Raw genomic sequence first — 46340 nt, 5'->3', positions numbered from 1 at the left:
ACCGCGCCGGCGTCCTCGGCGATCTTGGCCTGCTCGGGGGTGACCACGTCCATGATCACACCCCCCTTGAGCATCTCGGCCATGCCGCGCTTGACCCGGGTGGTGCCGTGCTCCTGCTGCTCGCTCATGGCCCTGAGTCTAGGGCCTCCCGAACGGTGTTCAGGAATCGGTCTCGCCCTCGGGGGACGCCGCCGCGGCGGCATCGAGGGCGAGCGCCTGCCGGCGTACCTTCAGGACCCGGAAGATCACCGTGTACGTGCTGGCCGCGGCGAGCGCCCAGAGCGTGACGTGCATGAGGATCGGCAGGTCCAGGAGCGCCCCCAGACCGGTCATCACGAGGATCGAGACGAGGCGGTCGGCGCGCTCGGCGATGCCGCCCTTGGCGTCCATGCCGAGCGACTCGGCGCGGGCCCGGGCGTACGACGTGACCGAGCCCATCACCAGGCACCACAGGGTCACGCACAGGTAGAGGTAGCTGTCGCCCTGGTTCGCGCCGGTGCCGGCGAAGTAGAGGGCGAGACCGCCGAAGATCGCGCCGTCGCCGATCCGGTCGAGCGTGGAGTCCCAGAACGCGCCGAACTTGGAGACCCGGCCCATCTCGCGGGCCATCCGACCGTCGATCAGGTCGCTGAAGACGAAGGCGGTGATGAACAGGACGCCGATGAGGAGCTCACCGCGCGGGAAGAAGATCAGCGCGCCGGCGCTGACGCCGAGCGTGCCGACCAGCGTCACCGCGTCGGGGCTGATCCCCAGCCGGATGAACAGCCGCACGAACGGGTGCAGGATCGTGCCCGCCCAGAACTCCTTGAAGCGTTCCAACACGGGTCAGGAACCTACTCGATGGTCCCGACAGCGGCCCTATCGCCAGGCGGCGGCGAGGAGGTCACGGGTCTCGCCGAGCAGCTGGGGCAGCGTCTTGGTCCCGCCGATCACCGTCATGAAGTTGGCGTCGCCGGACCAGCGCGGCACGACGTGCTGGTGCAGGTGACCCGAGAGCGAGCCGCCGGCCGCTCCCCCGAGGTTGAGCCCGACGTTGAAGGCGTGGGGCTGGGAGACCTCGCGGATCGTGCGCAGCGCCGCCTTGGTCAGCGCGGTGACCTCGTCGGTCTCGGCGTCGTCGAGATCGAGGTAGTCGGCGACGTGGCGGTAGGGCAGCACCATCAGGTGCCCCGGGTTGTAGGGGTAGAGGTTGAGCACGACGTACGCCGTCTCGCCGCGCACCACGACCAGGTCGTCGTCGGTCGAGGTCGCGGGGTCCCGGGTGATCCGGCAGAACGGGCACGCCGGCCGGGGCTCGACGTGGGCGGGCCGGTCGGCCTCGCCCTCCTCACCGCGCACGTAGGCCATCCGGTGCGGCGTCCAGAGCCGCTCGAGGCCGTCGGGGGTGTTCACTCCTCACCTCCGGGCTGGAGCGCCTGGAGCAGGTCCGCGACGGGCAGGTCGGGCAGGTTGAGCCCGCGCGAGAGCGCCATGCCGTTGATCTGGAGCCAGATCGACTCGGCCAGGATGTTGATGCACGCCTCGATGCCGGGCTGGCGCAGGTCGCGCTCGAGCCAGCGCCGCACGGCCGCGAAGACCGCGCCGATCATGCCGAAGACCCACGGGTCGAGGGCGGCCTTGTCGTCCTCGCTCAGCTCGACGCCGAGCGCGGCGACGACGATCGCCATGATCCCCTCGATGCCCTCGGCGACCTGCTCGACGGCCTGGCCCAGCGGACTCGGGCCCCAGCCGGACAGGTCGCGCTCGGCGAACCAGTAGAGCGTCGGGTGCGCCTCGGCCCACCGCACGAAGCTGCCGACGATGCGGTGGATGATCTGGTCCGGCGTGCCGTCGTAGGACAGCGCGGGGAGCAGCTCGTTGCCGACGTTCTCGCAGATCTGGCGCTGCACGGCGCGGTCGAGGTCGGAGCGGTCCTCGAAGTGCCGGTAGATGACCGTGCGGCTCATGTTCGCCTCGTCGGCGACGGCCTGGACCTGGACGTCCTCGCCGGGCGCCTGGCTCTCCAGGACGGCGATCGCCGCGTCGATGATGACCTGGCGGCGCACCTGGTTGTGCTCCTGCCAGCGTCGGCGCCGTCCGTCGAGCACCTCGGGGGCGACGTCGTCCGAAGTCATTGGCAAACCCTCTCACGTCCTCCCGGCGACGCCGGGCTCAGGCGAAGCGGTGGAACCAGCGGCCGAGGTCGGCGGCGATCCCGTCACAGGTCACGTTCTGGTCGCGCTGCGCCTCGACCCACTGCCCCAGCACCGCGGGGCCGCCCTGGATCGACCAGTCGTCGCCGCAGCGGCGCAGGGCCTCGGCGCGCGAGGTCTGGCCGGCGGCCCGCCACTCGGGCACCCCGCCGAGGGTGAATTCCCCGACGACGGTGCGGTAGAGGTGGGGCGTGGAGTAGACGCCGATCCGGAAGCCCGCGTCGACGTAGCCGCGCGCGGCCCCCTCGATCACCGCGGCGTTGGCCGTGAGGTCGGTGCTCCACTCGAAGAGCGGCACCGGCTCGACGTCGATCCACACGATCGGGCTGACCAGGCCGACCTGGCCCATCGTGCCGACGTTGAAGCGGGCCTGCTGGTAGCCGACGTTGCGCAGCCGGCCGAGCTTGGTCGCCGCGTCGAAGGGTCCGTCGGCGCCGTACTCGTCGAGCTGGGCCTTGCTGGGATAGCTCGACACCGCGTAGACGGAGACGAGGACGTCGTTGTCCTTGACCCAGGCGACCTGGTCCTTCAGGCACGGGTTGGGCGTGAAGCCGGGGCCGTTGGTGAGCCCGAGGACGACGTACTGCGCGTCGGGCAGGGGCATCGGCAGTCCCTGGCCCTGCTTCTGGGGGATGCCCGTTCCCCGGGGGCACTGGGGCCAGCTCACGTCGCCGCCAAGGACGTTGCCGTCGCGCGGTGCGATGGTGCTGCCCGCGCCGCGCTCGGAGGCGAGGTCGCCGGCGCGCTCCTCGGCCATCTTGGCCAGGTCGCCGGCGTCGGTGCCCGGGTCGCCGGCGTCACCGCCGGGCAGCGCGCTGTCGGTGGTCTCGGCCACCGTGGGCGTGGGTGTCGGCGGGCGCGCGGGCGCCGCCGAGTCGTCCCCTCCGCCGCAGCCCGCCAGCACCGCCGTCGCGAGGACGGCGGCGCCGGCGAGCGCAGCGCGGCGCAAGGGGGTCACGCCCTAGACCTGCTCGTGGCTCGCCACGGCCGCCACGACGCGCTCGATCGCCTCGGCGATCGGGACGCCGTTGTCCTGGCGGCCATCGCGGTAGCGGAAGCTGACCGCGCCCTTGTCCACGTCCTCGCCACCGGCGATGAGCATGAACGGGATCTTCTGCAGCTGGGCGTTGCGGATCTTCTTCTGGAAGCGGTCGTCGGACTCGTCGACCTCGACCCGGATCCCCCGCGCCTTGAGCTGGTCGGTGATCTCGTAGAGGTAGTCGGTGAAGGTGTCCGCGACGGGGATCCCGACGACCTGCACCGGCGCGAGCCACGGAGGGAAGGCGCCGGCGTAGTGCTCGACGAGGACGCCGAGGAAGCGCTCGATCGAGCCGAACTTCGCCGAGTGGATCATCACCGGCTGCTGCTTGGAACCGTCGGGCGAGGTGTACTCCAGGCCGAAGCGCGCGGGCTGGTTGAAGTCGTACTGGACCGTGCCCATCTGCCAGGTGCGGCCGATGGCGTCCTTGGCCTGGACCGAGATCTTGGGGCCGTAGAACGCCGCGCCGCCCGGGTCGGGCACGAGGTCGAGCCCGGACTCGGTGGCGACCTGCTCGAGGACCGCGGTCGCGACCGCCCAGTCCTCGTCGCTGCCGACGAACTTGTCGGGCTTGGAGTCGTCGCGGGTCGAGAGCTCGAGGTAGAAGTCGTCGAGCCCGAAGTCGCGCAGCACGCTGAGCATGAAGTCCAGCAGGTGCTTGACCTCGGCCGGCGCCTGCTCGGGGGTGCAGTAGGAGTGCGAGTCGTCCTGGGCGAACCCGCGGACCCGGGTCAGGCCGTGGATGACGCCCGACTTCTCGTAGCGGTAGACGCTGCCGAACTCGAACAGGCGCAGCGGCAGCTCGCGGTAGGAGCGCCCGCGGCTGCTGAAGATCAGGTTGTGCATCGGGCAGTTCATCGCCTTGAGCTGGTAGTTCGCGCCCTCGAACTCCATCGGCGGGAACATCGTGTCGGCGTAGTACGGCAGGTGCCCCGAGGTGTGGAACACGCCGTCCTTGGTGATGTGCGGCGTACCGACGTAGGAGAAGCCCTCCTCGATGTGCCGGCGGCGGACGTAGTCCTCCATCTCGCGCTTGATCACGCCACCCTTGGGGTGGAAGACCGGCAGGCCCGAGCCGATCTCGTCGGGGAAGCTGAACAGGTCGAGCTCACGGCCCAGCTTGCGGTGGTCGCGGCGCTCGGCCTCCTCGAGCCGGTGCAGGTGCTCCTCGAGCGCCTCCTTGCTCGGCCAGGCGGTGCCGTAGATCCGCTGGAGCTGCTTGTTCTTCTCGTCGCCGCGCCAGTAGGCCGCGGCGCTGCGCATCAGCTTGAACGCCGGGATCCGCTTGGTGGTCGGCAGGTGCGGCCCGCGGCAGAGGTCCTTCCAGGCCACCTCGCCCTTGCGGTTGATGTTGTCGTAGATGGTCAGCTCGCCCGCGCCGACCTCGGCGCTCGCACCCTCGGCCGCGTCGGCGGCACTGCCCTTGAGGCCGATCAGCTCGAGCTTGTAGGGCTCGTCGGCCAGCTCGGCCTGCGCGTCCTCGTCGGTGGTGACCCGGCGCTCGAAGCGCTGGTTCTCCTTGATGATCTTGCGCATCGCGGACTCGAGCTTGACCAGGTCCTCGGGCACGAACGGGGTCTCGACGTCGAAGTCGTAGTAGAAGCCGTCCTGGATCGGCGGGCCGATGCCGAGCTTGGCGTCGGGGAAGACCTGCTGCACGGCCTGGGCGAGCACGTGCGCGGTCGAGTGGCGCAGGATGTCGAGCCCGTCGGGGCTGTCGATCGCGACCCCCTCGACCTCGTCACCGTCGGCGAGCTCGTAGGACAGGTCCTTGAGCTGGCCGCCGACGCGCGCGGCGATGACGTCGGCGTCGTCCCGGAACAGCTCCCAGGCCTTCGTGCCCGTGGTGACCGTCGAGTCCTGGCGCGCATCGGCAGACAGAACGGCGACCTTGATCTCGGACACGGAGGTGCTCCCTTGGGTGGGGTGGATGGGTACGGCCGGCCGGCCGCGTGTCGATCGTACCGAGCGGGCGACCGCCCGTGCGCGGGAGTAAGGGACCGGGCCGTCCGCGGCCGCCGGGATCGCTCAGGCCGCGTGGTACGGCTCGACCGACAGGAGCTCGATCGACCGGTTCACGCAGCCCGTCGTCGGGTGGGCGGCGTAGAGCGAGTGGGTCTCGTTGGGCGGGTAGATCCGCAGCCCGTCGACGGCCACCGGGTCGCAGTCGGCACGGGAGTAGTTCTCAGCCCGGGTCTCGCGCAGCACCTGCACGGCGGCCTCCCCCGGCTCGAGCGTCAGCGTCTCGACCTGGTCCTCGTCGACCCGCGTGGCGGGCGCGCCGATCTGGGTGCCGTCGCCGCCCCCCACGTAGGACACCCCGCCGAAGCCGCCCGTCGTGCAGGTCTGGTCGCTGCTGTTGGTCAGCACCACCTCGGTGTACTGCGAGCCGGCCGCTCCCCCGCCCTCGGCCGGGCGCACCAGCAGCGAGAGCTGGGCCGCCGTGCAGGCCTGGGGGCCGGCCGCCGACTCGCTCGCGCCGGCGCTCATCCGCTCGCTGCTGCCGCTGGCCGGGGTGCCGGAGCCGGGGGACGTCGTACCGCCTGCGGGGGTGGCGCCGTCCCCGCCGTCGTCGGTTCCGCAGGCGCTGACGACGAGGGCCAGGGTGCACGTCAGGCCCGCCAGCAGGGCGAGCCGGTAGGAGGACCTCATGTCTCACGACGGTAGCGCGTCCCCCGAGACGCCGTGCGGGTTCAGCCGTCCGCCGCGTAGGTACCGGGCGTGCTGCCGAACGTACGGCGGAAGACGTCGATGAACGCGCTCGCCGAGGACCAGCCGCACCGGTGCGCGACGGTGGTGACCGGGGTGCCCTCGGCGAGCAGCACGAGCGCGCGGTGCAGGCGCAGCTGGGTCCGCCACTGCGGGAACGTCATGCCCAGCTCGCTGCGGAAGAGCCGGGAGAGCGTGCGGTCGCTGGCGCCGACCGCGCGGCCGAGGCCCGCGAGCGTCCGGTCGTCGCCGGGGTCCGCCTGCAGGAGGTCGCAGACCGCGAGCAGCACCGGGTGCGCGGGCATCGGCAGGTGCAGGGGCTGCTGCGGCGAGACCCGGAGCTGGTCGAGGAGGACGGCGCGCAACCGCCGCCGCTCCGGGGTGTCGGCCTCGGCCTCCTGGGTGCAGGCCACGATCAGCTCGCGCAGCAGCGGCCCCACGCCGAGCACCGCGGGCGAGGTCAGGCCCAGCGGGTTGACCGTCGTCGGCAGGCCGAGGAAGTGCAGCTCGACGCGACCGTGGGCGCGGTGCGCGTGGACGGTGCCCGCGGGCACCCAGATCGCGCGGGTGGCGGGAGCGACCCAGGTGCCCCGGTCGGTGGTCACGGTGACGACGCCGCGGCCGGCGTACGCGATCTGGTGGTCGTCGTGCCGGTGCGCGTCGATCAGCCCGCCCGCCGCGAGCGAACGGGTCACGGTGGGGGCGATCGGGGTGTGGCGGATATCCGGCATCAGGTGGCAGAGTATCGGAAGCGGGCCACGCCCGGAGCGGCCGACGATGGAGCGTGAGATCCCCACGAACCATCGGCCTGCTCGCCCTCGGGCACGCGTGCGTCGACATCTACCAGGGCGCGGTCGCCGCGCTCGTCCCGTTCTTCATCGCCGAGCGCGACTACACCTACGCCGCGGCGTCGGGCATCGTGCTCGCCGCCTCACTGCTCTCCTCGATCGCGCAGCCGGTCTTCGGAGCCCTGACCGACCGGTGGGCCCTGCCCTGGCTCGTGCCGGTCAGCACCTTCGTCGGCGGCCTCGGCATCGCCCTCAGCGGCGTGAGCGGGTCGTACGCCCTCACGCTCGGGTTCGCGGCCGTGTCCGGCATCGGCGTGGCGGCGTACCACCCGGAGTCGGCGCGGCTGGCCCGGATCGCGAGTGCCGGCAGCCACCGCGCGATGGCGCTGTTCTCGACCGGCGGCAACATCGGCTTCGCCCTCGCGCCGCTGCTCGTCGCCGCCTTCGTGGCGACGGGCGGGCTGGCGCTGACGCCCTTCCTCGTGCTGCCCGCCCTGGCCGGCATCGCGGTGACGCTGCCCGTGCTCAGCACGCTGGCCCGGCGGCGCGCGGCCGGGAGCGAGGAGCACCTCCCCACCGGCCCGGACGACGTCGCCTCGTTCGTGCGCCTCTCCCTCGCCGTGGTCTTCCGCTCGATCGCCTTCGTCGGCCTCAGCACCTTCATCGCGCTGTACGCCGACCAGCGGATCGGCGGCGTCCCCGCAGCCGGCACCGTCGCCCTCTTCGTGCTCTACGCCGGCGGCATCGTCGGCTCCCTGGTCGGCGGCTCGCTGGCCCACCGCTGGGACCGGGTCACCGTGTCGCGGTGGTCCTACGGCCTCACCACGCTCGCGGTCGCCGGCGTCGTCGTGGTGCCGGGCCCACCGATGTACCTGTTCGTGGCGCTGACCTCGATCGGCCTCTACGTGCCGTTCTCGCTCCAGGTCACGCTCGGGCAGGACTACCTGCCCTCACGGGTCGGCACCGCCAGCGGCATCACGCTCGGCCTGACCGTCAGCATCGGCGGCCTCGCCAGCCCCGCCATCGGCGCGCTCGCCGACGCCACGAGCCTGCAGGTCGCGCTCGCCCCGCTCGCGCTGATGCCGCTGCTCACCTGGGCGCTCTACCGGACCCTGCACGATCCGGCGCCTCCGCCGCAGCCGGCCGCGCCGTCCGCCGAGCTCTTCCCCGCGGCGCCCTAGCGACCGGGCGCCGAGACGCATCAGGCCCCTGCTCCGCCGTACGGCGGGCCAGGGGCCTGGTGTCTCCGGTGGGCGATACTGGGTTCGAACCAGTGACCTCTTCGGTGTGAACGAAGCGCGCTACCACTGCGCCAATCGCCCGGAGCGGAGCCCGAAGGAACCGCGGTCGGAGACTCTAACGCATCTCCGCACCGCGGCTCGCATCGAGGGTGCTCCCGGGCGGCTCAGCCGCGGTGGTGCACCTCCTGCAACCGGTGCACGGGCGTCGCGATGCCGGCGTGACGGGCCTTGAGCTGGAGCGCCAGGTAGAGCGAGTAGTGCCGCGACTGGTGCAGGTTGCCGCCGTGGAACCAGAGGTTCTCCTGCTGGGTCGGCTTCCACATGTTGCGCTGCTCGCCCTCCCACGGACCGGGGTCCTTGGTGGTGTCGGAGCCGAGGCCCCAGACCTTGCCGACCCGGTCGGCGACCTCTTGGCTGATCAGGTCGGCGGCCCAGCCGTTCATCGAGCCGTAGCCGGTCGCGTAGACGACGAGGTCGGCCGGCAGCTCGGTCCCGTCCGCCAGGACGACGGACGTCTCGGTCAGGTGGTCGACCTGACCCTTGGCGAGCTTGACGTCACCGCTCGCGACGAGCTCGGCGGCACCGACGTCGATGTAGTAGCCGGAGCCACGGCGCAGGTACTTCATGAAGAGGCCCGAGCCGTCGTCACCCCAGTCGAGGTCGAAGCCGGCAGCGCTCATCCGGTCGTAGAAGTCCCGGTCGCGCTCGCGCATCCGGTCGTAGAGCGGCACCTGGAACTCGTGCATGATCCGGTAGGGCAGCGAGGCGAAGACGAGGTCCGCCTTCTCGGTGGTCATCCCCGCCTCGACGGCGCGCTCCGAGTAGAGGTCGCCGAGGCCGATGTCCATCAGGGTGTCGCTCTTGACGATGTGGGTGGACGAGCGCTGGACCATCGTGACGTCGGCGCCGGACTCCCACAGCGCGCCGCAGATGTCGAAGGCCGAGTTGTTGCTGCCGACGACCACGACGCGCTTGCCGGCGTACGCGTCGGGGCCGGGGTGCTGCGAGGAGTGGTGCTGCTCGCCCTGGAAGACGTCCGCGCCCGGTACGACGGGGATGTTGGGCTTGCCGGACATGCCGGTCGCCATCACCAGGTGCGCCGGCTTGAGCACGAGCGGCTTGCCCTCGCGCTCGAGGTGCACGGTCCACTCGCCGCTCGCCTCGTCGTAGGCGGCGCCGGTCGCGACCGTGCTCGACCAGTAGGGCACCTCCATCACCCGGGTGTAGAACTCCAGCCAGTCGCCGACCTTGTCCTTGGGCGCGAAGACCGGCCAGTTGTCCGGGAACTTCAGGTACGGCAGGTGGTCGTACCAGACCGGGTCGTGCAGGCACAGCGACTTGTAGCGGTTGCGCCACTGGTCGCCGGGGCGCGGGTGCTTGTCGATCACCAGCGCCGGTACGCCGAGCTGGCGCAGCCGCGCGCCGAGCGCGATGCCGCCCTGGCCGCCGCCGACGACGAGCACGTAGGGCTGCACGTCGACACCGAGCGCGGCCTCCTCGGCCTCGCGCTTCTCCAGCCAGGTGACCCGCTCCTTGGTCGCGCCGTGCTCGGCACCCATCGGGCGGCGTACGCCGCGCGGCTCCTCGTGCCCGGTGAGCTCGAAGAGCGTGGTCAGGAAGGTCCAGGCCTTCGGGCCGTCCTCGTCGACGATCCGGACCAGCCCGCGGCCGCGGCCGACGGAGGTCTCGAACTCGAACCAGGCGGTGGTGACGCCGTCCGCGGTGTCGGCCGGCTCGGTGAGCCGGAAGCCGCGGGGGTCGACCCGGTCGAGCGTGCTGGTGAGCAGGTCGGCGACGCCGTCGGGGTTCTCGACCGTGGTCAGGTTCCAGGTGAAGGCGATCAGGTCGCGCCAGAAGCTGGTCGCGGCGAACAGGCCGGCGGCGCGGTCGACGTCGCGGGCGGTCAGGGCGTCCTCGAACGCGGCGAACCACGCGGTCGCCGGGTCGGGGGCTTCGGTGGTGGCGGCCGCGGTGACGGGCCGGTCGTCGAGCTGGGTCATGCCGAGAAGTCGACCGCCGCGGGCCCCCTCCCCGGAACCGTTGCACGTTGTTGCATGTGGCCCCGGTCACATCGCGCCACCTACTGTGGGGACATGGCCACGCACGACCTCGCGCTGCGGGCCCGCGACCTGGTCCGGATCCACGACGCGGTGCTCTCCGGCACCGCGCCGCCCGAGCGGCCGCGGGCCGTCGTGGCGCGCTCGTGGAGTCGGGTCCTGGGGCTCGGCATCGACCCCGACGGGCGCAACGGCCGCGACCCGCTGACGCCGGCGGACGTCGACGAGCGCCGTCGTACGTCGCGGCTGGCGCTGGTGATCGACGAGATCCGCGAGCTGCTGCTCTCGGCCGCCGACGCCTCGAACTACCTCGTCGTGGTGACCGACGCCGACGGCATCGTGCTGTGGCGCAGCGGCTCGCCGCGGGTCCGCCGCCAGGCCGACGGCCTGGGCTTCACCGAGGGCGCGCTGTGGACCGAGGGCGCCGTCGGGACCAACGCGATCGGCACCGCGCTCGAGGAGGCCGCGCCGGTCCAGCTGTTCTCGGCCGAGCACTTCGAGAACGCCCAGGTGCCCTGGTACTGCACGGCCTCCCCCATCCACGACCCCATCGACGGCTCGCTGCTCGGCATCGTCGACGTCAGCGGCCCGGCGCTCACCCTGCACCCGGCGATCGAGGCGCTGGTGACGGCGTCGGTGCGGCTCGCCGAGGCCCGGCTGTGGCGCCACCACGACGAGCGCCTCGAGCAGCTTCGCCGGACGGCGGAGCCGCTGCTGTCCGGCGCCAACGGTCCCCTGCTCGTGGTCGATGACCACGGCTGGGTCGCCGCCCACCAGGGCGTCGCGGTGCGCGACCGGGTCGAGGCGCCGCAGCCCGACCGGGCGCTCGCCGTACCGGGGCTGGGGGTGTGCCTGCCCGAGCGGCTGCGCGGCGGTTGGCTGATCCGGCCCTCCGCCTCAGGCCCCGTCCTGACCGCCGTGCTCCACCTGGACGCCGGCCCCGCGACGCTCGAGGTCCGCGGCGACGACTCCCCCTGGCGCGTGGCGCTCACCCCGCGCCACGCCGAGCTGCTCACCGCGATCGCCGAGGCCGGACCGGCCGGGATGACCGCCGGCCAGCTCAGCCGGCGGCTCTACGGCGACGCCGAGCACCAGGTGACCGTGCGGGCCGAGATCTCCCGGATGCGGCGCGTGCTCGGCGCCCTCCTCGCGACGAACCCCTACCGGCTCGGCGAGGGCGTCGCGCTCACCATCAGCGATCGAACCCGATGAGCCCGGGCTCGCGCTCGCGCCACACGGCGGCCGCAGCGCGGGTCACCGGCCCCGGCGCGGGCAGGTCGCGGTCGTCCCACCGGTGCACGCCCTGGACGTCGCGCGTGGTCGAGGCCAGGAAGATCTCGTCGGCGCCCGCCGCGACCTCGATCGGCTCGTCGACCTCCCGCGCCCCGAACCACTCGACGACCAGCGCCCGGGTCACCCCGGCGAGGCAGCCACTGGCCAGCGTCGGTGTGCGCACCTCGCCGTCGATGACGTAGAAGACGTTGGTGCCGGTCCCCTCGCACAGGTGCCCGGCGAGGTTCGCGAAGACCGCCTCGGTCGCGCCGGCCCGCTGCGCCGCGGCGAGCGCGACCACGTTCTCGGCGTACGACGTCGTCTTGAGCCCGGCCAGCGCCGCCCGCTCGTTGCGCGGCCAGGGCACGGTGATCACCGATGTCGTCTCGGGCGCCGCGGCCATCGGGCTCGCCACCACGATCACCGTCAGCGGGTCGGTCCCCCGGCCGCTGCCCAGCGGGGCGTTGCCCCCGGTGACCGTGATCCGGAGCCGGCCCAGGGGCAGGTGCTCCTCGGCGAGCACGGCGCCGACGCCGCGTCGTACGTCGTCGAGGTGGAGGCCCACCAGGCCCAACCCCTCGGCCGACCGCTCCAGCCGGTCGAGGTGGCGCTGCAGCGCGAACGGCTGCCCGTCGACCACCTTGACCGCCTCGAAGACGGCGTCCCCCACGGTCAGCCCATGGTCGGTCACCGGCACCGCCGGAGCCGTCGGGTCGGAGAGGAGCCGGCCGTTGATCCACGCACGCATGGGACCAGCCTAGGAGGGCCGCCGAGAGCCCCGATCGAGGCCCGTTCCGGCACCCCCGACACCCCCGCGACATCCCGAAGGCACCCCCCGTTTTGGCACGCACCTGGGGATCGGCTAATGTTCTCAACCGCACCGCAGAGCGGTCCGAAAGGGCCTCGAAGCAGTGCGATGCGGACGTAGCTCAGTTGGTAGAGCGCAACCTTGCCAAGGTTGAGGTCGCGAGTTCGAGCCTCGTCGTCCGCTCGGAGTGGTCAGACCCACTGCCTGACCAGGCCAGTGTGTAGGGCCACCGCGGTGGGTTGGCCGAGAGGCGAGGCAACGGACTGCAAATCCGTGTACACGGGTTCAAATCCCGTACCCACCTCGAAAGTACAACTCCACAAGGGCGATTGGCGCAGCGGTAGCGCGCTTCCTTGACACGGAAGAGGTCACTGGTTCAAACCCAGTATCGCCCACAGAAGACCAGCCCCGGACCAGCGGAAACGCGGTTCGGGGCTGTTTCGCATTTCAGCCGTCCCCCTAGGCTCCGTAGACATGCGATCCCGGCTCGACCTTGCGCAGGCGCTCCTGGAGGGCGCGTCGACCGCGGCGTGGATCGCCGTCCCCGACTACGCCGCCACCAAGGGACGCCGTCGTACCGCCAAGGCGGTGATCCTCGCGGCGACGGTCGCGGGCGCCGTCGTCACCGAGTCGCTGCGCCCCGAGGAACCGTCCCCCGAGGACCAGCCGCCCGAGGAGGCCGTCCCGGCCTCGCCGGGCCGCAGGTCACTCGTCGTCTCGGCAGCGCTCCTCGCCGCGAGCAGTCCGTTCCTCTTCAACCGCGGGGTCGACCGCGGAGCCGCCTGGCTGCACCGGCGCGGCGTCCAGCGACCGCGGACCGTCATCGGCCTGGCGGCCGGGACCGTGACGGCCCTGGGCAGCCTCACCACCGATCGCTGACGCCCATGTCCCTCGCGCCGCTCGACCACGACGTCCGGCAGGCCTACCTCGCCCGGCTCGGCGTCGAGCCCGAGCCACCGTCGCCCGGCGCGCTGCGCCGGCTCGTGCAGGCCCACGCCGAGCGGGTGCCGTACGAGACCCTGTGGATCCAGGCGGGTGAGGGCTGGGGCATCGATCCGCACGACGCGGCGGCGCGCATCGCGCACCAGCAGCGGGGCGGCTACTGCTACCACCTCAACGGCGCGCTGGGCCTGCTCCTCACCTCCCTCGGGTACGACGTCCGCGCCCACGTCGGTGGCGTGCACGGCCCCGAGGGGCCGAGCGCCGCCGTCCGCGGCAACCACCTGGTGCTCACGGTCGCGGGGCTCCCGGACGAGGCTGCCCCCGACGGCACCTGGTACGTCGACGCGGGCCTCGGCGACGCCCTGCACTCCCCCGTCCCCCTGGTCGCCGGCGCCGTCACGCAGCCGCCCTTCGCGATGACCCTCGAGCAGACCGGCGCCGGCACCGAGGCCGCCGGGTGGCACCTGGTCCACGACTCCTTCGGCGGCTTCACCGGCATGTCCTGGACCGACGCCCTCGCGAGCACGGCGGACTTCGAGGCCCAGCACCAGCGGCTCTCGACGTCCCCGGAGTCCGGGTTCGTCCGGGTCGCGATGGCCGAGCGCCGCGACGCCACCGGCGTCGACGTCGTGCGCGGGCTGGTGCTGAGCCGGATCGAGACGGGGAGCCGGAGCGACGAGCAGGTCACCGACCGCGCCGCGTGGTTCGGGCTGCTCGCCGAGCGCTTCGCCCTCCCCCTGCGCGAGCTGGCCCCTGAGGGCCGCGACCGGCTGTGGGGGCACGTCCTCGCCGCGCACCGGCGCTGGGAGCAGCAGCAGGCCGCCCCGCGCCCCTGAGGGGCCCCACGCAGACGTCCGCCCCACCGCGGGCGCGCTTTCCCGCGATGGGGCGGACACCCGGACGTCTCCGGGTATGCCAGGTGCCGGTCGCTTCCGCGCAGCACCCGGCCATGGTCAGGCGGAGTGGGGACGCCTCACCATGCACGGCCCGGGACGCGCCTCAGGCGCGGGGCCGAGATCGGGGTGGGTTGGGGGGTGGTGCGGTCCGGGGACCGCGTGGGGGGACCGCCGTGCGGCGAGGGCCGCAGCAAGGGCATACGCAGACCCCCATGGTCGTCGGTAGCGCGATGCGGGCCGCCCGAGTCTCGACCTGCGTCCTTCGGTCCAGCGTAGGCCGACGGGCACGTCGCTTGTCACCCTTTCCGCCAATGCTTTACCCGCTGGTCCGGACCGGCCGGAAATGGCGCGCGCCCCGTCCGGTCGAGACCGGGCGGGGCGCCGCCGCGCCCGGCGAGTGTGGGGTCCGTCGGGCGCGTGTGGTTGGGGAACCGCTGGCGAGGTTAGTAGGTCCGGGTGGTCCGCCGTGGCGAAATGGCGGAGATCATCCCGGGATCACCCCGGCTGTCCCCCGGGCTCCGGCGAGGCGGGCGGTTCGGTCGCCCGCGGGTACGTCGTGGCGCGCGGCTCGTGCTGCGGAGCCGGCACCTGGGAGCGGCGGATCGCGACGAAGACCGCCGCGCCGACGGCGCCCAGGCCGGCGAGCAGCAGGAGCTTGCGGCGGCGGCCGTGACCGTGGCTGGGCAGGTGGTCGGTGACGGCGTCGGGCAGCCGGTCGACGACCGGCTCGGGGATGCGGTCGGCCAGCGCGTGCGCGGCGGACTCGATGGTGGGCGACACGGCGTCGACGAGGTCCCTCAGCTCGTCGGCCACGTGCTGCGCGGTGCTCGTGCGGGGCATGGTGCTCCTCCTCGGATCGGGTTCGGCACCGCAGTACCCGATCGCCGCGGGGCCAACCCGGAGGGGACCTCTAGCCGCGGGGGCGGACGACGTCCGAGGAGCACTCGTGGCAGCGGACCCGCAGCTCGCCGCGCTCGGGCGGCTCCCCCAGCCGGCGCCGGTGCCAGCGCGACTGCTCGGTACGCCGGAAGCACCGTGGGCACCAGTCGTGGCGCACCCATGGTCCGTACAGTCCGAAGTCCTTCCCCATGTCCGCAACCCTGCCGGACCAGACGTCGGATGTCGCGCCGCGGCACCCGCGCCCTGGCGTGTCGCGACCAGGTCTGCACGATCGTCGCGGACCGGACTAGTCCGACCGGACCAGGCGCCGTGTCCAACGTCCCGGTCGGTCCCGGGGAGGGTCCCGGGAGAGCCGGGGATCAGTCCTCGTCGGCGGCGAAGTCCTCGTTGTGGGTGCCGGGGCGGGGCGCCCAGGGCAGCTCCTTCGCCGGCCGTACGACGACCAGCCGGTCGCCGCGCGCCAGCAGGGTCACCACGGGGTCGAAGTACCGGTAGACCTTGTCGTCGCGGACCACGGCGATGACCTGGTCGGGCAGCGACTGGGGCGGGCGGCCGACCTCGTTGACGAGGAGCTCGCGCTCGGCGACCTCGAGGCCCTCGCCGTAGGTCAGCAGGTCCTCCATCACGCTGCCGAGCGTCGGCGAGAGCGTGGACAGGCCCAGGAGCCGGCCGACGGCGTCGGAGGAGGTGATCACCGAGTCGGCGCCGGACTGGCGCATCAGCGGGGCGTTCTCCTGCTCGCTGACGGCGGCCACGATCCAGGCGTCGGGGTTGAGCTGGCGCACGGTGAGCGCGGCGAGCACGTTGGAGTCGTCGCGGCCGGTCGTGATGATGACCTGGTCGGCCTCCGCGACCCCGGCCCGGGTCAGCACCCCGCGGCGGGTGGCGTCGCCGGTGACCACGGCGAGCTGGTCGGCGTGGGCGTCGGCGAGCGCGACCGGGCTCGGGTCGACGACGACCACCTGCTCCCGGTTGAGGCCGTTGTTGACGAGGGTCTCGACCGCGCTGCGGCCCTTGGTCCCGTAGCCGATCACGACGACGTGGTGTCCCATGTTCTTCCTCCAGCGGGTGATCCGGAACATCTCGCGGCCCCGTTGGGCGAGCACCTCGAGGGTGGTGCCGATCAACAGCACCAGGAACGCGATGCGGGCGGGGGTGATGATGAAGGCGTTGACCAGGCGGGCGCCGTCGCTGACGGGCGTCACGTCGCCGTAGCCGGTCGTGCTCAGCGTGACCGTCGTGTAGTAGATCGCGTCGACGAGGGTGATCTCGCCGTTGGGGCTGGCCTCGGTGGCGACGTCGCCGCCGTCGCGGTAGCCGTGCCGGTCGAGGTAGACGAGCAGCACGGTGCCCACCAGGATGCCCAGCGCCATCAGCAGGCGGCGTCCCAGCTGCCACCACGGCGAGCGGGCTCGCTCGGGCAGGGCGACCTGTCCCGCCGAGCGGGTCTCCGCCGGTCGCGTCATGTCTGCCACGGCGGCGAACCTACTCCACCGGAGCCGGGTTGCGGCGCAGCAGGCGGCTCATCAGCTCGCGTCGCGCCCGCTGGGTGGTCTCCTGGGGGAAGACCTCGTCGAAGGCGGCGTTGACGCCCGCGCCGATGAGCACCGCCAGCGCGGCGATGTAGAGCCAGACCAGGATGGCGATCGGCGCGGCCAGCGGCCCGTAGATCGAGTGCGAGTCCTGGGCGGTCACGGTGAGCACCCAGCGCAGGAGGTACGAGCCGAGCACCCAGCTCACCAGCGAGAACGTCGCGCCCGGCAGGTTGAAGCTCCAGCCGGTCCGTACCGGCACCGACACGTGGTAGAGCGTGGCCAGGAAGCAGATGCAGATCACCACGACCAGCGGCCAGTAGAAGGTCATCAGGAACTCGGCCCGGTTGGGCAGCCAGGTGCGGACGAGCTTGGGGCCGGCGACCACCAGCGGCAGCGTGATCGCGCCCGTGATGACGGCCATGATGTAGAGCAGGAACGACAGCGCCCGGGTCTTCACGATCCCCCGGTGCCCGCCGAGCCCGTGCATGATCGTGATGGTGTCGACGAAGACGTTGAGCGCCCGCGAGCCCGACCACAAGGCGAGCACGAAGCCCAGCGAGATCACGTCGAAGCGGCCGCCGTCGAGCACGTCGTTCATGGTCGGCTTGATGACGTTGTTGACGGCCGTGTCGGTGAGGAAGCGGGAGAACAGCTCGAGCACCGCACGTCGTACCTCGTCGACCTGGGCGGCGGTGAAGTGCTCGGTGACGTAGCCGACGCCGCCGGCGAGCGCGAAGATCAGCGGCGGCACGGAGACGACGGCGAAGAACGCGCCCTCGGCGGCGAGGCCGGTGACGCGGTACTTGAGGCAGGAGCGGACCGTCGTGACGATGAGCCGCCACAACAGGTGGGCGGCGCGACGGGGCCACGACGTGCCCGGGTCACCGGTCCCGGGAGCGTCTGCCATGGGCAGCACGCTATCCGTAGGGACCGGTGACCCGGGGAACCTCAGCGTGAGGCGCCGCTCACCGCGAGCTCGGGCTCGGCTCCGGGTCCGGCGTCGGCGGACTCCGGTCCGGCCTCCTCGGTCCCGGCGTGCTCGTCGACCATCGTCGTCTCGTCGAACGGCTCCGCGCCGGACAGGACCCGGTCGAGGCGGTCGCGGTCGAGGCTGCCGGTCCAGTGGCCGACCAGGACGGTGCCCACGGCGTTGCCGGCGAAGTTGGTCAGCGCGCGGGCCTCGGACATGAACCGGTCGATGCCGACGATGAGGCCGACGCCGTCGACCAGCTCGGGCCGGTGCGACTGGAGACCGCCGGCCAGGACGGCCATGCCGGAGCCGGTGACGCCGGCGGCGCCCTTGGCGGCGATCATCATGAACAGCAGCAGCGAGATCTGCTCACCGATGGCGAGCGGGCTGCCGACCGCCTCGGCGATGAAGATCGAGGCCATGGTCAGGTAGATGGCGGTGCCGTCGAGGTTGAACGAGTACCCGGTCGGTACGACGACGCCCACGGTCGTCTTGTCCACACCGGCGTGCTCCAGCTTGGCGATCACCCGCGGCAGCGCCGACTCCGACGAGGACGTCGCCAGGATGAGCAGGAACTCGCGGCCGAGGTAGCGCAGCAGCGCGAAGATGTTGATGCCCGTCGCCAGCTTGAGCAACAGGCCGAGCACGACCACCACGAACAGCAGGCACGTGATGTAGAAGCCGATCATCAGCACGGCGAGGCTCTTGAGCGCGTCGACCCCGCCCTGCCCGGTGACCGCGGCCATCGCGCCGAACGCACCGACCGGGGCGGCCCACATGATCATGGCGAGCAGGCGGAACACGAGACGCTGGAGGTGCCCGACGACGGTGAGCACCGGCGTACCGAGCGTGCCCATCCGCTGGAGCGCGAAGCCCACGAGCAGCGCCACGAACAGCGTCTGCAGCACGCTGCCGCTGGTGAACGCGCTGAAGAGCGAGGTCGGGATGATCCCCAGCAGGAACGCCGTCGTGTCCGCGTGTCCCTCGGCCGCCTTGGCCTGGGCGGTCGCGGCCGCCTGCTCGGTGATGTGCAGGCCGTCGCCGGGGTGGAGCAGGTTGCCGACCACCATGCCGATGGTCAGCGCGACCGTCGACATCACCATGAAGTAGACGAGCGCCATGCCGCCGACCCGGCCGACCTTGGCCGCGCTGGCGACGGAGCCGACGCCGAGGACGATCGTGCAGAAGATGATCGGCTGGATCATCATCTTGATCAGGTTCACGAAGCCCTCGCCGAGCGGCTTCAGCTCGACGGCGAAGCCCGGGAAGAGCAGGCCGGTGGCGATGCCGAGCAGCACCGCGCCGATCACCGCGAGGTACAGGTAGTGCGTGCGGCTGGCGCGCTGGGCGGCGTCCGCTGTGCTGGTGGTGCCCATGGTTCCTCCTGGTCCGGGCTGGGGTTCTCCGCAACTGTGCGACCGGAGGTGACGACCGTCACCGTTGTGTTCGTTGAGTTCGTGACCGGCGCCACAACGGCTCCCCCGCTCCGGCGGTGCCGTGGGCGACAATGAGGAGGTGCGCCTGCCTCGTCAGTTCCGCGACGCCCCGGTCGCCCGGCAGGTGCTGCTCCTCCAGGTCGGGCTGGTGCTGCTGCTCGTGGTGACCGGCATCCTCATGGCGTCGTACGACGCGCGCCGCGACTCGCGCAGCCGGGCGACCCAGCGCGCCGTGGCCGTGGCGCAGACGGTCGCGGACTCCCCCACCGTCCGGTCCGCGCTGCGCTCGGGCGACCCGACGTCGTCCCTGCAGCCCTGGACCGAGGAGGTCCGCCGCGACACCGACACCGACTTCGTCGTCGTGATGGGGCTCGACCGGACCCGCTTCACGCACACCGACCCGAGCCTGATCGGCGGCAAGTTCGTCGGCGACCTCGGCGACGCACCCCAGGGAGGCGTGTTCACCCAGCAGTACACCGGCTCGCTCGGGCCGTCGGTGCGCACCGTCGTCCCGGTGCGCGACGGCGGGAAGGTCGTCGCGCTCGTCTCGGTCGGCATCCGGGTCAGCGACATCGACCGGGGACTGCGCCGCGACGTCACCGTGATCGGCCTGGTCGGCGGCGCGCTCCTGGTCGTCGCGCTCGCCGGTGCGTGGCTGGTGGGGCGCCGGGTGCACCGGGTCACCCACGGCATGGGCGAGGACGAGCTGGCCCGAATGTACGAGTACTACTCCGCGGTGCTCCACTCGGTGCGCGAGGGCCTGCTGCTCCTCGACGGCGCCGGGCGGGTGCAGCTGGTCAACGACGAGGCGCGCCGGCTGCTCGCCCTCCCCGAGGATGTCGTCGGCACCGCGATCGAGGACCTCGGGCTCGCACCCGGACTGGTCGCCGCCGCCCGCGGGCGCACGGCGGAGTCCGACGACCTCTACCTGGCCGGCGAGCGGATCCTCGTCGTCTCCTCGGCGCCCGCGCGCTGGGAGGGACGCGACGTCGGCTCCGTGGTCACCCTGCGCGACCACACCGAGCTGCGGTCGGTGACCGGCGAGCTCGAGGTGGTCCGCCGGCTCACCGAGTCCCTGCGCTCGCAGAACCACGAGTCGGCCAACCGGCTGCACACGGTGGTGTCCCTGATCGAGATGGGCCGGCCCGACGACGCGGTCGCCTTCGCCACCGACGAGCTCCACGTCGCGCAGCTGCTCACCGACCGGGTGGTCGGCGCGGTCGACGACCCGGTCGTCGCGGCGCTGCTGCTCGGCAAGTCCGCCGAGGCCGCCGAGCGCGGCATCGACCTGCGGATCACCGGTGAGCTGCCCCCCGGCAGCGGGATCGCGCCCCGCGACCTCGTCACGGTGCTCGGCAACCTCGTCGACAACGCCTTCGACGCCGTCGCGGCCGCCGAGCCGCGCCGGGTCGACGTCCGGCTCTCCGGCGACGAGGACGGGTCCGGCCTCGCCGTCCGGGTCGGCGACAGCGGTCCCGGCCTCGACGAGACGGCGACCGCGCGGGTCCTCGACCGGGGCTGGACGACGAAGGCCGCACCCGGCACCGGCCGCGGCCTCGGCCTGGCGCTCGTGGGCCAGGTCGCCCGCCGCCACGGCGGCGAGGTCACCATCGGCCGCTCGCAGCTCGGCGGCGCGGAGTTCACCGTGACCCTGCGGACCGAGGCCGGGCGATGACCGTCCGGGTGCTCGTCGTCGAGGACGAGGCACTGGCCGCCGAGGCCCACGTGTCGTACGTCGACCGGGTCGGCGGGTTCGCCCTGGCCGGCGTCGCCCGCTCGGCGCGCGAGGCGGCCCGGGCGCTCGACAGCGCGCGCGAGGAGGGCGCACCGATCGACCTGGTGCTGCTCGACCTCAACCTGCCCGACGGGCACGGCCTCGGCCTGCTCGCCGGGCTGCGCAGCGCGGGTCACCACTGCGACGTGATCGCGGTGACCGCGGCACGCGACACCCAGGTCGTGCGCCAGGCGGTGGGCCAGGGCGTCGCCCTCTACCTGCTCAAGCCGTTCACGTTCGCGAGCTTCCGCGCCAAGCTCGAGCAGTACGCCGACTACCGCGCCCAGCTCGCGGCGGCTCCCGCCGAGGTGGTCCAGGACGAGGTGGACCGGCTGCTCGGCTCGCTGCGCCCCACCGCGGCCGGGCCGCTGCCCAAGGGGATGAGCGCCGAGACGCTGCGCGCGGTCACCGCCGCGCTGCGCGAGTCCTCCGCCGACCTGTCGGCCTCGGAGGTCGCCGAGGCGATCGGGAGCTCGCGGGTCACCGCGCGGCGCTACCTGGAGCACCTCGCCGACCAGGGCCTGGCCGACCGCCGGGCCCGCTATCGCGGGGTCGGCGGCCGGCCGGAGGTGGCCTACACCTGGCGCTGAGCGCCGGGTGCGGAGGCTCAGGCCAGGTCGAGACCCGGGTAGAGCGGGTGCTTGTCGAGCAGCTCGGCCGAGGCCGCCCGGACCTTGTCGGCCACGCCGTCGCCCAGCACGTAGGACGCCTTCGACGGCGCGCCCGCGGACGTCGTCCCGGCCTGGGTGTTCTGCAGGACCTCGACGATGAGGTCGGCGACCACGTCGAACTCGGCCGCACCGAAGCCGCGGCTGGTCAGCGCCGGCGTGCCGACCCGGATGCCGGAGGTGTACCAGGCGCCGTTGGGGTCGGCCGGGACCGAGTTGCGGTTGGTGACCACGCCGGCGTCGAGCAGCGCCGACTCGGCCTGGCGACCGGTCAGCCCGAAGGACGACACGTCGAGCAGCACGATGTGGTTGTCGGTGCCGTCGGTGACGAGCTTGGTGCCGCGCTTCATCAGGCCCTCGGCCAGCGACTTCGCGTTGTCGGCGATGTTCTGGGCGTAGGTCTGGAACTCGGGGGTGCGCGCCTCGGCGAACGCGACGGCCTTGGCGGCCATCACGTGCGAGAGCGGGCCGCCGAGGACCATCGGGCAGCCGCGGTCGACGCTGGGGGCGTACTCCTCGGTGGCGAGGATGAAGCCGCCGCGCGGGCCGCGCAGCGACTTGTGCGAGGTCGAGGTGACCACGTGGGCGTGCGGGACCGGGTCCTCGTCGCCGGTGAACACCTTGCCGGCGACCAGGCCGGCGAAGTGGGCCATGTCGACCATGAGGGTCGCGCCGACCTCGTCGGCGATCTCGCGCATCTTGGCGAAGTTCACCCGGCGCGGGTACGCCGAGTAGCCGGCGACCAGGATGAGCGGCTTGAACTCCTTGGCCTTGGCCCGCAGCGCGTCGTAGTCGACCAGCCCGGTGGCCGGGTCAGTGCCGTACTGGTTCTGGTGGAACATCTTGCCGCTGATGTTGGGGCGGAAGCCGTGGGTCAGGTGACCGCCCGCGTCGAGGCTCATGCCGAGCAGGCGCTGGTTGCCGAGCGCGCCGCGCAGCTTCTCCCAGTCGGCCTCGGAGAGGTCGTTCATGTTCTTGACCCCGGCGTCCTCGAGCCAGGGACCCTCGACGCGGTGCGCCAGGATCGCCCAGTACGCCGTCAGGTTGGCGTCGATGCCCGAGTGCGGCTGGACGTAGGCGTACTCGGCGCCGAACAGCTCGCGCGCGTGCTCGGCGGCCAGCGACTCGACGGTGTCGACGTTCTGACAGCCGGCGTAGAAGCGGTGCCCGACGGTGCCCTCGGCGTACTTGTCGCTGAACCAGGTGCCCATGGTGAGGAGCACCGCGGGCGAGGCGTAGTTCTCGCTCGCGATCAGCTTGAGCGACGCCCGCTGGTCGGCGAGCTCCTGGCGGGTGGCGTCGGCGATGCGAGGCTCGACGGAGGCGATGACCTCGAGGGCCTGGTTGTAGGCGCTGCTGACGAGGCCGCCGTTGAGGGAGTTGTCGCTCATGGCGCACAGCGTAGTGCCGCGCGCGGGCCGCGTTCGCGGGGCCGGGTCCCCTGTCCCGGCTGGCGTCGTGAGAGGCGCTGCCTGGTGTGACATGCGTCGCAGGTCCCGCGGGAACGGGCGGTCCCGGCGAGCCTTCTGCTCGCATTTTGAGACGGCCGTCCGCATCATGAGATTCACAGTTGTGGACCACGCGTCCGAGGGATGAGACTCATTGACATGGTCACTGCTGCCACTCATGCGCACCTCGTGGTTCGACGCCACGTGGACTTCGGGCGCACGCGCAGCATGATGTGTTGGCCCCGCTGATCACGCCGACGCCTCCCTCTCGACCGCGCGACTCCCGCGCCCCTCAGCGAAGGACCTCCTCTCCGCATGCCTGACCTGCGCTTCCAGTCCCAGCCTCCGCGCCACACCGAGGTGCCCCGCCCTCGCCGCGCCGAGGGTCAGTGGGCGTTCGGCTACACCGAGCCGCTGAACAAGAACGAGCAGTCCAAGAAGGACGACGACCCGCTCAACGTCCGCGACCGGATCCTCTACACCTACTCCAAGCGCGGCTTCGACTCCATCGACCCCGCCGACCTGCGCGGCCGCTTCCGCTGGATGGGTCTCTACACCCAGCGCAAGCCCGGCATCGACGGCGGCCGGACCGGCTCGATGGAGGAGGAGGAGCTGGACGACCGCTACTTCATGATGCGGGTCCGCTCCGACGGCAAGCTGCTCTCCGCCGCCGCGGTGCGCACGCTCGGCCAGATCGGCGTCGACTTCGCGCGCGACACCGCCGACGTCACCGACCGCGAGAACATCCAGTACCACTGGATCGAGATCGAGAGCGTCCCGGAGATCTGGGAGCGGCTCGAGGCCGTCGGCCTGCACTCGCTGGAGGCCTGCGGCGACTCGCCCCGTCCCTTCCTCGGCTCGCCGGTCGCCGGCGTGGCCAAGGACGAGATCATCGACGGCACCTCCGCGCTGGAGGAGATCGAGCGCCGGTTCATCGGCAACAAGGACTTCTCGAACTTCCCCCGCAAGTTCAAGACCGCGCTGACCGGTCACCCGAGCCAGGACGTCTCCCCCGAGACCAACGACGTCTCCTTCGTCGGCACCGTGCACCCCGAGCACGGCCCCGGCTTCGACGTCTGGGTCGGCGGCGGTCTGTCGACCAACCCGATGCTCGCCCAGAAGCTCGGCGTGTGGATCCCGCTCGACGAGGTCCCCGACGTGTGGTCCGGCGTGGCCGGCATCTTCCGCGACTACGGCTACCGCCGACTGCGCTCGCGGGCCCGGCTGAAGTTCCTCGTCGCCGACTGGGGCGTGGAGAAGTTCCGCGAGGTCCTCGAGAACGAGTACCTCGGCAAGAAGCTCGAGACCCTCGCCTCCCCCGGCTCGCCGGTCGGCCACCGCGACCACATCGGCGTGCACGAGCAGAAGGACGGCAAGTTCTACGTCGGCATCGCGCCGACCGCCGGCCGGATCTCCGGGACGCTGCTGGTCCAGCTCGCCGACCTGATCGACGAGTACGGCATCGCGGGAGCCCGCCTCACGCCGTACCAGAAGCTGGTGCTGATCGGCGTCGACGGCGAGGTCCTCGACGCGCTGCTCGACCGTCTCGACGAGATCGGCCTCAGCGCCCGTCCCTCCGCCTGGCGGCGCAACACGATGGCCTGCACCGGCATCGAGTTCTGCAAGCTCGCGATCGTCGACACCAAGAACCGCGCCAGCGACCTGGTCGACGAGCTCGAGCGCCGCTTCCCCGAGCTCGACACGCCCATCACGATCAACGTCAACGGCTGCCCCAACGCCTGCGCCCGGACCCAGGTCGCCGACTTCGGCCTCAAGGGCCAGCTCGTCGTCGACGAGGACGGCGAGCAGGTCGAGGGCTTCCAGGTGCACCTGGGCGGTGCGATCGGCCTGCGCGCCAACTTCGGCCGCAAGCTGCGCGCGCACAAGGTGACCAGCAAGGGCCTCGACGACTACGTCTCCACCGTGGTGCGCAACTACCTCGCCGACCGCACCGAGGGCGAGGCGTTCGACGCCTGGGTCCACCGTGCCGACGAGGAGCTGCTGCGCGGCGAGAAGGCGCTGGAGTCCGTCTGATGTCCGAGGAGTCGGTGTCGTCGCGGGCGGTTCCGTACCACTGCCCCTACTGCGGCGAGACCGACCTCTGGCCGCACGAGCCGACCGGCTGGGAATGCCGGGGCTGCCGACGGGCCTTCAAGGTGGAGCTGCTCGGTCTCATCGACCGCTCGGCGCCCGCCACCCGTACCCACGAAGAAGGAGGTGCCTCATGACCACCGCCACCACGCGTGCGGCTCGCGAGTTCCGCGGGTCGCACACCGCCGGCCGGTCGCCCGAGGAGCTCCGCGAGATCGTCTCCCACTGGGGAGCCGAGCTCGAGCTCGCCCCTGCCGAGGTCATCATCGAGTGGGCCGCCGCCACCTTCGGCGACCGGTTCTGCATCACCTCCTCGATGGGGGACGCCGTCCTGGCGCACCTCGCGGCCAAGGTCGTGCCCGGTGTCGACGTCGTCTTCCTCGACACCGGCTACCACTTCGTCGAGACGATCGGCACCCGCGACGCCGTCGCGGCCACGATGAACGTCAACCTCATCTCGATCACCCCCGTGCAGACGGTCGCCGAGCAGGACGCCGAGCACGGCCCCGAGCTCTACAAGCGCGACCCCGACCTGTGCTGCGCGCTGCGCAAGGTCAAGCCGCTGGCCGAGTCCCTCTCCGGGTACGACGCCTGGGCGACCGGACTGCGCCGCGCGGAGACGCACAACCGGGTGATCGCTCCGGTGATCGGCTGGGACGCCAAGAAGCAGAAGGTCAAGGTGTCCCCGATCGCCCGCTGGAGCGACGAGCAGATCGAGCGCTACATCGCCGAGAACGGCGTGCTCGTCAACCCGCTCGTCTACGACGGCTACCCGTCGATCGGCTGCGCACCGTGCACCCGGCGGGTCGCTCCCGGTGAGGACCCGCGCAGCGGGCGCTGGGCCGGGACGAACAAGACCGAGTGCGGGATCCACTCATGACCGGATCTCCCGCACCCATCGAGGAAAGGGGGCACCGACGATGACCGCTCCGGCACTCATCGCTCTGGCCCACGGCAGCCGAGACCCCCGCTCGGCCGCCACCGTCAGTGCTCTGGTCGACGCGACGAAGGCGTTGCGTCCCGACCTGCGCATCGAGAAGGCGTTCCTCGACCTCGCCAAGCCCGGCTTCCACACCGTCGTGGACCGGCTGGTGAAGGCCGGGTACGACGAGATCGTCGTCGTCCCGCTGCTGCTGGTCGAGGCGTTCCACGCACGGGTCGACGTACCCGAGGCGATCGCCGAGGCCACCACGCGCCACCCCGGCCTCCAGATCCGCGCGACCGAGGTGCTCGGCCTGGAGCCGCGCTTCCTCGAGGTGCTCGACGAGCGCCTGCGCGAGGCCCTGAGCGGCGCCCGGGTCCGCGAGCTCGACGCCCTCGTCCTGGCCGCGGCCGGTACGTCGGACCCGCTCGCCAACCAGGCAGTTGCCCGGCTCGCCCGGCTGTGGGGCACCCACCACAAGCTGCCCGTCACGGCGGCGTACGCCACGAGCGCTCCCCCGGCCACCGGCGAGGCCGTCCGCGCCTTCCGCGCCGAGGGACGCCGGCACATCGCCGTGGCCTCGCTCTTCCTCGCCCCGGGCAACCTGGTCGACCGGGCCACCGAGCTCGCCCTGGAGGCCGGCGCCGTCGCCGTCTCCGAGCCGCTCGGCGCGCACCCGGAGATCGCCCGGACGATCCTCGCCCGCTACGCCGTCGGCGCGGTCGAGCTCGTCCCGGTCTGAGCCTGCCTCACAGGACGAGCGCCTCGAGCAGGTGCTCCAGCGTCCGGGCCGGGTCCGCGGTCACGCCACCGTGGACCGGCCCCGGCTGGACCACTGTGCTCTTCGGCGCCTTGAGGAAGCCGAAGCGCGTGCTCGCGTCGTCCTTCTGGGCGCGCGAGCCGTAGGCCGTCGCGCGCTCGCCGACCCCGAAGCCGGCATGCGCCTCGCCGCTGCACACCTTCGCGATCGCCGCGAGCGCCGCCTCGACGCCCACCACGTCGGCGTCGCCCTGCAGCGCCCGGATCCGGTCGGCGTCGACCGACGAGCGCACGCCGAGGTAGTCCGCGGCCGGGCAGTAGAGCACCACGCCCACGTTGACGAACTCCTCGCGCTCCACGCGGGGCACGCAGCGCAGGGTCACGTACTGGTAGGGCTGGTAGGCCGTCACGAGGCCATCTCCGGAGCCGGGAGCCACGCCCGGCCACCGTCGCGGCGCGCGGCGAGGAAGGCGACGTACCGCTCGCGCAGCGCGTCCGGCGTCTCCGCCCCCGGCACCGGCTCGAGCCAGTCGTCGCACACGTCGGCCAGCACCTCGGCCAGCGCGGCATCGCTGACGCGCGCCGCGAGGTCGGCGTCCTGGGCCACCGCCGAGGCCGCGAACGCGCGCAGCACGTGCTCCGAGGCGTCGTACGCCTGGGCGGCGAAGCGCGCCGGGTCGCCCGGCCCACCCGACCACGAGTGGTGGAAGTACAGCGACGCCCCGTGGTCGATCGCCTGGAGCGTCCCGCGCCACACGAGCAGGTTGGGGTTGCGCCAGCTGCGGTCGACGTTCGCGGTGAACGCGTCGAGCCACAGCACGCGTCCGGCCAGGTCGGGGTCCGGCGTGCTCGTCGGGTCGTAGCCGAACGAGCCCGGCAGGAAGTCGATCCCGAGGTTGAGGCCGGTGCTGGCGTTGATCAGGTCCTGCACCTCCTCGTCGGCCTCGTAGCGCGCGATCTCCGGGTCGAGGTCGAGCACCACCTGGTCGGGCGTCGGGATGTCGAGCAGCCGCGCGACCCCCGCGACCACCACCTCGGCGACCAGCACCCGGGCGCCCTGACCTGCGCCGCGGAACTTGCAGACGTACGTGCCGAGGTCCTCCGCCTCGACCACGCCCGGCAGGCTGCCGCCCTCGCGCAGCGGGGTGACGTACCGGGTGACCTTGACCTGCTCCATGCTCACCGACGGCTCACAGGGGCTTCTCGTCGAGCAGCCGCTGCTTCTCGTGCGCGACGTCGAAGTCCGCCGCCGGCCAGCCGAGGTCGAAGGAGCGCAGCGCGTCGTGCAACAGCGTCCCGATCGCGAGGTTGCGGTACCACTTCTTGTCGGCCGGGACGACGTGCCACGGCGCCACCGCGGTGTTGGTCCGCTCCAGCGCGATCCGGTAGGCGTCCTGGTAGGCCGGCCACAGCTCGCGCTCGTCGACGTCGCCCGGGTTGTACTTCCAGTACTTCGTCTCGTCGTCGAGCCGCGCGAGCAGCCGCTCCTTCTGCTCCTGCGGCGAGATGTGGAGCATGCACTTGATGATCGTCGTGCCCTCGCTCGCGAGCTCGGCCTCCCACGCGTTGATCGCGTCGTAGCGGCGCTCGATCTCGTCCTTGGGCGCCAGCTCGCGCACCCGCGCGATGAGGACGTCCTCGTAGTGGGAGCGGTCGAAGACCCCGACCATCCCCACCTCGGGCAGCGCCTTGGTGATCCGCCACAGGAAGTCGTGCGCCAGCTCCTCGCGGGTAGGCGCCTTGAACGAGGTGATCCGCACGCCCTGCGGGTCGACCAGGCCGACCGTCGAGCGCAGCGTCCCGCCCTTGCCGGAGGTGTCCATCCCCTGCAGCACCAGCAGCAGGTTGCGCCGCCCGCCGCTGCGCCCCTCGGCGAACAGCCGCTCCTGGAGGTCGCCGAGCGCCGGCGCCAGCGCCAGCAGCGCCGCCTCGCCGGCCTTCTTGTCGCCGTCGAAGCCGGGCGCCGCGTTGGTGTCGATCGCGGCCAGGTCGACCGGACCGGCCGGGAGGCGGAGGGACTGCGTGAGGTCCGACAGGGGGAAGCTCATGGAGCGACCCTAGAGCACCACCGGGCGCGGATCGATCAGTGCGCCTGGCCGCCGCGGCGGTCGACCAGCGGCGGCGTCGAGGACCACGGGAAGTCGATCCAGCCCTCGGTCCGGCGCCAGACGTACTCGGGCCGGATCACCGTCCACGGCTTCTCGTAGATCACCGCGGTCCGCGCCTCGGCCACGTGGTCGACGAAGAAGTCGCGGACCACCTCGAGCGTCTTGCCGGTGTCGGCCACGTCGTCGGCGATGAGCACCTTCATGCCGGTCAGGTCGATCGCGGCCGGCGTCGGCGGCAGCATCATCGGCACGTCGAGGCGCTCGTTGACGCCGGTGTAGAACTCGACGTTGACCGCCGAGAGGTTCTTGACGTCCAGGGCGTAGCCCAGACCCATCGCCAGGCCGAGCCCGCCGCGGGCGATGGCGAGGACGATGTCCGGCTCGAAGCCGTCGTCGACGACCTGCTGGGCCAGGTCCCGGACGGCGGTGCCGAAGAGGTCGTAGGTCAGGATCTCGCGCTCGGGGGCCGGCGTCGGCTCGGCGTCAGTCGTCGTCACCGGACCATTCTGCACCGGCCGCCGCGCCGAGCTCACTCCGCACGACCGCGTGGGCCAGCCCGGCGCCGTAGCCCTTGCGGGCGAGCATGCCCACCAACCGACGGGCCGCCACCTGCTCCTCGAGCCCGCGCATGGTGCGCAGCTTCTTGCGGACGAGGGCTCGCGCTGCCTCCTCCTCGGCCCCCGGCTCGACCTCGTCGAGCACCTCACGGGCCGTCTCGTCGGCGATCCCCTTGCGCCGCAGCTCGACGGCGAGTGCCGTCCGGGCCAGGCCACGGCTGCGCCGCCGCCCCTCGACCCAGGCCCGCGCGAACGCCTCGTCGTCGACCAGCCCGACCTCCTCGAACCGGTCGAGCAGCCGGCTCGCGACCTCTTCGGGCACCTTGCGCCGCGCCAGCCGGTCCTCGAGCTCGCGGCGGCTGCGCGCCTTGATGCTGAGCTGGTCGAGCAGGATCTTGCGGGCCACGGACTCCGGATCGGCGTCCTCGGTCCAGCCGGGCTCGTCCTCGTCGGGCGGCTCGGCGGTGCGGTCGATGGCGGTGCGGGGGCGGAAGGAGCTCATCGGGTCACCGTCCGGTCGGGCTCGGGCGTCGGGCGTCAGGTCGGGCGTCAGGCGTCAGGTCGGGCGTCAGGCGGGCGTCAGGCGGGGGCTGGTGCTGGGCGGCGGGGTCCCCGCTCCGCCGGCCGTGGGACAGGCGGAGCGGGCCGCGGAGCGCGAGGAGGCGGCCTCGGGCACAGCGGTTCCCCGCCGCGTACGGGGGCCGGCCGGACGTGGTCCGGCGGGCGGGGGTGGTGCGGGTGTGGCGCGGGTGCAGGATCGGGGCGCGCCGACCGCACCCGCACCGCTGTGCCCGCCCCGGCCGTTCGCCCCGCAGGCACCCACCGCGAGGCAGCGGCGGGAACGCCGCCGCCGTGGCGCAGGGAGCGAGGCACGAGCGACCGGAGCCGAGGCCGGCAGTGGCTACCGCCACGCCGACCGAGGGCCGCCGAGCGACCTCACCCCCTGCCAACCTCGACTGCGAGGCCGGCAGCGTGGCGGAGCGAAGCGACGACACGCTCGGCCCATCCCACTCAGAACGAGTCGACGCCGATCGGCTCGTCGGAGAGGTCGGTGAAGTCGCCGTCGACGGTGGGGGTGACGCCGAGCTTCTCGAGGATCTTCTTCTCCAGCTCGTTGGCCAGGTCGGGGTTGTCCTTGAGGAAGGTGCGGGCGTTCTCCTTGCCCTGGCCGAGCTGGTCGCCCTCGTAGGTGTACCAGGCGCCGGCCTTGCGGACGAGGCCCGCCTCGACGCCGACGTCGATGAGGCCGCCCTCGCGGGAGATGCCCTTGCCGTACATGATGTCGAACTCGGCCTGCTTGAACGGCGGGGCAACCTTGTTCTTGACCACCTTGACTCGGGTCCGGTTGCCGACCATGTCGGTGCCGTCCTTGAGGGTCTCGATCCGGCGGACGTCGAGGCGCACGGAGGAGTAGAACTTCAGCGCGCGACCACCGGTGGTGGTCTCGGGCGAGCCGAACATGACGCCGATCTTCTCGCGCAGCTGGTTGATGAAGATGGCCGTCGTCTTGGACTGGTTGAGGGCACCGGTCATCTTGCGCAGGGCCTGGCTCATCAGGCGGGCCTGGAGACCGACGTGGCTGTCACCCATCTCGCCCTCGATCTCGGCGCGGGGCACGAGCGCGGCGACGGAGTCGATGACGATCAGGTCGAGGGCGCCGGAGCGGATGAGCATGTCGGCGATCTCGAGGGCCTGCTCACCGGAGTCGGGCTGGGAGACCAGGAGGGCGTCGGTGTCGACGCCGAGGGCCTTGGCGTAGTCGGGGTCGAGCGCGTGCTCGGCGTCGATGAAGGCCACGATGCCGCCGGCGGCCTGGGCGCTGGCCACGGCGTGGAGCGCGACGGTCGTCTTACCGCTGGACTCGGGGCCGTAGATCTCCACGACCCGGCCGCGGGGAAGTCCACCGATGCCGAGGGCGACGTCGAGGGAGATCGCTCCGGTCGGGATCACGTCGAGGGGGGCGCGCGAGTCGTCACCGAGTCGCATCACGGAGCCCTTGCCGTAGGACTTCTCGATGTTGAGAAGCGCGGCGTCGAGGGCCTTCTGGCGGTCGTCTCCAGCCATGGTGTTCATCCTTAGGGTTCGTGGTGAGCCAGGTACGTCGGCGACGCTACGACGAGGGCCCGACACAACCTGATCAGTCGTGTCGTCGTTGTGGACGAACTCGGGTGAGCGTCGTACCTGTGGACGGTGGGTGGACGTTTCCGCCCGCCGTCGTGGGTCCGACACTAGCCGAACACCTGTTCGAAGTCGCGCTAGGCGGTCCGGCGTGTCGGGGACGCCGCCCGGACGGCGCAGCCGAGCACGCCGACGACAAGCACCAGGCTCAGGAGCGCGAGCATCGGGTAGTCGCCGAGCGCGACGACCAGGCCGGCCAGGGCGCCCCCGCCGGCGGCGGTGAGACCCATGACCAGGTCGGAGGTGCCCTGGACGTCGGTCCGCACCGCGATGGGCGTGTGCTCGGCGACCATGGTCGAGGCGGAGACCATCGACAGCGACCAGCCGAGGCCGAGCAGGAAGAGCCCGGCGGTCACCTGCCACGACATCCCCGACGGCGACGACGCGCACAGCACGAGCGCGACGAGGAGCACGACTCCCCCGGCGCCGAGCACCTGCGGCCGGCCCATCCGGTCGGCGAGCATGCCGACGAGGGGCGAGAACGCGAACATGCCGAGCACGTGGACGCTGATCACGAGCCCGATCACCTCGAGCCCTGAGCCGCCGTGCTCCATGTGCAGCGGCGTCATGGTCATCACGCCGATCATCGTGGCGTGGGTCAGGGCCAGGCCGACGATGGCGAAGCCCAGCACCGGCCGCTCCCGTACGACGTCCCGGGTGCGGCTCCAGGACGAGCCCGTGCGCACGATCCCGGTCCCCGTGCGGGCACCCGGCTCCCGGGCACCGGCCGCCTCCTGCGCGAGCAGGAGCGGGTCGGGGCGCAGCAGCACGCCGACGACCACCGCGGCGACGAGCATGCCGATGGCGCCGATCGCGAAGGGCCCGGTCAGCTCGGGGATCCCGATGCCGTCGGCGAGCGCGCCGGCGGGTCCGGTGAGGTTCGGCCCGGCGACGGCGCCGATCGTGGTCGCCCACACGACGAGCGACAGCGAGCGCGCACGGTTCTCGTCGGTGGCGAGGTCGGTGGCGGCGTACCGCGCGGCGTTGTTGGCCGAGGTCGCCGCGCCCAGCAGCATCGCGCCGACCAGGAGCAGCGCCATCGAGCCCACGACGCCCGCGAGCACGGCGGTGAGGCCTCCGGCGGCGCCGACGACGTACCCCGTCATCAGTCCCGTACGACGCCCGCGCCGGGCCATGAGCGGCGCGAGCAGGAACGAGATCACCGCCGCCCCGAGCACCTGCGCGGTCTGCGCGAGCCCCGAGAGAGCCTCGGACCCGGACAGGTCGCGGGCCAGCAGCGAGGCGGTCGCGATGCCGATGGTGATGCCGACCGCGCCGACGGCCTGGGTCAGCACCAGGACCCGGACGGTACGGCGCTGTGCCGCGGCGCTCACCTCTCGCTCGCGGGCAGGCCGAGGATCTCCCACACCGCGCGCCAGACCTCCTTGGGGGGTACGCCGGCGTCGAGCGCCTCGCGCACGGTCCGGTGCTCCAGCGCCCCGATCACCATCTGGTCGGCCCAGGCGGGGGCATAGCTCTCCCCCAGGTGCTGGTTCATCCGCGCCCAGAACTCGGTGTGCCTCACCCGGCCATGATCCACCAGCAGCGAACCCGCCCTCGCGCCGGTGTCAGTCCGCACGGAAGACCTCGACCCCGTCGACGGTGGTCGAGAGCACCTCGACGTCGGCGATCTCGGCCGGGTCGAGGGCGAAGATGTCGTCGCTGAGCACGACGAAGTCGGCCTTCTTGCCGGCCTCGAGCGAGCCGGTCCGGTCGCCCATGCCGAGGGCGGTGGCCGCGTCGATGGTCAGCATCCGGGCGGCGGTCTCGGCGTCGGGCAGGGCGTGGGTCTCGCGGGTGAGCGCCCGGCTGATGATGCCGAGCGGGCTGAGCAGGTCCGCGTCCCAGTCGCTCGACAGGATGGTCAGGGCGCCGCTGTCGGCGAGGGTGTCGACGGGGATCAGGTCGTAGGCGCGGTCGCCGATGATCTCGCTGAGGTCGTCGAGGTAGGCCAGGTCGGTCGACTCCTCCCCCACCTGGAAGTGCGCGACCACACCCAGCTCGGCGAACCGCGGCACGTCGGCGGGATCCACGAGGTAGGTGTGGGTGAGCCGGTGGTGCCGTCCGGCGACCTCGGCCCGGTCGGCCGGGATGGCCGCCACGGCGTCGAGCGCCCGCCGGACCGCGGCGTCGCCGATGACGTGGAAGCTGATCCGGAAGCCCATCGCGTGCAGCCGCGCGACGTACGACGTGAGCTGCTCCTCGGTGAAGTAGCCGAAGCCGCGGGGGAAGCGCGGGTCCGGCGGGTCGTCGTAGGGCGCGAGCAGCTGGGCCGTGCCGAGGTCGAGGATGCCGTCGACGTAGATCTTGGCGGTGTCGATCTGGAGCAGGTCGTCGGGATCGTCGCGGAACCGCGAGCCGAGCTCGGCGAGCTGGTCCTCCAGGTCGAGCGACGGGTAGACGTAGAGCGCGTTGACGGCACGGACCGTGAGCTCGTCGGCCGCGGCCGCGCGCAGCCAGGCCTCGGTGTGCCCCTGCTGCCAGTAGCCGCCGACGTCGCTGACGGTCGTGACGCCGTTGCGGGCGAGCTCGGCCATCGCGACGCGCAGTCCGGCGTCGACCTCGTCGGGGCTCGGGGCGGAGGCGTTGCGCAGCGGTTGCTGGGCGTCCTCGAGCAGCAGCCCGGTGAGCTCGCCGGTACGGCGGTCGCGGGCCACGATGCCGCCCTGGGGGTCCGGCGTGGACGCGGTGATCCCGGCAGCCGTCAGGCCCGCGGTGTTGCCCCAGGCGGCATGACCGAGGTCGTCGAGCACCACGACCGGGTGGTCGGGGACGGCGGCGTCGAGGGCGGCGAGGGGTGTCGGCGTGGTGCCGCGCAGGCCGAACAGCGAGGCACCGGCCGCGCGGACCCACTGGCCCTCGGGCACGTCGGCGGCGCAGTCGGCCACGAGCCTCACGTAGGTCGCGAGGTCGCGCCCGGGCGGCAGGAGGCAGAGGTTCTCGTTGATCCCCGCCTCCGGCACATGGACGTGCGCGTCCTGGAATCCCGGCAGCACCAGCTCGCCGTCGAGCTCGACCACCTCGTCGGCCTCACCGACCTGGCGGGAGACCTCGTCCTCGGTCCCGACGGCGAGGATCACGCCCTCGTCGTCGTAGGCGAGGGCGTCGGCCCACGGCTGCTTGGCGTCGGCGGTCCAGATCCGGCCGCCGACCACGAGCGTCACCGCCGCGGCGGCGCGTCGCCGCCGCTGGAGCAGGCGACCAGGAGGGTCGCGAGGAGCACCAGCGCCAGCACCGCGGCGGCGCCGGCGGTAGGGCGGCGGACGCGGCCTAGCCGAGGTCGAGCCACCGCACGTCCCAGCGGTGGTGGACGAGGTCGTGGAGGTGGTAGCGGCCCAGCGTCTCGACGGTGAACACGCTGCCGTTGCTGCGCCGGCCGGGGCGCGCCCACTGGTCGTCGCCGACCCGGTCGTACCAGCCGGCGGCGAGCTCGGCCGCGGCGACGAGGTCCGGGAGGACGGCGGCGGGCGCCTGCTCGTCGTACCGCTCGGTGCGGGCGGTCTCGTCCTGGTCCCAGTTGGCGAACCGGGGGTCGTCCTCGGCGAGGAGCTGCTCGACCCGGAGCGCGAAGACCCGGTTGACGTCGCGCACGTGGCAGCCGTACTCGGCCGGCGACCAGACGTCCGGCTCGGGGCGCTCGGCGGCTCGGGGATCGGCCAGTGCCGAGGCCCAGAACGCCGCGTTGTCGCGGATCTCGGCGCCGAGCGCGGCCCGGTCGACCGCGGCGGAGGCGAAGCCGCACTCGGGGCAGGGGCGGTCGAGGACCCAGGTCCAGTCCTTGGTGTCGGGCTCGATCGTGGCGTGCTCGCTCGTCATGACGCCCATCCTCGCGGGACGGGAGGGCGCCCTGCGAGCGGTGATCCGGTCATTCGCCATCGATCAACTGCCAGCGCCGCTCGGTGGCCGGACGGGTCAGCCCGAGCAGGTTGAAGCGGGCGAGCCGGACCAGCACCTGCACCGGGTCGACGTCGAGCAGCGCGGCCACGGCGTCGACGGCCTCGTCGGTGCTGTCGGCGCCCCGGACCAGCGCGAGGACCTCGTCGGCCCGGTCGCCGACCGCGGCCGCGAACCTCAGCCGATCGAGGGCCGCGGCCCGCTCCACCGCGGGGTCCTGGGGGTCGGGCGACTGCCGGACCACCTCGTCGGCGTACTGCTCGCCGTCGACGGCCCACTGGGCGTCGATCCGGCCGGCGACCGCGGTGAGCAGCGCGCACAGCATCGGCACCTGGTCGGTGCGGATGACGAGCTCCTCGAAGTCGGAGGCGCGCAGCCGCAGGTGGGGCCCAGGCGTACCGGCGTCGGCGTGGCTGGCGAACCACCCGTCGACCACGACCGAGCGGTCGCGGCGCGCGCTCGGCATGGTGCCCTGGGCGTGGTCGTCGGACAGGTCCATGCCCCGCACGGTAGCCGGAGGACTCAGTCGTGCCGGCGGATCTTGGCCGCGAGCAGCGCGCGTCGCGCGGACATCCGGCTCCACACGGCCTGCTGGAAGGCGAGCGTCAGCCAGCCCGCGACCGCCATGCCCGAGATGTTGAGGAGGAGCTGGAGCAGGCTGCCGCGCACCTCGTCGGGGACGCCGAACGCCAGTCCCAGCGCGACATTGCCGGCCGCCGGGATCGTCGTCACCGAGATGAACACGCCCGAGAGCCCGCCTACCTTGGCCGACGTGAGCGAGAGGGCGCCGGCCGCGGCGGCGACCACCGCGACGATGAACGACCACTTGTCGGGGGTGTAGATGAACGCCGTCGCCGGACGCGGCGCGGTGACCTGGTCGAGCGTCACCCAGCCGAGCGCCCGGGCCACCAGCGCGGCGAGGGTGGCGAACGCGATCGCGACGGCGAAGCCGACCAGCAGCGAGCGGGCGGCGTAGCGCAGGAGCGAGGGGCGCCGCCGTACGAGCGCGAGGCCGAGCGCCGCGATCGGGACGAACTCCGGGCCGAGCACCATCGCGCCGATCACGAGGATCTGGGAGTCCAGGACGATGGCGATGCTGGCGATGAGGGTGGCCAGGCTCATGAACGTCAGGAAGGTCCAGTTGAGCTCGGACTCGTCGTACGCGCGCTGGGTGACGTCGGCCCAGACCACCGCGTCCGCCGACGACCCCGGCGTACGCCGTTCGGCGTCGAGGGCCGGCTGCGAGAGCCAGGTCGTCACCGGTACGACGTGGATCGCGCCCTCGCGCGGCACCCCGATCCCGCGCAGCGCGTCGACGACGTCGTTGACCGCCTCACGGGGCACGTCCGCCTCGACCACGTCACCCTCGGGCACGATGGCGGCGCCGCGCACGCAGGTGAGGTTGGTGACGGCCGCGTCGGCCCGGAGCGCGTCGAGGACGGCGGGCGTCAGGTCGCGGGGCGAGGTGATCCGCAGGTGCTGCACGGGATCAGGTTAGGGATGCGGTGCCGAACGCGACGTTGAACCGGTCGCACCAGATGACGACCGAGCGCATGGCCGACAGGTCGGCCGACGCGGGGATCTCGTAGCTCTGGCTGCCCTGGTTGCCCTTGAGCTCGCCGAGCCGCACGTAGTCGCCGTCGTCGTAGATGCCCCACGAGTCGCGGCACCCGGCGCAGTCGCCGCCGCTGGGCCGGTCGCTGAGCCAGACGTGGAGGTCGGGTCCGTTGGAGGTGTCGAGGTCGTCGAGGCGCAGGTAGCGCGTGCCGTCGCTGCGGCGGTAGACCGTCGCGACACCGGAGGTGCCGTGCTCACCGTCGATCAGGTCGGCGGTGGCCAGCACGACGCGGGTCTTGGTGCCGGCGCTCGCGGAGGGCACGTCGGTGTCCGCGATGCCGCCGGGCGCCGTACCGACGACGGCGGCGGGGTCGTCGCTCTCGTCGGCCGTCTTGTCGACGAACAGCAGCCAGGGCTGGAAGAGCGCCAGGCCCGCCACCAGGGCGACGACCAGCACACCGCCGATCGTCAGCCAGGTCGCACGCTTCCGGGACATGCGACCCAGCCTAGGGCGTGTCTGCCATGCCTGCGCCGTCGCGAGCGGGGTTTGCGGCCGATCTGGCAAGGCCGAGGAGCGAAGGCGGGCCGGAGGCCCGTCGAGTCTCCGAGAACGCCGCCAGATCGAGTCGCAAAGCCCGCGCAGCAGGCGCGGGCCTGGCAGAGGCGCCCTAGGCAGATCCGGGGCTCAGGCGCTCCAGGTTCGCGAGACCAGCGGGACGCCGGGCCGGTAGGCGAGGTGCACGTGGGTCGGTGCGTCGAGCAGCAGCAGGTCGGCCCGCGCGCCCGGGACGACGCGGCCGACGTCGGTACGGCCGAGGGCGGCGGCGCCGCCGGCGGTCGCGGCCCAGACGGCCTCGGCGGGGGTCATCCCCATCTCACGGACGGCGAGCGCGATGCAGAACGGCAGCGAGCTCGTGTAGCAGGAGCCGGGGTTGCAGTCGCTGGCGATCGCGACGGTGACGCCCGCGTCGATGAGCCGGCGGCCCGACGGGTAGGGGTGCTTGGTGCTGAACTCGACGCCGGGCAGCAGCGTCGCGACGGTTCCGGCGTCGCGCAGCGCGTGGACGTCGTCGTCGCTGAGGTAGGTGCAGTGGTCAACGGCGGTGAGGCCGAGCTCGGCGGCGAGCCGGACGCCGGGGCCCGCGCCCAGCTGGTTGGCGTGCAGCCGGCCCTTGAGGCCGACCGCGGCGCCGGCGGCGAGGATCGTACGGGCCTGGTCCTCGTCGAAGGCGCCGCGCTCGCAGAAGACGTCGATCCAGCGGGCGTGGGGCGCGGCGGCGTCGAGCATCGGGCCGGTGACGAGGTCGACGTAGGCGGCGGGGTCGTCGGCGTACTCGGGAGCGACGACGTGGGCGCCGAGGAAGGTCGTCTCGTCGGTGAACTCGCGCGCGACCTTGAGCGAGCGGGCCTCGTCCTCGACCGAGAGTCCGTAGCCGGACTTGATCTCGAGCGTGGTCGTGCCCTGGCGGCGCATCTCGGCGACGTGGCGCGCGACGCCGGCGGCGAGCTGGTCGTCGGAGGCCGCGCGGGTGGCGGCGACGGTGGTGCGGATGCCGCCGGCGGCGTAGGACTCCCCCGCCATCCGGGCCTGGAACTCCAGCGCGCGGTCGCCCGCGAACACCAGGTGGCTGTGGCTGTCGACGAAGCCCGGCAGCACGGCCCGGCCCTGGGCGTCGAAGACCTCGTCGGCGGCAGGCGCGTCGGCAGCGGCGCCGACCCACGAGACCACGCCGTCGCTGAGGACGACGGCCGCGTCCGTGCGGACGCCGAGCAGGTCGCCCGCGTCGGCCGCGGGATCGTTGGTGACGAGCTCGCTGATGTTGGTGATGAGCAGGCTCATGGGTTCCAGATCCTTCCGATGACGTCGTCGAGCGCCCGGCCGACCTGGCCGTGGTCGCCCTCGAAGACCACCGCGCCGTCGACGATCACGTGCGTGACGTCGGCGGCGCCGGCGGCGAAGACGGCGGTGTGCTCGTCCCGGCCGGTCCCGGCGGTGCGGGGCGAGGCGAGGTCGATGGTGACGAGGTCGGCGCGCTGGCCGACGGCGATCTCGCCGGCGTCGGCGAAGCCGAGGCTGCGGTGGCCGTCGGCGGTGCCGGCGGCGAGCAGCTCACCCGCGGTCCAGTGGCCGCGGGCCTGGGTGGCGAGGCGCTCGTCCATCTCGACGGCGCGCATCTCCTCGAAAGCGTCGATGACTGCGTGGCTGTCGGAGCCGAGGGTGAGCACCGAACCCGCCTCCTGCAGGGCCCGGGCCGGGCCGATGCCGTCGCCCAGGTCGCGCTCGGTGGTGGGGCAGAACGACGCGAACGCGCGCGCCTCGCCCAGCAGCCGGACGTCCTCGTCGGTCAGGTGCGTGGCGTGGACGGCACTCGTCATCGGGCCGAGCACACCGTGGTCGGCGAGCAGCCGGGTCGGCGTGACGCCGTGGGCGGCGACGCAGTCGGCGTTCTCCTTGACCTGCTCGGACAGGTGCACGTGGACCGGTACGCCGTCCGCGACGTAGGGAGTGAACGCCTCGAGCGCGTCGGCGGGGACCGCGCGCACCGAGTGGGCGGCGACACCGATCAGCGAGGCGGCGCCCGTCAGCGGGGCGAGCGCGGAGACGCGCTCGTGCCAGGCCTCCGCGGTGCCGTCGGAGAAGCGGCGCTGGACGCCCTCGGGCGCGGCGCCGAAGCCGCTGGAGAGGTAGAGCGTGTCGAGCAGCGTGATCCGGATGCCGGCGTCGCGCGCCGCGGCGAGGAGAGCGTTGCCCATCGCGTTGGCGTCGTCGTACGGCGTGCCGTCGGCCTGGTGGTGCAGGTAGTGGAACTCGCCGACCGAGGTGTAGCCCGCCGCGACCATCTCGGCATAGGTCGCCTTGGCCAGCTCGTAGTAGGTGTCGGGGTCGAGGCGCCCGGCGACGGCGTACATCTGCTCGCGCCAGGTCCAGAAGGTGCCGCGGTCGGTCTGGGTACGCCCGCGCAGCGCGCGGTGGAACGCATGGCTGTGGGTGTTGGCGAGCCCCGGCAGGGTCAGTCCCCGCAGGGGGACGCCGGTGCGGGTCGCGTCGGGCTCGACAGAGGTGATCCGGCCGTGCTCGACCTCGACCCGGACGGTGTCGCGGACCCGGCCGCCGACCCACGCCCGCTCCAGCAGGTAGGCGGTCATGGGCCGACCAGGCCGGTGAGCGCGTCGGCCAGCGCCTCGACGCCGGCCAGGCAGTCGGCCGTCTCGGCGGACTCGTACGGCGAGTGCGAGACGCCCGAGGGGTTGCGGACGAAGAGCATGGCGGTGGGGATGCCGGCGTCCTGGAGGATCCCGGCGTCGTGACCGGCCTGGGTGGGCAGCACCGGCACCCCACCGAGGAGCGCGGCGAGCTCGTCGCGCAGGGCGACGTCGAAGGCGACCTCGCCGCTGACCGACTCGGGCGTCACGGTGACGGTGGTGCCGTCGCGGCCCGCGCGCTCCACGGCCTGCTTCTCGACGGCGGCCACGAGCGCGGCCAGCGCGTCGTCGGACTCGGCGCGGGCGTCGAGCCACGCGGTGACGTGGGAGGGCACGGCGTTGGTGCCGTTGGGCCGGACGTCGATCCGGCCGAAGGTCGCGCGCTGCCCGGAGAGCCGGGCCTGCTTGTTGGCCGCGAGCGCGGTCATCGCGTAGGTGAGCATCGGGTCGGCGCGGTCCTCCATGCGGGTGGTGCCCGCGTGGTCGGCCCGGCCGGCGATGTCGTAGCGGTAGCGCCCGTGGGGCCAGATGGCGTTGTGCACGCCGACCGGGGCGTCGAGGTCGATCAGGCCGCGGCCCTGCTCGACGTGGAGCTCGACGTACGTCGCGACGCCGTCGAGCAGCGTGGAGGTCCCGCCCTCGATGACGTCACCGAGCCGGACGCCGTCGCGGTCGGTCAGCTCGGCCGCGTCGGCCCACGTGGTGGCGCCGACGGCCAGGCGCGAGCCGAGGCAGGCCCGGCCGAAGCGCGAGCCCTCCTCCTCGACGAAGGCGGAGACGCCGAGCCGCCGGGTCGGCTCCACGCCGCGCTCGCGCATCAGGTCGAGCGCGGCGAAGGAGGAGACGACACCGAGCGGGCCGTCGTACGCACCGCCGTCGAGGACGGAGTCGAGGTGCGAGCCGGTGAGCACCTTGTCGGCGCTCTCCGGCCCCCACCAGGCGACCAGGTTGCCGAACGGGTCCTCCTCAAGCTCGAGCCCCCGGGCCGTGGCGGCCTCGCGGAACCACGCCCGCAGCTCGAGCTCGGCGGAGTGCCACGGCTGGCGGAAGTAGCCGCCGGAGGACGCCGAGCGCCCGACGGGCGCGAGGTCGCGCCACATCTGCTCGAAGTCGGCAACCTGGGTCACGGGATCAGCCCTCCTGCATCGGGATCCGGACGCCGCGCTCGGCGGCCACCTCGGCGGCGCGGTCGTAGCCCGCGTCGACGTGGCGGATGACGCCCATGCCCGGGTCGTTGGTCAGCACGGCCTCGATCTTCGCAGCCGCCAGCTCGGTGCCGTCGGCGACGCAGACCTGGCCGGAGTGGATCGAGCGACCCATGCCGACGCCGCCGCCGTGGTGCAGCGACACCCAGGTCGCGCCCGAGGCGGTCGCGGTCATCGCGTTGAGCAGCGGCCAGTCGGCGATCGCGTCGGAGCCGTCGAGCATGGCCTCCGTCTCGCGGTACGGCGACGCGACCGAGCCGCAGTCGAGGTGGTCGCGGCCGATCACGATCGGCGCCTTGAGCTCGCCGTTCTTGACCATCTCGTTGAACTTGAGGCCGGCCAGGTGGCGCTCGCCGTAGCCGAGCCAGCAGATGCGCGCCGGGAGGCCCTGGTAGTGGACCCGCTCCTGCGCCATGCCGATCCACTTGTGGAGCCGCTCGTTGTCGGGGAAGAGCTCGAGGATCGCCTTGTCGGTGGCGGCGATGTCGGCCGGGTCACCGGAGAGCGCGGCCCAGCGGAAGGGGCCCTTGCCCTCGCAGAACAGCGGGCGGATGTAGGCCGGCACGAAGCCCGGGAACTCGAACGCCCGGTCGTAGCCGCCCTTGCGGGCCTCGTCGCGGATCGAGTTGCCGTAGTCGAAGACCTCGGCGCCGGCGTCCTGGAACTCCACCATCGCCCGCACGTGCGCGGCCATCGCGGCCTGCGCCTCCTTGGTGAAGCCGGCCGGGTCGGCCTCGGCACGCTGGTGCCACTCCTCGAAGGGGACGCCGATCGGCAGGTACGACAGCGGGTCGTGGGCCGACGTCTGGTCGGTGACGACGTCGATCGGCGCCTTCATCTCCAGCAGCTGCGGGAAGATCTCGGCGGCGTTGCCGAGCAGGCCGATGGACAGGCCCCGGCGCTCGTCCCGAGCGGCCACGGCCAGCTCGAGCGCGTGCTCCAGGTTGTCGGCCTGGACGTCGAGGTAGCGGTGCTCGATGCGGCGGGTGATCCGGCTCTGGTCGACGTCGACGCAGATCGCGACACCGTCGTTCATCGTGACGGCGAGCGGCTGGGCGCCGCCCATGCCGCCGAGGCCGGCGGTGAGGGTGATCGTGCCGGCCAGCGTGCCGTTGAAGCGCTTGTCGGCGACGGCGGCGAAGGTCTCGAAGGTGCCCTGGAGGATGCCCTGGGTGCCGATGTAGATCCACGACCCGGCCGTCATCTGGCCGTACATGGTCAGGCCGAGCTCCTCCAGGCGGCGGAACTCCTCCCAGTTCGCCCAGTCGCCGACGAGGTTCGAGTTGGCGATGAGCACGCGGGGCGCCCACTTGTTGGTCTTGAAGACGCCGACGGGCTTGCCGCTCTGGACGAGCATGGTCTCGTCGTCCTCGAGGTCGCGCAGGGTGCGCACGAGGGCGTCGTACGCCTCCCAGCTGCGCGCGGCCTTGCCGGTGCCGCCGTAGACGACGAGGTCCTCGGGACGCTCGGCGTTCTCGGGGTCGAGGTTGTTCATCAGCATCCGCAGGGGGGCTTCGGTCTGCCACGACTTCGCGGTCAGCTCGGTGCCGTGCGCGGCGTGGATGGGGAGGCGGGGGTTGTCCTGCTGGGTGGTCATGCGAGTTCTCCGATCACGTTCGCGACGGCCGCGGTGACGGAGCGGTCGGCGACGAGCTGGTAGGCGGTGTCGATCTCGGGGGCGAGGAAGCGGTCGGTGCCCGGGCCGCCGACGCCGGCGCCGCGGAACAGCTCGACGACCGCGCCGGTCGCGGGGCTCGGGGTCAGTGGGGCGCGGAGGTTGAGCGCGCGGGCCGCGGTCATCAGCTCGATGGCGAGCACGCGGGTCAGGCCGTCGACGGACCGGCGCAGCTTGCGCGCGGCCGACCAGCCCATCGAGACGTGGTCCTCCTGCATCGCGCTGGAGGGGATCGAGTCGACGCTGGCCGGGTTGGCCAGGCGCTTGAGCTCGGAGACGATCGCAGCCTGGGTGTACTGCGCGATCATCAGGCCCGAGTCGACGCCCGGGTCGTCGGCCAGGAACGGCGGGAGGCCGTGGTTGCGGGCCTTGTCGAGGAAGCGGTCGGTACGACGCTCCGCGATCGAGGCGAGGTCGGCAGCGACGATCGCGAGGAAGTCGAGCACGTAGGCGACCGGCGCCCCGTGGAAGTTGCCGTTGGACTCCACGCGGCCCTGGTCGGCGAGGACGACCGGGTTGTCGACGGCCGAGGCGAGCTCGCGGGAGGCGACCGAGGCCGCGTGGGCGACCGTGTCGCGCACGCCGCCGTGGACCTGCGGCGAGCAGCGCAGCGAGTAGGCGTCCTGGACCCGGTTGCAGTCGGGGCCGCGGTGCGAGGCGACGACGCCGGAGTCGCGCAGGAGCGCGGTGAGGTTGGCCGCGGAGGCCGCCTGGCCGGGGTGCGGGCGGATCGCCTGGAGCTCGGGGGCGAACACCCGGTCGGTGCCGAGCTGGCCCTCGACCGACATGGCCGCGGAGATGTCGGCGACCTTGAGCAGCTCGGTCAGGTCGTGGATCGCGAGCACGAGCATGCCGAGCATGCCGTCGGTGCCGTTGATGAGCGCGAGGCCCTCCTTCTCCTGCAGCTCGACCGGGGTGAGGCCGGCGGCGGCGAGAGCGGTGGCGGCGTCGGTCAGCTCACCGTCGGCGGTGCGGACCGGGCCCTCACCCATGAGCGCGAGCGCGCAGTGGGCCAGGGGCGCGAGGTCGCCGGAGCAGCCGAGCGATCCGTACTCGTGGACGACCGGGGTGATGCCGTGCGAGAGCAGGCCGGCGAGCAGCTCGGCGGTCTCGCGGCGTACGCCGGTACGGCCGGTCGCGAGCGTCGAGAGACGCAGCAGCATGAGGCCGCGGACGACCTCGCGCTCGACCTCGGGACCGCTGCCCGCGGCGTGCGAGCGGACGAGCGAGCGCTGCAGCTGGGCGCGCAGCTCGGGGGCGATGTGCCGGGTGGCGAGGGCGCCGAAGCCGGTCGAGACGCCGTAGTGCGGCGTCGGGGACGCGGCGAGGTCCTCGATGACCGCGCGCGCCTTGTCGATGGCCGCGAGGGCCTCGTCGCTGAGCACAACAGCGGCGCCGCCACGGGCCACCGCAACCACGTCGTCGAACGAGATCGCGCCCGTTCCGACCGTCACTTTCTCCATGGCTCGATTCCACCTCTCCTGGGGTGGCGCGCGCCAGGGTGCCACGGCATGATGAGTCTCAGATCCGAGACATGCTCGGCCGAGGAGAGGACCGCCCGACGTGACCCAGGTGCCCGCCGCGACCCGCGCGCTGCGGGTGCTGCGCTTCCTCGCCGGCCAGCCCGAACCGGTCGCCGTCGAGCGGATCGCGCGCGAGCTCGGGATCCCGCGCTCCACGACGTACCACCTGCTGCAGGCGATGGCCGACGAGGGCTTCGTCGTGCACCTGAGCGACGACCGCCGCTACGGGCTCGGCGTCGCCGCCTTCGAGGTCGGCTCCGGCTACGCCCGCCAGGCGCCGCTCCAGCGGATCGCGCGACGCCCCCTCGCCACGCTCGTCGACCGGATCGGGCACAGCGCGCACCTCGCGGTCCCCCACGGGCGCGACGTGCTCTACGTCGTCGAGGAGCGCGCTCCCGGCCGGCCGCCGCTCGTGACGGACGTCGGCGTACGGCTGCCGTCGCACCTGACCGCCAGCGGCCGCGCGATCCTGGCCCGGCTGCCGGCCAGCCAGGTGCGCGCGCTCTATCCCGACAAGGAGTCGTTCGTCGACCGCACTGGCGTCGGCCCGACCTCGCCCACCGCGCTGCGCTCGGTGCTCGCCGAGACCCGGCAGCGCGGCTACGCGACCGAGGACAGCGAGGTGACCGCGGGCATGGCGAGCGTCGCGGCGGCGGTCGTCGACCACAACGAGATGCCGGTCGCGGGCGTCGCGGTGACCTACCCGACCACGCCGTCCGGCGGATCGCTCGACGAGCGCCAGCGCGAGCGGCTGGCCGCGGCGGTCGTGGCCACCGCGGACTCGCTCACCCGCCGGCTGCGGGGTCGCTGACGGGGTCGCTGCCGGGGTCTCTCAGCGTGTTGCCGCCGAATCCGATCTCGTTGCCCTCGGGGTCGCGGTAGACCACCTTGCGCACCCCGTCGCCGTAGGTCTCCTCCGTCGCCGGCAGGATCCCGCGCCCGGCCGCCGCGGCCACCCGCGCGTCGAGGTCGTCGACGAAGAGCGTCTGGGTCGCGAAGCCGGCCCGCTCGGGTCGCTGCTCGACGACGAGCCAGCGGTGCGGGGCGAGCTCCCAGACCGCCTCGGTCTCGTGGGCCAGGAACGACGGCGGTGCGCCGAGCAGTGCGTCGTACCAGGGGCGGGCCTGGGCGTAGTCGCGCACGCAGACCCCCGCGAACAGCTCGGCCCCGTCGGCCAGGAACTCGCTCATGCCGGGGCTGACCCGGCACCGGCCGCCGAATCATCGGTACGCCGGCGCACCCGCCCCGCCCACCAGTCGAGCACGTCGTCACCGGCACCGTAGGCGGCCGTCATCACCCGGCCGGTCGCGACGAGGAGCCCGGGCCTCTCGTCCTCGCCTGCGTGCTGGGCCTGCCGCGCCAGGTCCGCGCCCTCGGCCCACGCCCCCGCGTCGGCCGGCAGCGGCAGCGCGGCCACCTGGCGCGCGCTCACCTTGACCGAGCCGGGCGTGAGGCCGGCGCCGAGGTAGCGGGTCGCCGCGTGCGCGACGACGGGCGGCGCGAGCAGCACCGCGAGGAGACGCCAGAGGTCCGCCCGGTCGCGCGGGACGACGCTCACCACGGGGACCGACGGCAGCCAGGCGCCGTGCTCGTCGGCGACCGCCTCGATCACCCGGCCCTGCCCGGCGACCAGCAGCTTGGGGACGAGGCGTGCGTCGGCCCAGCGGGCCAGCGCCCCGTCGGCGCGCAGCGCGGCGAGGTCGACCGACGGCTCGTCGTACCGGACCCGGGCGAAGCGGGTCGCCGTCCTCCCCCAGCGCGACTCGGCGGGGTCGATGAGGCCGGTGGTGACGAGCGGCGTACCGCCGGGGAGGCCGTCGCGGACGAACGGCGCCAGGCCGTAGAACTGGTCGCGGAAGTCGGCCGTGCAGTCGGCGAGGTCGCCGACCGTGACGGCCCCGGCAGCGAGGGGCGCGACCGGGATGCCGAACGTCGGCGCGGCGAGCCGCCCCCACGCGTCGGGGTCGGGGCCGGGCCCCGCGCCCACCCGGA

General features: G+C 72.9%; 45 protein-coding genes, 4 tRNA genes and 1 pseudogene (1 of these 50 only partly in view). 13 read left to right on the top strand and 37 right to left on the bottom strand.

The window, feature by feature from the left end:
- The 8 genes and pseudogenes from CCO04_RS21385 to CCO04_RS21350 form a co-directional block, all read right to left on the bottom strand.
- Window positions 1–128: pseudogene (locus CCO04_RS21385) on the bottom strand (pyridoxal 5'-phosphate synthase lyase subunit PdxS); the annotation flags it as partial.
- 31 nt (window positions 129–159) lie between these two features.
- The gene (gene pgsA, locus CCO04_RS21380; protein ID WP_215816197.1) at window positions 160–822 is read right to left on the bottom strand and encodes a phosphatidylinositol phosphate synthase; all 663 of its coding nucleotides are present in this window, start codon (window positions 820–822) and stop codon (window positions 160–162) included.
- 36 nt (window positions 823–858) lie between these two features.
- Window positions 859–1347 carry an HIT domain-containing protein gene (locus tag CCO04_RS21375; protein ID WP_215816203.1) on the bottom strand — a complete coding sequence of 163 codons (489 nt, stop codon included), beginning with the start codon at window positions 1345–1347 and terminating at the stop codon, window positions 859–861.
- 41 nt (window positions 1348–1388) lie between these two features.
- Window positions 1389–2114, bottom strand: a complete 726-nt coding sequence (locus tag CCO04_RS29520; RefSeq protein WP_215816196.1) for a TetR/AcrR family transcriptional regulator — start codon at window positions 2112–2114, stop codon at window positions 1389–1391.
- A 37-nt stretch (window positions 2115–2151) separates the two neighbouring features.
- A complete protein-coding gene (locus CCO04_RS21365; RefSeq protein ID WP_308281423.1) occupies window positions 2152–3150 on the bottom strand; it encodes a hypothetical protein in 999 nt (332 codons plus the stop codon).
- Window positions 3151–3153: 3 nt separating this feature from the next.
- A complete protein-coding gene (gene thrS, locus CCO04_RS21360; protein WP_215816195.1) occupies window positions 3154–5136 on the bottom strand; it encodes a threonine--tRNA ligase in 1983 nt (660 codons plus the stop codon).
- A gap of 123 nt (window positions 5137–5259) precedes the next feature.
- Window positions 5260–5883, bottom strand: a complete 624-nt coding sequence (locus tag CCO04_RS21355; RefSeq protein ID WP_215816194.1) for a DUF4232 domain-containing protein — start codon at window positions 5881–5883, stop codon at window positions 5260–5262.
- A gap of 41 nt (window positions 5884–5924) precedes the next feature.
- A complete protein-coding gene (locus CCO04_RS21350) occupies window positions 5925–6671 on the bottom strand; it encodes a helix-turn-helix transcriptional regulator (protein ID WP_215816193.1) in 747 nt (248 codons plus the stop codon).
- Between the two features lie 53 nt (window positions 6672–6724).
- Between CCO04_RS21350 and CCO04_RS21345 the strand changes: the two genes are divergently transcribed.
- A complete protein-coding gene (locus CCO04_RS21345) occupies window positions 6725–7909 on the top strand; it encodes an MFS transporter (protein ID WP_215816192.1) in 1185 nt (394 codons plus the stop codon).
- Window positions 7910–7978: 69 nt separating this feature from the next.
- On the opposite strand, the gene CCO04_RS21340 is transcribed toward CCO04_RS21345, so the two are convergent.
- Window positions 7979–8050 (bottom strand) — tRNA-Val (locus CCO04_RS21340).
- A gap of 83 nt (window positions 8051–8133) precedes the next feature.
- Window positions 8134–9969 (bottom strand): NAD(P)/FAD-dependent oxidoreductase, encoded by a 1836-nt coding sequence (locus tag CCO04_RS21335; RefSeq protein WP_215816191.1) that lies wholly within the window; start codon window positions 9967–9969, stop codon window positions 8134–8136.
- Between the two features lie 93 nt (window positions 9970–10062).
- Here CCO04_RS21335 and CCO04_RS21330 point away from each other — a divergent pair, with 93 nt between their 5' ends.
- On the top strand, window positions 10063–11238 hold the full coding sequence (locus CCO04_RS21330; RefSeq protein ID WP_215816190.1) for a GAF domain-containing protein: 1176 nt from the start codon (window positions 10063–10065) through the stop codon (window positions 11236–11238).
- Here the strand turns inward: CCO04_RS21330 and CCO04_RS21325 are convergent.
- Window positions 11219–12046 (bottom strand): aminotransferase class IV, encoded by an 828-nt coding sequence (locus tag CCO04_RS21325; protein WP_215816189.1) that lies wholly within the window; start codon window positions 12044–12046, stop codon window positions 11219–11221. The genes CCO04_RS21330 and CCO04_RS21325 overlap by 20 nt on opposite strands.
- A gap of 170 nt (window positions 12047–12216) precedes the next feature.
- On the opposite strand from CCO04_RS21325, the gene CCO04_RS21320 reads away from it, so the two are divergent.
- The 5 genes from CCO04_RS21320 (at window position 12217) to CCO04_RS21300 (ending at window position 13884) form a co-directional block, all read left to right on the top strand.
- A tRNA-Gly gene (locus tag CCO04_RS21320) sits at window positions 12217–12289 on the top strand.
- Between the two features lie 50 nt (window positions 12290–12339).
- Window positions 12340–12410, top strand: a tRNA-Cys gene (locus CCO04_RS21315).
- Between the two features lie 19 nt (window positions 12411–12429).
- Window positions 12430–12501: transfer RNA gene (locus tag CCO04_RS21310), tRNA-Val, on the top strand.
- A 79-nt stretch (window positions 12502–12580) separates the two neighbouring features.
- On the top strand, window positions 12581–12985 hold the full coding sequence (locus CCO04_RS21305) for a hypothetical protein (protein ID WP_215816188.1): 405 nt from the start codon (window positions 12581–12583) through the stop codon (window positions 12983–12985).
- A 5-nt stretch (window positions 12986–12990) separates the two neighbouring features.
- Entirely contained in the window at window positions 12991–13884 is an 894-nt protein-coding gene (locus CCO04_RS21300) for an arylamine N-acetyltransferase (protein ID WP_215816187.1), read from the top strand.
- A gap of 555 nt (window positions 13885–14439) precedes the next feature.
- On the opposite strand, the gene CCO04_RS21295 is transcribed toward CCO04_RS21300, so the two are convergent.
- From CCO04_RS21295 to CCO04_RS21275, 5 genes are all read right to left on the bottom strand, one after another.
- Window positions 14440–14784: a cell wall synthesis protein CwsA gene (locus CCO04_RS21295; protein ID WP_215816186.1), complete on the bottom strand. Its 345-nt coding sequence runs from the start codon at window positions 14782–14784 to the stop codon at window positions 14440–14442.
- 70 nt (window positions 14785–14854) lie between these two features.
- Entirely contained in the window at window positions 14855–15034 is a 180-nt protein-coding gene (locus tag CCO04_RS21290; RefSeq protein ID WP_141267276.1) for a hypothetical protein, read from the bottom strand.
- 169 nt (window positions 15035–15203) lie between these two features.
- Window positions 15204–16310 (bottom strand): TrkA family potassium uptake protein, encoded by a 1107-nt coding sequence (locus CCO04_RS21285; protein ID WP_215816201.1) that lies wholly within the window; start codon window positions 16308–16310, stop codon window positions 15204–15206.
- A 19-nt stretch (window positions 16311–16329) separates the two neighbouring features.
- Window positions 16330–17286, bottom strand: a complete 957-nt coding sequence (locus CCO04_RS21280) for a YihY/virulence factor BrkB family protein (RefSeq protein WP_215816185.1) — start codon at window positions 17284–17286, stop codon at window positions 16330–16332.
- A gap of 41 nt (window positions 17287–17327) precedes the next feature.
- On the bottom strand, window positions 17328–18725 hold the full coding sequence (locus CCO04_RS21275) for a cation:dicarboxylate symporter family transporter (protein WP_215816184.1): 1398 nt from the start codon (window positions 18723–18725) through the stop codon (window positions 17328–17330).
- A gap of 139 nt (window positions 18726–18864) precedes the next feature.
- Between CCO04_RS21275 and CCO04_RS21270 the strand changes: the two genes are divergently transcribed.
- Together CCO04_RS21270 and CCO04_RS21265 are read left to right on the top strand one after the other, a co-directional pair.
- Entirely contained in the window at window positions 18865–20460 is a 1596-nt protein-coding gene (locus CCO04_RS21270; RefSeq protein WP_308281422.1) for a sensor histidine kinase, read from the top strand.
- Window positions 20457–21149 (top strand): response regulator, encoded by a 693-nt coding sequence (locus CCO04_RS21265; protein WP_215816182.1) that lies wholly within the window; start codon window positions 20457–20459, stop codon window positions 21147–21149. Before CCO04_RS21270 ends, CCO04_RS21265 begins: the two co-directional genes overlap by 4 nt.
- 17 nt (window positions 21150–21166) lie before the next feature.
- Here the strand turns inward: CCO04_RS21265 and CCO04_RS21260 are convergent, their stop codons facing one another.
- Window positions 21167–22618: a glycine hydroxymethyltransferase gene (locus CCO04_RS21260; RefSeq protein WP_215816181.1), complete on the bottom strand. Its 1452-nt coding sequence runs from the start codon at window positions 22616–22618 to the stop codon at window positions 21167–21169.
- A 372-nt stretch (window positions 22619–22990) separates the two neighbouring features.
- Between CCO04_RS21260 and CCO04_RS21255 the strand changes: the two genes are divergently transcribed.
- The 3 genes from CCO04_RS21255 to CCO04_RS21245 all read left to right on the top strand — a co-directional run bounded on the left by CCO04_RS21255 (window position 22991) and on the right by CCO04_RS21245 (window position 26430).
- The gene (locus CCO04_RS21255) at window positions 22991–24709 is read left to right on the top strand and encodes a nitrite/sulfite reductase (RefSeq protein WP_215816180.1); all 1719 of its coding nucleotides are present in this window, start codon (window positions 22991–22993) and stop codon (window positions 24707–24709) included.
- A gap of 190 nt (window positions 24710–24899) precedes the next feature.
- Window positions 24900–25646: a phosphoadenylyl-sulfate reductase gene (locus tag CCO04_RS21250; RefSeq protein WP_215816179.1), complete on the top strand. Its 747-nt coding sequence runs from the start codon at window positions 24900–24902 to the stop codon at window positions 25644–25646.
- 40 nt (window positions 25647–25686) lie between these two features.
- Window positions 25687–26430, top strand: coding sequence for a sirohydrochlorin chelatase (locus CCO04_RS21245; RefSeq protein ID WP_215816178.1), 744 nt, complete (start codon window positions 25687–25689; stop codon window positions 26428–26430).
- Between the two features lie 7 nt (window positions 26431–26437).
- On the opposite strand, the gene CCO04_RS21240 is transcribed toward CCO04_RS21245, so the two are convergent.
- The 18 genes from CCO04_RS21240 to hutH form a co-directional block, all read right to left on the bottom strand.
- Window positions 26438–26857 (bottom strand): DUF3037 domain-containing protein, encoded by a 420-nt coding sequence (locus tag CCO04_RS21240; RefSeq protein WP_215816177.1) that lies wholly within the window; start codon window positions 26855–26857, stop codon window positions 26438–26440.
- Entirely contained in the window at window positions 26854–27624 is a 771-nt protein-coding gene (locus CCO04_RS21235; protein WP_252373697.1) for a HipA family kinase, read from the bottom strand. Before CCO04_RS21235 ends, CCO04_RS21240 begins: the two co-directional genes overlap by 4 nt.
- A 13-nt stretch (window positions 27625–27637) precedes the next feature.
- Window positions 27638–28495 carry a PPK2 family polyphosphate kinase gene (locus CCO04_RS21230; protein ID WP_215816175.1) on the bottom strand — a complete coding sequence of 286 codons (858 nt, stop codon included), beginning with the start codon at window positions 28493–28495 and terminating at the stop codon, window positions 27638–27640.
- Window positions 28496–28530: 35 nt separating this feature from the next.
- A complete protein-coding gene (locus CCO04_RS21225) occupies window positions 28531–29052 on the bottom strand; it encodes a phosphoribosyltransferase (protein WP_215816174.1) in 522 nt (173 codons plus the stop codon).
- On the bottom strand, window positions 29039–29614 hold the full coding sequence (locus tag CCO04_RS21220; RefSeq protein WP_215816173.1) for a regulatory protein RecX: 576 nt from the start codon (window positions 29612–29614) through the stop codon (window positions 29039–29041). The genes CCO04_RS21225 and CCO04_RS21220 overlap by 14 nt, the downstream gene beginning before the upstream one ends.
- Window positions 29615–30123: 509 nt before the next feature.
- Window positions 30124–31176, bottom strand: a complete 1053-nt coding sequence (gene recA / locus CCO04_RS21215; RefSeq protein ID WP_215816172.1) for a recombinase RecA — start codon at window positions 31174–31176, stop codon at window positions 30124–30126.
- 191 nt (window positions 31177–31367) lie between these two features.
- Window positions 31368–32624 carry an MFS transporter gene (locus CCO04_RS21210; RefSeq protein ID WP_215816171.1) on the bottom strand — a complete coding sequence of 419 codons (1257 nt, stop codon included), beginning with the start codon at window positions 32622–32624 and terminating at the stop codon, window positions 31368–31370.
- Window positions 32621–32815 (bottom strand): DUF3046 domain-containing protein, encoded by a 195-nt coding sequence (locus CCO04_RS21205; RefSeq protein WP_215816170.1) that lies wholly within the window; start codon window positions 32813–32815, stop codon window positions 32621–32623. The genes CCO04_RS21210 and CCO04_RS21205 overlap by 4 nt, the downstream gene beginning before the upstream one ends.
- Before the next feature lie 43 nt (window positions 32816–32858).
- Window positions 32859–34454 (bottom strand): amidohydrolase, encoded by a 1596-nt coding sequence (locus tag CCO04_RS21200; RefSeq protein ID WP_215816169.1) that lies wholly within the window; start codon window positions 34452–34454, stop codon window positions 32859–32861.
- A 106-nt stretch (window positions 34455–34560) separates the two neighbouring features.
- A complete protein-coding gene (locus CCO04_RS21195) occupies window positions 34561–35106 on the bottom strand; it encodes a DinB family protein (protein ID WP_215816168.1) in 546 nt (181 codons plus the stop codon).
- A gap of 49 nt (window positions 35107–35155) precedes the next feature.
- Entirely contained in the window at window positions 35156–35683 is a 528-nt protein-coding gene (locus CCO04_RS21190; RefSeq protein ID WP_215816167.1) for a hypothetical protein, read from the bottom strand.
- A 23-nt stretch (window positions 35684–35706) separates the two neighbouring features.
- A complete protein-coding gene (locus CCO04_RS21185) occupies window positions 35707–36669 on the bottom strand; it encodes a DUF389 domain-containing protein (RefSeq protein ID WP_215816166.1) in 963 nt (320 codons plus the stop codon).
- 4 nt (window positions 36670–36673) lie between these two features.
- The gene (locus CCO04_RS21180; RefSeq protein ID WP_215816165.1) at window positions 36674–37237 is read right to left on the bottom strand and encodes a DM13 domain-containing protein; all 564 of its coding nucleotides are present in this window, start codon (window positions 37235–37237) and stop codon (window positions 36674–36676) included.
- A gap of 189 nt (window positions 37238–37426) precedes the next feature.
- A complete protein-coding gene (gene hutI / locus CCO04_RS21175; protein ID WP_215816164.1) occupies window positions 37427–38581 on the bottom strand; it encodes an imidazolonepropionase in 1155 nt (384 codons plus the stop codon).
- Window positions 38578–39888: a formimidoylglutamate deiminase gene (locus CCO04_RS21170; protein ID WP_215816163.1), complete on the bottom strand. Its 1311-nt coding sequence runs from the start codon at window positions 39886–39888 to the stop codon at window positions 38578–38580. Before CCO04_RS21170 ends, hutI begins: the two co-directional genes overlap by 4 nt.
- Complete coding sequence (locus CCO04_RS21165) at window positions 39885–41072, bottom strand: allantoate amidohydrolase (RefSeq protein ID WP_308281419.1); 1188 nt, start codon at window positions 41070–41072, stop codon at window positions 39885–39887. The genes CCO04_RS21170 and CCO04_RS21165 overlap by 4 nt, the downstream gene beginning before the upstream one ends.
- Before the next feature lie 4 nt (window positions 41073–41076).
- Complete coding sequence (gene hutU, locus CCO04_RS21160) at window positions 41077–42747, bottom strand: urocanate hydratase (RefSeq protein WP_215816162.1); 1671 nt, start codon at window positions 42745–42747, stop codon at window positions 41077–41079.
- Window positions 42744–44288, bottom strand: a complete 1545-nt coding sequence (hutH, locus tag CCO04_RS21155; protein WP_215816161.1) for a histidine ammonia-lyase — start codon at window positions 44286–44288, stop codon at window positions 42744–42746. Before hutH ends, hutU begins: the two co-directional genes overlap by 4 nt.
- A gap of 100 nt (window positions 44289–44388) precedes the next feature.
- Here hutH and CCO04_RS21150 point away from each other — a divergent pair, with 100 nt between their 5' ends.
- The gene (locus CCO04_RS21150) at window positions 44389–45159 is read left to right on the top strand and encodes an IclR family transcriptional regulator (RefSeq protein WP_215816160.1); all 771 of its coding nucleotides are present in this window, start codon (window positions 44389–44391) and stop codon (window positions 45157–45159) included.
- Here the strand turns inward: CCO04_RS21150 and CCO04_RS21145 are convergent.
- Window positions 45134–45538: a VOC family protein gene (locus CCO04_RS21145; protein ID WP_215816159.1), complete on the bottom strand. Its 405-nt coding sequence runs from the start codon at window positions 45536–45538 to the stop codon at window positions 45134–45136. The two genes, CCO04_RS21150 and CCO04_RS21145, sit on opposite strands and share 26 nt — an antisense overlap.
- Window positions 45535–46340 carry the 3' portion of a class I SAM-dependent DNA methyltransferase gene (locus tag CCO04_RS21140; RefSeq protein ID WP_215816158.1) on the bottom strand. The gene runs 673 nt beyond the window's last position, so only the last 806 of its 1479 coding nucleotides appear in the window; the start codon falls outside the window, past its right edge — the gene reads right to left on this strand; the stop codon is at window positions 45535–45537. The genes CCO04_RS21145 and CCO04_RS21140 overlap by 4 nt, the downstream gene beginning before the upstream one ends.

Source organism: Pimelobacter sp. 30-1 (genome assembly GCF_018831735.1).
Taxonomy (GTDB): Bacteria; Actinomycetota; Actinomycetes; order Propionibacteriales; family Nocardioidaceae; genus Nocardioides.
The sequence above is the reverse complement of the archived record's forward strand: the minus strand, read 5'-3'. Positions and strand labels throughout refer to the sequence as shown.

Coding starts and splice junctions, on each gene's coding strand:
- CCO04_RS21255 (WP_215816180.1), top strand. CDS start 22,991: ATGCCTGACCTGCGCTTCCAGTCCCAGCCTCCGCGCCACACCGAGGTG.
- CCO04_RS21280 (WP_215816185.1), bottom strand. CDS start 17,286: ATGGCAGACGCTCCCGGGACCGGTGACCCGGGCACGTCGTGGCCCCGT.
- CCO04_RS21220 (WP_215816173.1), bottom strand. CDS start 29,614: ATGAGCTCCTTCCGCCCCCGCACCGCCATCGACCGCACCGCCGAGCCG.
- recA (WP_215816172.1), bottom strand. CDS start 31,176: ATGGCTGGAGACGACCGCCAGAAGGCCCTCGACGCCGCGCTTCTCAAC.
- CCO04_RS21295 (WP_215816186.1), bottom strand. CDS start 14,784: ATGCCCCGCACGAGCACCGCGCAGCACGTGGCCGACGAGCTGAGGGAC.
- CCO04_RS21330 (WP_215816190.1), top strand. CDS start 10,063: ATGGCCACGCACGACCTCGCGCTGCGGGCCCGCGACCTGGTCCGGATC.
- CCO04_RS21375 (WP_215816203.1), bottom strand. CDS start 1,347: ATGGCCTACGTGCGCGGTGAGGAGGGCGAGGCCGACCGGCCCGCCCAC.
- CCO04_RS21245 (WP_215816178.1), top strand. CDS start 25,687: ATGACCGCTCCGGCACTCATCGCTCTGGCCCACGGCAGCCGAGACCCC.
- CCO04_RS21350 (WP_215816193.1), bottom strand. CDS start 6,671: ATGCCGGATATCCGCCACACCCCGATCGCCCCCACCGTGACCCGTTCG.
- CCO04_RS21305 (WP_215816188.1), top strand. CDS start 12,581: ATGCGATCCCGGCTCGACCTTGCGCAGGCGCTCCTGGAGGGCGCGTCG.
- CCO04_RS21145 (WP_215816159.1), bottom strand. CDS start 45,538: ATGAGCGAGTTCCTGGCCGACGGGGCCGAGCTGTTCGCGGGGGTCTGC.
- CCO04_RS21230 (WP_215816175.1), bottom strand. CDS start 28,495: ATGAGCTTCCCCCTGTCGGACCTCACGCAGTCCCTCCGCCTCCCGGCC.
- CCO04_RS21265 (WP_215816182.1), top strand. CDS start 20,457: ATGACCGTCCGGGTGCTCGTCGTCGAGGACGAGGCACTGGCCGCCGAG.
- CCO04_RS21180 (WP_215816165.1), bottom strand. CDS start 37,237: ATGTCCCGGAAGCGTGCGACCTGGCTGACGATCGGCGGTGTGCTGGTC.
- hutH (WP_215816161.1), bottom strand. CDS start 44,288: ATGGAGAAAGTGACGGTCGGAACGGGCGCGATCTCGTTCGACGACGTG.
- CCO04_RS21300 (WP_215816187.1), top strand. CDS start 12,991: ATGTCCCTCGCGCCGCTCGACCACGACGTCCGGCAGGCCTACCTCGCC.
- CCO04_RS21260 (WP_215816181.1), bottom strand. CDS start 22,618: ATGAGCGACAACTCCCTCAACGGCGGCCTCGTCAGCAGCGCCTACAAC.
- CCO04_RS21285 (WP_215816201.1), bottom strand. CDS start 16,310: ATGACGCGACCGGCGGAGACCCGCTCGGCGGGACAGGTCGCCCTGCCC.
- CCO04_RS21235 (WP_252373697.1), bottom strand. CDS start 27,624: ATGGAGCAGGTCAAGGTCACCCGGTACGTCACCCCGCTGCGCGAGGGC.
- CCO04_RS21325 (WP_215816189.1), bottom strand. CDS start 12,046: ATGCGTGCGTGGATCAACGGCCGGCTCCTCTCCGACCCGACGGCTCCG.
- CCO04_RS21275 (WP_215816184.1), bottom strand. CDS start 18,725: ATGGGCACCACCAGCACAGCGGACGCCGCCCAGCGCGCCAGCCGCACG.
- CCO04_RS21250 (WP_215816179.1), top strand. CDS start 24,900: ATGACCACCGCCACCACGCGTGCGGCTCGCGAGTTCCGCGGGTCGCAC.
- CCO04_RS21170 (WP_215816163.1), bottom strand. CDS start 39,888: ATGACCGCCTACCTGCTGGAGCGGGCGTGGGTCGGCGGCCGGGTCCGC.
- hutU (WP_215816162.1), bottom strand. CDS start 42,747: ATGACCACCCAGCAGGACAACCCCCGCCTCCCCATCCACGCCGCGCAC.
- CCO04_RS21190 (WP_215816167.1), bottom strand. CDS start 35,683: ATGGACCTGTCCGACGACCACGCCCAGGGCACCATGCCGAGCGCGCGC.
- CCO04_RS21290 (WP_141267276.1), bottom strand. CDS start 15,034: ATGGGGAAGGACTTCGGACTGTACGGACCATGGGTGCGCCACGACTGG.
- CCO04_RS21195 (WP_215816168.1), bottom strand. CDS start 35,106: ATGACGAGCGAGCACGCCACGATCGAGCCCGACACCAAGGACTGGACC.
- CCO04_RS21355 (WP_215816194.1), bottom strand. CDS start 5,883: ATGAGGTCCTCCTACCGGCTCGCCCTGCTGGCGGGCCTGACGTGCACC.
- CCO04_RS21335 (WP_215816191.1), bottom strand. CDS start 9,969: ATGACCCAGCTCGACGACCGGCCCGTCACCGCGGCCGCCACCACCGAA.
- hutI (WP_215816164.1), bottom strand. CDS start 38,581: ATGAGCCTGCTCATCACCAACATCAGCGAGCTCGTCACCAACGATCCC.
- CCO04_RS29520 (WP_215816196.1), bottom strand. CDS start 2,114: ATGACTTCGGACGACGTCGCCCCCGAGGTGCTCGACGGACGGCGCCGA.